The sequence below is a fragment of the Vibrio sp. R15-SG3-ISO1B genome (assembly GCF_059833835.1).
The window spans coordinates 1-57,671 of record NZ_JCBDGG010000012.1; the positions used below are offsets into that span (position 1 = coordinate 1).

The window sequence follows — 57,671 nt, forward strand, 5'->3', positions numbered from 1 at the left end:
TACAAGCATCCCAACACTTCCACTCAGCACCTGACTGCGCTGCAAGACAAAATGAAACAGCGAGCCTTTCTCAGGCTCTAGAGTCGGTTTGATATCCAAGCTGCGGCTGATATGGATAAACCCCAGCTCTCTGCCTTGACTCGCCACCATCGGCAGCGCATGCAGTAAGCTTTCACCGTCATTGGCAAAGAGCACAGGTAAACTGGCCGATTCCATCAACGCGGCAACGTTATCAAGCAAGCGATGTTTGGCCCCTTGTTGGAGATTGAAATGACCGCCATAGCCAATATTGGTCGAGACTTTATCTGCCAGCCAATCGTAGAGCTCTTCCAAGCTCTGGTTGGCCATATCAAACTCCACTTGGCTCATCGGTTTGATCTGTTCACTGACACTGAGCAAGGTGAGTTTGTCGCAACAGAGCCCAGTAATACTGTGTAGCTTGCGCCGTTGAAATAGCCTAAACATATCCTTTACCTTTCAGGAGGCAGAGCTCTCGCTGCCTGCAATACATGAAGTACAATTTTTTGCTCGTTCATCTCAACGCGATGAGCCGGTGCCATCACCGACACAGCGCCAACAAGTTTGCTGCCCTTTAACACCGGCGCGCTAATACCAGACACACCGGGATCAATTTCAGAGGTACTGACCGCATACCCTTGGGCTCGAATCGCGTCCAATTTGGTCTGCCAAGCGTCCCATTGCAACTCTTGGCCAAAATAACGCAATATTTTCTCGCAGCGCGCGCTCGGCATATACGCCAACATCACTTTCGATGAAGCGCCATGCAGCAGCGGCTGACTCTGCCCTTCGACATAACTGCACCTAAGTGCTTGCATGCTCTCTTTTCGGCTGACGCACAGAGCACGATACCCAACAGGCACCATGTAAGCGGCCATTTCGCCCGTCTGCTTTTGTAGGCGTCTGAGCACCGCAGACACTGACTCCAGCTCACTTTGACTCGATTGGTAACTGCGCATCAACATCAAAGCTGCCGGACCGATGATCAAGGTCTTGTCGTGCGTACTCTCTTCAATCAGATTCCACTCTTTCAACATTTTTAGGTGGCGATACAAACTGCTCAGTGGTGTCCCGAGCTGATGACTCAAGATTTTGGCGGTCACCGGCTCGTCGTTGACCGCTACCTGCATGAGCAGTTGTAAGATTTTCTCGTTCACTTGGCCGCTGCCGTTTTTCATGGTCAATTCTTTTCTAACTGGGTCATAGAGTGAGTTCAAATTATATTCTTACAAGGCGAGAATAGTGAGCACAAAGAGCACCTACATTTTCACTGAGTGATAAAAAGCACGCCCTACGCAACCCATTCAAACCATCAATAAAACTTTACTTAACGGTAAAGTTAAAATAATCTATGTTGCATAATCATCTCGAGCCGCCCAGCGGCCATCTCGTTTTGGGATCAACGACCACAAGGTTTAGGGATAACATGAAGCCTCTAGCACTCACCCTCAGCGTTCTGTTTGGCGCGGCGGCCACTCTCAGTGTCACCTGCCAACTGTCTAACGCCAGCGAACGTTATCAATCCAACGCGTATCAAGTTCAGTTGCCGATAGAGAAGCAAGCGATCCGGCTCGAGAAGCTCTCCGGTGAGTTCCAAGCGTCTGAATACACGAAGATTCTGTCGGATCAGGAAGGCAAGATTACCAATGTCTTGGTCAACGATGGTGCGGTGGTTAAAAAGGGCACGCCGCTGTTTGAATTTAATACCACCTTCGCTCGTTTAGCGGTTCAAGCCGCCCAAGAGGAATACCAACGCGCGCTCGACAATATCCTTGATTTAACGAAATCCGGCGTGACGCGCGGTGAACGACTCGACGGCGCTCGGCAAGCCATTGACGCGACGAGAAAGAATCTGCTTGTCGCCCAAGAAGCGCTCGTCGATACCACCATCGTCGCGCCCTTTTCAGGCAAAGTGGGGCAAATTCTGGTCAGTGCCGGGAACTTCGTCACCAAAGGTCAGGAGTTAACAGAGTTGATCGCCGTCTCTGATGTGGAGCTCCATTTCAGTGCGCCGAATGACGTGCTCTACCCCTACCTAACGACACTGAGTGATCCCGCAGCGCACACGCCACCGACAGTGTCGGTAAAAAATGCCAACGGTCAATTTATTGATGGCACGCTCAGTTTTGTCGACAGCAAAACCACCGAACAAGCCCAGACACTCTCCGCCTATGCCACCTTTACTAATTCTGATAATCAGTTACTGGTGGGGAGTAAAACCGAGCTCTACCTCAACGCCATAGAACGCCAGGCGACCCTGTTTGTCCCTAAACAGGCGGTGCATACCAAAGAGACCCAAAGCTTTGTCTATGTCCTTGATCGGGATAAGAAAGTGCTAGAAGTGCCGGTCGCGACGCTGATGGTCAAATCTGAGATCGAGGGCTATCTCGCGGTCACCGGGTTAGAGGCCAACCAGTTTGTGGTCAACGATCCTTACGCGTATGAGCTGGTCGGGCGCAAGATTGAGCCCATTGTGAATCTGGTTGAAGGGCTAAACCAAATCCTTAGCCGCGGATAATCTCGGCAATCGAGTGTCGCAATGTTGAGTCAGCTCTCAACTCTCAGCGACGGGCATACTGGTAGGACCATGCTTATGGTAGCGTTAACACAATGACCACATGGAAGAAATTAGAACACTGCTCTGACCTTTGTATGGATAAAAGAAGTCAACGAAGCGAAAAAACTCGGCAGAATATTATTCAGGCAGCAATGGAGTGCTACCAGGATTTTGGTGTGCAAGGTGCCTCGCTTGAAGCTGTCGCCAAATGCGCTGGCACGTCAAAGCCTACCATCTATGCCCATTACGGCTCGAAAGAGAAGCTCTATCAGAATGTCGTCGAACACATTTTGCACCAAGAGCAAGAGACGCAAAAATTGCCGCCGTTTGATCCGACCCGTAGCATTAAATCTCAGCTGTTTGATATTTTCGATCAGCAGTTGGATTTTGTCTTAAGCTGCGAGCGCCGCCGCCTGCTGGTGGCCATCACGATTGAAGCCATGTGTCATGGCAGTTGTCATCTCAACGATCTTGAACAGATCAAAACTTGCCCAATGGAGCATTGGCTAAGCGACGCCATGGCACACAACACACTGCCGCAGCAAAACGCGCGCGAACTCGCGACGAATCTACTGGCGTTAGTGAAAGGTCGCACCTTCTACCCCACATTTCTTGGAATGAATGACGATAATATCGAGCAGCGCCGAGCCAACCTTCACTCCGCGTTGGATTTCTTCCTCCAGACGCAGCAAGCACAATAAGAGGCGCAGCAGCGCCCCTTGTTTCTATGTTTGTGTGCTTATGTGTTTATGTGCTTCTCAGTCGCTCAATCTTCTAAGCGGTCCGTGCTAAGGATGCCCAATACTACGGCATCCTGCTGACTTCATCACTCTTGAGTCAAGAGCGCCTGCCCATTGGTTTTGATGACCTCTTGATACCAATAGAAGCTCTTTTTGCGCAGGCGCATCAAGGTACCCGAGCCGTCATCGTGGCGATCGACATAGATATAGCCATAGCGCTTGCTCATCTCTGCGGTAGAGTTCGCGACTAAGTCAATTGGCCCCCAGCTGGTAAAGCCCATTAGCTCGACGCCATCTAGTATCGCCTCATGCGCTTGCACCAAATGATCACGCAGGTACGCGATACGGTAGTCGTCGATCACCTCACCTTCGTCAGTCACGGTATCACGCGCACCGAGACCATTCTCAACGATAAACAGTGGCTTTTGGTAGCGATCGTGGAGGAAGTTGAGCAGAATGCGCAATCCTTTAGGGTCAATCAACCAGCCCCACTGACTCTTTTCCAGATACGGATTTGGGACACTGTCGACGATATTGCCCACCTCTTTTTGCTTCGGATCGGCACTCGCACACCCACTGGCGTAATAACTGAAGGAAATAAAGTCGACACTCGCCGCCGCTAGGGTTTCGATGTCCCCTGCTTCCATCTCGATGGTGATTCCGTTATCACGGAAATAACGCAACATATAACCTGGGTACTTACCGCGGGTCTGCACATCGCCAAAGAAGAGCCACTTATTGTTCTCATCCATCGCCGCCAAAACGTCATCAGGATTACAGGTGTAGGGGTAGTTAATCGCGCCGAGCAGCATGTTGCCGATTTTCGCGTCAGGGATGATGTCATGACAGAGCTGCACAGCTTTGGCGTTGGCCACTAGCTGATGGTGGATCGCTTGGTAGATCGCCTGTTCGCTCGCATCTTCTTGAAGTCCAACCCCAGTAAACGGCGCATGCAACGACATATTGATTTCATTAAAGGTAAGCCAAAGCTTCACTTTCTCCTTGTAGCGCGTAAATACGCTGCGCGCATAGCGCTCAAAGAAGGTAATCACTTCTCGGCTACCCCACCCGCCGTAATTTTCCACTAGGGCGTAAGGCATTTCGTAGTGTGAAAGCGTGACAAACGGTGTCATCCCGTGGGCGGCCAATTCGTCAAATAGTCGGTCATAGTAGGCGAGCCCTTCTTCACACGGCTCGGTTTCATCGCCTTGCGGAAAGATACGCGTCCAAGCAATGGATAGACGAAGGCAGTTGAACCCCATCTCCTCAAACAAAGCGATGTCTTCTGGATAACGATGATAAAAATCGATGGCAAGATCTTTGATCCCCTCAGTACGCGCTTCGCGGGTCTGATGTGGGTTTAAGATCCCTTTTGGCAGCATATCAGCGGTGGAAAGCCCTTTGCCACCAGTGAGGTAAGCGCCCTCTACCTGGTTAGCCGCAATGGCTCCGCCCCAAAGAAAATCGGATGGAAAGGTCATAGTTCATTCTCTTTATTTATGATTCTGACTTGAGTGTACTCGAACCATTAGGCACTAAATAAGGTTAGATATTTATCAGGATATTTCCCATTTTTAGGCCAGAGCGCAACGACAAAAATCGGCAAAATCTAAATGATAGATCGGTATTTTCAAGCTATTACGAGACCTATCCGACACATCTTTTTCCACAGAAATACTATGCTTATAGGGTAAACAATGACGTAAGAGGGCGTGGTTATGAAATACAAACATATCCTAGTTGCACTAGAGCTGTCTGAAGAGAGTAACGTTCTCATTGAACGCGCCGCGTCTCTCGCTGAGATAGTGGGTGCACAAGTCTCGTTCATCCATATCGATGGCACACATGGGGAAATCTACCCTGATTTGGTCGATATTCAAGCCGATCCTAGCCGTCGACCTTTGAACGAAAACAACAACCAATGGCTAGAGAAGTTTCAAACCGATTCACCTGTCCCGATCAAGCACTTCCTTGTCGGTACCGGCGATCTCAGTGAGAAATTAACGTACACCATTAAAGAACACAGCTTTGATCTGTTGATTTGTGGCCACCATCAGGACTTTTGGAGCAAAATTGTCTCCTACTCCCGCCACCTCATCAATAAGTCACCGATTGATATCCTCGTGGTGCCAATCACAAGCTAACTGAGATAGCCGCCCTAGGCGGCTATCTTTTTTACAGCTCGGTCAAACGACGAATAACGCGATCGGGCTCAACTCCCCACGGATCAAAAGGCACATCCACGCTGCGCTGCAACCAGACGGTTTTAATACCGGCTGATTGCGCACCCAGCACGTCAAACGGATTGCTCGAGACTAAATAGGTGTCGTTGTCTTGGGTGACCGACAGAAGATGCTGATAGACAGATGGGTTGGGCTTAAAGGTTTTGACCTTTTCACAGCTGATTATCTGCGCAAACTCGTCCCGAATGCCCGCGCGGCGCAGCAACGTCTCAACACTGTGTTGTTCACCATTAGAAAAAGCGACCAGCCGATGCCCTTTCGCTACCAGTGAGGCTAGGCTTTCTTGGACATCATCAAAACAGGGCAAGCGAAGATAGAGGTCGAGAAGCTGCGCTTTCTGCTCTGGCGACAAGATTGTTTGATGGGCGGCGCATGTGTAATCCAGCGCTTGTTCGGTGCAGGTTGAAAACGGCACATACTCGTTCATCAACCCGCGTCGAAACGCGTATTCGAGCTGCTTATTTCGCCAAGTCACACTCATGGTCTGCCCCAGCCCCGGACGCCACGCTTCCAGTTGAGTCGCCACAAAATGTGTGTCAATCAAAGTGCCATAGACATCAAACGCATAAGTCTTCGTCATTGTTGCCATATCCATTGTGGAGAGTGTCTTACTATCGTAGACAATGGTGAACGAGTGTTCAATAATAGGACACCCATTCTGAACGAAAGAAGCGATTAAGCGAATGACCGACTCGATAACAGAAACCCTCGCCAGTTTCACCTCTATCGAACAGGCATTGGATTATTTTGAGATAGGCTATGACCGCACGTTTATCGAGCAGAATCGTACCGAGTTGGTGAAGCGGTTTGGGGGTAATCTTATTTTACAAAAGCCTGATGATTGGTTTTCAGCGCGACGTGCGCTAAAAAATGCTTATTGTAAAGTACAGCGCAGCAAGCTGGATAAACACACTCGCTCGGCCTGCCGCGGCTGCACATCTTGTGAACGTCGTTAGGCTTCTTGTTCGATATCCTCTTCTTCGAACATAGATGAGCATTTGATTTCAAACTGATTGAACGAGAAGATGCTAGGGCCGTGGACGCGCTTAGTGATCACTTTCTCTTCCCCATATTGCACCGTAACATGGGTGAACACCTTACCTTTTACCTCTATGGTGTTGTCTTCAAGTGCAGAGGTCAATTCCGCTTCATTGCCATCACGGGCACGTTTGACTTTCTCAAGGTGTGCGTTGCTCTCTCGTTTGAGCGTTTCTACCTCTTCTTCTTGCTCTGGCGTCCGTTGAGATTTCGGAATTTTTTTCAACTCCAGCTCTTTACGCACCACCGCCATGGTCGCTTCTTGTGCTTGAGTATATTGTTCTTTGAGCTTGGCTTGGCGATCTTTGTACATCTGAAAGCGCGCAAACGCCTGAACATGTGTCGCGGTGTCGCCTTCCACACCCAGCTCGACGCAGGTGATTTTTCCACCCACCTTGGCACTGCCGCCGCTTAAGGTGCCGTGTTTTTCGCTGCTATCGGCGACAACCAGGTGGCGACCACAGCGAATGGCGTTGTTCATACTGTGGACATTGAGAATAATATCTTGTCCAGCTTGTAACTCACTGAACTGTGCATAATTGGCCTTTATGCTGCCGCCCGACTTCACCACACAGCTCTTTTCTTCGCCTTCAGAGACATTGTGACCAATGATGCCTTTGGCAACTTCAATGTCACCTTGCGCTTGAACATCCGCCGATTCAATAAATCCACCCACCGTGAGTGATCCGGTTGCCCGAACGACCATATCCGATTCAATGTTGCCAAACACCACCACGTTGCCTTTGAATTTAACATGACCCGTCGCCACACCTATGGTCGGTAAGCAGAGTGCATCTTCCACTTCCACGCTGCGCTCTTTGAGCACCGGCATACCGGATACCTCAGCCAGCAATACATTGGGATTGTTGGGATTCACTTTCGTGCCTTTGCCCGCTTTGAGCATGGCATCGTTACCAGGCTTAGGCGGAATCACCTTACCTTGTACTGTCATACCTGGTGTCCCTTTCGTCGCAGGTACACGTTTCATAAGGGGATCATTTGCTGAGACGGTGATGGTCTCGCCTAAGTTGAGCATGTCCACTTTGCCCCCATCTTGATCTGATTCTTTGGGAGCGAGCACTTGTCTAGCAGGGTCTTTGACTAAAGGAACAAACTTGGCGTCTTTGCCTTGGATGGGATTTTTGCCTTTGGCGACAGGTTGAGTGAAGGTTTCACCGGGTTTGAGTTGATGGCTCATCACCAACACTTTTTTCAGTGCGAGCTTATTGATGCCTTTAGTGACATGGGATTGCGCCAAGGCATGCACGATTTGCGGTCCTTTCAGAGGTTGGCCTTTGTAAGCGCCGGTCACCACCATACTGGCCAGCATGTCGTGTTCTGAGAGCACCACTTCCACCGTCGCGTCACGCACTTCAGCGATAGGAAAGCCCACATACGCTTCACTTTTCGCTTCTCTCGCACACTTGATAAAGCGGTTCACCGCCTCTTCCATCAGATAAAAATCACTGGCGCCAATATTGGCTAACGCGGAATCTAATCCACGCGTATCGAAATTTCCATCCACACTGATGTCTGGCAATAGCTTCGCGACCACTCCCTGCTCATCTTCTGACAGAGATACTAACTTGTCCCACATAACTGACCTGCTTAACCCACTTAACCTGTCCAGTCTATTCAATTTGATACTGACACAGTATGGAATGTGTGACAAATTCAGGCATAGGTCACTGAACTTTTGTTGTAGAAACGTCCATCAACGCTATTTACAGTGTAAAGTTTACCAGTTCCGTTTATCGGCCCATCTTATGGTTGAGTGCGCCATCCACTCATTGGGTGGATAATCAGTCGGTCGCGATGCTTCTCTTCAGGCTTCTCTGCGCATCATGCGGAAAGCGGAAAATGGTGCGGCGCGTTTAATGAATAGATCGCGGTCACTTTGCGCCCTTGTTCGCTATATTGCAGCGAGTCACACAGTTCTGTGGCGAGAACGATACCTCGGCCATAGGTGTGTCCGTCTTGAACTTGCTGGCGTTTTTCGTAGTCAAATCCCTCGCCGTTATGAAGCAAAATCATGGTGACCTTCTCACTGTCAGGCTGATAATCGAGCTCAAGTTTGACCCAGGCACTGTCTTCAAGCTGCTTGAGTTTATCCTCTCGCTGCTGGTAATAGGTAAAAAAGCCGTCGGGGTCATCTTTTACCGAGGAATCAAGCTTGAGCAAACCATGCTCGATGGCATTAGAAAAGAGCTCAGAGGCCACCGAACAAATCAGATCCAGATGTGGACCACCCGATAACATTCCCTGTAAAAATTGCCTAACTTCGGCCATTACCGACAGGTGACGCAACTTATGGCCGTCAAATTGCAGACTGGCATGTATCGGCACTTGACGTCTCTGCTGCTCTACCGTTTGACAAGCCTCTTCTTCCGCTACAGTAATGGGGAAATGCATGGTCAAAATGGATAAATCGTCACGCACCTCTTGATTGCTAAAGGCTTGTACCGCTTCATACAGCGTTGGGATGACCGCGCGCTGACCTGTGAAACAGGCCTCAAGGCGCTTGGCGCCAAACTGTTCATTGTTGGGGCTGGCGGCTTCAATCACGCCATCGGTGTAGCAAACGATCTGCTGATCAGGCTCCAGTTTGTAGTGCACAATGTCGGCTTCAAACTCGTGCGGCTCAAGCACGCCCAACGGCATGTGGCTTGAGACTAAACGGCTGACAATCTCGCCTCCAGGATCGACAATATACCCATCAGGCAAACCGCCGCCCCACCAAGAGACTTCAAAGCCATTGGCTCTTACTTCAAACACGCTGGCGGCAAGCATCATTCCCATCGGAAGGAAACGCACCAACACTTCGTTGATTTCGGTAACAATTTCCCCGAGCGGTAATCCTTTCGCCGCCATCGTAAAGAATGCGCGCGTCGCAGGTAGCGCGGAGATCGCCGCCGGTAAGCCGTGTCCTGTGGCGTCAGCGATCATCACATAGACACCACCGTGTGGCCGCTTTGCAAGAACAATTAAATCACCGTTAAAGATGGTTGAGGGGGTCGACAAATAATGGATGCCGTACACATTGCTGACCTGGCGGCTCATCTCTTGAGCGAGATTGGCAAAAATCGACTCGGCAATCGAATAGTCGTACCGTACTTGTTCATGGAACTGGCTCAGTTCATCACGCTGCTGCATCACTTCATTGTGCATTTTGACAATCCGATAGTGCGCTTGCACTTTGGCAATGAGGACATTGCGCTCCACCGGTTTGAGGATAAAGTCATCACCAAAGGCGAGGCAGCGCTCAAAAGAGGCGCGATCATCCAAAGCGGTTAAGAAAATGATCGGAATGTGGACGTTAGGAAAGGCTTCTCTGACTTCTTGCGCGGTAGTGAACCCATCTTTCACCGGCATCATGACATCCAACAAAATCAGATCCGGCATCGAATCCATCTGTTGCATCGCCTCCACCACCCCTTGGCCATTTTCAAACATGGTAATGCGTTCGGTGATGTGATCGAGAATAAAACGACACAGCTCACGGTTGGTGGCGTGGTCATCGATGATCATGACATGCATAGGCAGTCCTTACTCTATCGAGAACTTCTTATCGAAACGGGAAATGGCGAGGATTTTTCGCACCTGTGGCAAGGTGTTAGTGATGCGAATCGCCCCATCGGGCTGCCCAAGATAATTGTGCATGTTTAACAGCATCCCAAGCCCTGCACTGTCGATATAGTCGACTTTGCGTAAATCAATCGTAAACCGATAACTGTGTTTGTCTGTATAGCAGCGCCGAAAATCTTGAACGAGGTTAAACCCAAACGCCCCTTCAATGGTAATGGTCACCTCACGTGAGCCTGAATTCACTGTAGACTTAACCGACATATTGCCCCCTTGGTGGATTAAAACAGCTCAACTTCGCCTTCATCAATGTTTGCTTGCGTTGCCGCCGGTGAACCTCTTTGCTCAACCTGTTCGAGCAATGCGTGCAGTTCACTCGCAAACTCAGCGTCACTGAGGGTGCGTTCTGTCCATGCCAGCGTCAGATCGGCCAGCTGTTGGATAAACGCCACGCTACCTTGCGCGTACTCCCCTTGCTGCGTAATGATGTCAGCAAATTGCAGGGCGCGAATGCCGTTGGCAACCTGAACACTGAGCAGATCACCGCTGTGCTTGATTTTGTGGACTTCTTGTTCAACCGACACATTGAGCTGCTGCACGCCTCGCAACATGTCATCGACTTTTTCTTTCGATTCGATCGCTTCCGTCATATCGATGGAGGCCATCTCCCCAACGGTTTTGTTGGCCTCTTGTACCGTGGCTTGCGCGGTGTTAATTTCGCGCTCAATTTGGTTATTTAGCTCTTCCGCTTTGACCGAAAGGTGGCGTACTTCATCGGCGACGACGGCAAACCCGCGCCCTGCCTCTCCCGCTCGAGCCGCTTCAATCGCCGCATTGAGCGCCAGTAAGTTGGTCTGCTCGGATAACCCGCGCACTTGGTTGAGTAACTTAAACACCGAATCGAGCTTGTCTGACATATCGTGAATGCTGTGCACCGCAGAAATACTTTTTTCCGAGACGATCACTAAGGTGTCCACAAAGTGGCGAATAATGGCTTCGGTTTTCGGTAACACTTGGCTGATGTCATGATCGCTGCCGTGATTACCCAGCAAGGTTTCCACCAACTCACTCGTCACTTGGCTCTGCTCTTCCGCCAGCTTTTGCAATTCAAAATAGCTTTCATTTAAGGTGTCTACTGATTCGTCTACCACGCTGCGTTGATGGCTAAGCGGATCCGATAATTGAGGGATAACACGTTGCAAGATGTGCCCCAACGCCGCTTCCCGAGCAGGGTTAGGATCATCGCTCGAGGGTGCCTGTGAAGACGCAGCGCTCTCTGTTGGCATCGGGCGTGACTTGGCTAAGACAATCCAAGGCACCGCCGCCACGGCGATCATTAAGGCGAGTTGAAGCTGAGACGGCGCATAACTCACCCCCACACCCAACAGCAGCACTTGAATAAGCACCGCGAGCGCGCAGCGTACGCGATGACTCAGTATTCTCTTTTTCTTCATAGGCTCACCAACTGACAAATCTGTTTCGGTATTTTATGCAGCCCGAGAACGTACTCCGCAGCACCCAAATGCACCGCGGCGCCCGGCATTCCCCACACCACTGAGCTCAACTCATCTTGAGCAATGGTCGGCGCGCCTTGCTGCTTTATCTTCAACATGCCTCGCGCACCGTCTTTACCCATACCAGTGAGCAAGATACCGATCGCGTGCTCGCCTAACGTCTCGGCAACGGCATCAAACATGACATCCACAGAGGGTTTGTGGCGATTGATCGCTGGCCTGTCGTCAAGTTCTGCGTACAACTGCCCGCCACGTCGGGTAACGACCAAATGCTTATCGCCGGGGGCTAAATAAGCGCAGCCTGATTTCAGCGCCTCACGAGTCTGGCCAAGTTCTGCCACCTGTATATCCGAGTTCGCGTCGAGCCTGCGCGCAAACGAGGCGGAAAACATCGCGCTAATGTGCTGGGTAATCACTATCGGCGGCAAACCGGCAGGCAAGGTTTTAAGCACCTGATTGACCGCTTCCGTCCCTCCCGTCGAGGCACCGATGGCAATCAACTCAATGTGATTGGTTTGGCGTATAGGATCGAGTTTTTGCGCCTCAGGTGCCACTGTCTCTCGTCCTACGTTAGCGCCTGCGGCGACTTTGATCTTTTCATTCACCAGCTTTTTGTAATTGACCATCTCGGCGGTGTTTTGCACCGCAGGCTTGGGAAAGTAGTCCACCGCCCCGAGTTCCAGTGCCGCCAGCGTCGGCTCTGCGCCGTGCTGCGTTAACGTGGAGATCATCACCACAGGCATCGGCCGTAAACGCATCAGATTTTTTAAGAACTGAACGCCATTCATTTTTGGCATTTCGATATCCAGAGTCAGCACGTCGGGATTGTGTTGTTTGATCAAAGCCCGAGCTTGATACGGATCTTCTGCACTGGCGACCACCTCAAGATCCGGATCGCTGTTGATCAGCTCAGTCAAGATCGCGCGGAATACCGGCGAATCATCGACCACCAATACTCTGATTTTTTTCATATAAACAGCTCCGCGTCATCGCCATTGTCACGTTCGTGCTCCAACTTATAGGCATAGGTCGATTCTTGTTGATGCACCGTATGCACTTCACTAAAGGGCACCCGTTTCAGCCACACTTTTCCAATCGAGGGATCAAAGAGTATCTTTCTTGGCTCCATTCCCCCAAGATCTTGCGCCACCACATCCAATTGCTCGCGCTCAACATAACTCAGAATAAAACTGACGTTTTTCTCCCCTATCATCGATTCTTTGCCGAGCATTTGCGCCCCACCAAACAGTTTAACCACCAAGCGATGCCGACGGGCACCCAAACCAATCAGTTGATTGATCAACATTTCCATCGCATAACAACCGTAGCGAGAAGCACTCGAATCCAACGCGCTCGGCTGCCAAGATTTGATTTGGCTGCGATTCTCAAAAGGCAGGAGAAAGTGATTCATGCCGCCGATACGTGTGACGGGATCCCACATGCAGGCTGAGATGCATGACCCTAGACCAGTCACAATCAACTCGTCACTCGCCTCACTGCAATAAACGCCGCCGGGGTACACTTTGACAAAGTGCTTTTCTCGGATAGGGTGATAAAACCGACTAACATGACAAGCCCCATTTTGCGGGTCGACGTTCAGGCCGTGGTATGGCGTCATAACCGCTTCCTACTTTTTGACATAAATTGTGTGACCGAGGTGATGAAAGCAATCCACTCCATCAGGTAAGCTCTCCGAGTGGCCTAAAAACAGAACCCCATCAGGGGATAGCTGTTGATAAAAGCGTTTGAGCAATCGCGCCTGCGTTTTTTTGTCGAAATAGATCATCACGTTACGGCAGAATATGACATCAAAGCTCGCTGTAAATGGCCAAGCTTCAAGCAAGTTGAGTGGTGAAAACTGTACGTGATCCATCAGTCGCTGTTTGACTTTGATCTGGCCGCTTTGGCGTCCCACACCTCGAACAAAGTTCCCCTTTAGATAGTGCTTAGGAATAGAGTTGAGTGCCTCATCACTGTAAATGCCAAGTTGCGCCTTCTCGAGTACCGCAGTATCTAGGTCTGTCGCAACAATCACGACTTCGTCCAACTGACCTTTGCGTTCAAATGCCGCAAGTGAAGTGGCAATGCTGTAGGGCTCCTCACCACTAGAGCAGCCCGCGGACCACACCGCGACCTGCTTTTTGCCTTGCTCTTGCCACTGACGACTGAGTACCTGCTCCAAAAATTCAAAATGGTGGTATTCACGGAAAAACGACGTTTTATTGGTCGTCAAACAATTGATGAAAGTGACTCGCTCCTGACGGTCATTCTCAATCAACGGGCGATACTCTCTAAAGCGGCGCAGCCCCAATCGGCGCAACTGACGACTGACGCGGCCATAGACCATAGCGCGCTTCTGATCCGAGAGAAAAATGCCCACGTGTTTATGCATAAACCATTGGATAAAGTGAAAATCTTTATCCGTAAGCTCAAACTCTTGCTCGGGTAGCGTCAATTCCGTGTTCAAAATTCTTCCCATTCGTCGCCTTCCTCTTCCACCTTAAATGCCGTGTTGCTGGCTTTGTTGGTGCGAATCTCTCTGACGTTATTTTCGTTAGGAGCTTTGTTGCTGCGCGAATCAAAACTGGCCACTTTGGCATCGGTCACAAAGAAGTTCATAAGATTGAGCAACTCTTTGCCTTCATCTTTGAGCGATTGACTGGCGGCTGAGGTTTCTTCAACCAGCGACGCATTCTGCTGTGTCATTTCGTCCATCGTCGCGACGGCTCGATTGATCTCATCAATGCCGGTCGATTGCTCCACACTGGAAGAGGCAATCTGTTCAATCAACTGGTTGACCTTCTCCACCGCTTCGACAATTTCACTGAGTGTGTCGCCGGACTCACCCACTAAGCGTGAACCTTCATCGACTTTCTCCACACTGTCTTTGATAAGGCCCTTGATCTCTTTGGCGGCCGCCGCACTGCGCTGCGCTAGATTGCGCACTTCACCCGCGACAACGGCGAAACCGCGCCCTTGCTCGCCAGCGCGCGCCGCTTCCACCGCTGCATTAAGTGCTAACAAGTTGGTTTGAAACGCAATTTCGTCTATTACGCCAATGATGTCGGAAATCTTTTTACTCGCCGAGTTAATGTCAGCCATCGCAGAAACCGCCTGACCAACCACTTGGCCGCCTTTGGTGGCTTTTTTCGTTGCATCCACGGCTAATTCGTTAACGCCTTTCGCGTTGTCGGCATTTTGTTTCACCGTTGCTGTCATCTGTTCCATGCTCGCCGCGGTTTGCTCGAGATTCGCGGCTTGAGCTTCCACTCGTTGACTCAAATCGTTGTTGCCTTCGGCGATCTCTGATGAGGCGGTAGCAACGCGCGCCGAGGATTGCGTGATCTTATCCACCATATCGCGCAAGTTGAGAATCGAGGTATTGACCGAGTGAGACAATCGACCCAGTTCCCCGTTATTGCTCTCGGGCATCGTCGTATTAAGATTCCCTTTCGCCACTTGGCTCATCACATCAATGCACTGCCCTATCGGTGTCACCATAGTGTCGAGTAGGCTATTAATGCCATCCCCCAACTCTTTCATAAAGCCGCTGTACACACTGGTGTCAATCCGCTCTTGCAGCTCACCGGCGATCGCTTTTTGTATCAAAGACTCGACCTGACGCTGCCCATCTTGTTGTTCGGTAATATCCACCCACTGTAAGGCAGAACCGATGTACTTGCCCTGACCATCTTTCATGGCAATACAGGTCAAATTGAACTCTAGTCCTCCGACCGCAATATTAGAGCTAAATGGCAAGCGGTCAGGGTTAGCAATGATGCTCTTTTGATGGGCGGGGTTCTTATGGAATACATCGATGTTACGCCCAACTAAATTGCTGGCATCAAAGCCGGGAAGTGCTTGCCTTAGCTCCGCTTCACGCGATTTGAGTAAAGTGAGCAAAGCCGGGTTGACGTAAGTAATCACCCCTTCCATATCGGCCATCATTAGATTCGTCGTCATGCCCGCCACCGCAGAGGCGAGGCGCCCAATCTCTTCTTCTTTTGCCCGCTCATCGGTGACATCGCGCCACTCTAGCGTATTGCCAATGTAAGCCCCTTGGGCGTCGTGTATAGCAGCGACGTTCAACTCAATCTTCAAATCACCAATGGTGATATCGGTGCTGTAAGGTAAATTGTTCGGATCGGCCAGCATCTTGCGCTGATGTGCGGGGTTTTGATGAAATTCATCAATACAACGCCCCATAAGCCATTCCGCACTTGCGGTAAATCCAGACCATACCGAGCGCAGCGTCGCCTCATGCTGGCGAAATAAAGTCAGCGTCTCTTTGTTGATGTAGGTGATCAAAAAGTCTCGGTCAATCATCACCATGGCGGTTTGCGCTTGGTCAACAGCGGCTTGGAGTCTCGCAATGTCTTGGCTTATCTGCTCAGACTGTGTGACATCAGACCATTCCAAGGTATTACCAACATACTGCCCTTTGGCATCTATGATGGCGCCGACATTGAGTTCAATCCTCACGTCTTTGACCGAAATGGTCGTGGTGTAAGGTAAATTATTGGGATTGGAAAGAAGTTGGCGCTGGTGGCTTGGGTTAGCGTGGAACGCATCAATACAGAACCCGAGTAACTCATCTTCGTTTGCCTTAAAACCCGGCCACATTGATTGAAACAGCGCTTCATGGTGCTTAAGTAGTTCCAGAGACTTCTGATTGAGATAGGTAATCTTGAAATCACGATCAATCATCATCAGCGCGGTTTGCGCCGCATTCAGTGCAGACATGAGTTGCTCTTTGGAAATGCCGCTCTCTTGCTCCACATCCAGCGTAAAGTCTTGAGTCAACGTGTCTTCCGTCGGGGTTGAAAATTGCTGAGCTTGCTCTGCCTTTCTGTTCCAAAATCCCATACCTGTCCCTCTTCTTGCCATGCTCTATTGTTATCAGTGTTTGCTTTAGACCCAGCTCTCATGTTGAGTCAGTTCAGAAAGCTTTTCGACATCCAATAAAGCTTCCATATTCAGTAGGATGAGGTGACCTGCTTGCACCGAAGCGAGCCCCCGAATAAAACGCTGGTCTACCCCCATCGACACTTTAGGTGGTGCCTTGATGGCCTCGTCACTGAGGGGATACACCTCTGACACCGCATCAACCATGATGCCAAACGGGTTGCCTTGACCATCACTCAACACCACGACGACCGTCACTTCGGTCAGCTCGGTTTTGCCCAGACCAAGACGCATTTTGAGGTCAATGATGGGTAAGTACTCACCGCGAATTTCCCACACGCCTTTGAAATAGTCTGGCGAGTTCGGGACTTTGCGCACCGGCGACCAGCCCCGTAGTTCTCGCACATCTAAAATCGGCACGCCGTATTCGTCATCTTGTAGGGTGAAACTCAAAAACTCATGTCGGGTTTCCATTACTTCGCCCTCAAGATTTTGTCCATGTTGAGCAGCTCGTGGATATCAAGCAGGGACATCACCTGCTCGCCCACATTCATCAACCCAACCAAATAGGGTGTCACGGCCGTGTCGCCAACACAGGGGTGAAGGGTTTTGTCGTCTTGCGCCAACACATCGCTGACCGCATCCACCACGACGCCCATCAGGCGTTCACCTTGATCCCCCTCTTCTCGCAATACAATCACAACCGTCGTCGGCAAGTATTGGCATTCACCTAACGAAAATCGTCGTCTTAAATCCGTCACTGGCACGATCATGCCGCGAATATTGATCACGCCACAGACAAATTCCGGGGCGCGAGGTATCGGCGTCGGCTTTTCCCAAACCCGAATCTCTTCGACATCCTTAATCGGCACCGCATACAACTCGTCAGCAAGCAGAAAGCTGAGAAAATCCGCGCTCTGCTCACCAAGCTCTTCGCTGTATTGCCCAGACACTAGCGCCGCGTCATGAGCTAGCGCGTCTGTATCTGGTTGAATGGCGGTCACTTGATTCATGATATCTCCCTACGCCGCTAATCCGTTACTGCCCGCCGCATCAAGGTGGGTTTTCAAAAAGCCGGTGATTAATCCCTGAATATCCAAAATCAATGACACCGACCCATCCCCTAAAATGGTGGCGCCAGAAATGCCGGAGACTTTGCTGTAGTTCGACTCCAAACTCTTGATGACCACCTGTTGCTGCTCTAACAGTTCATCAACCAATAACCCAACGCGATTGCCTGCCGCTTCCACAAAGCAGAGTATGGGGTGCTCACTGGGCGTAGCGGGAGCCAGTTCAAGCTCGGATTGCAGATTCATGATAGGGATGCTTTCTTCTCGTAGGCGATACAGCAACACGCCACCGGAAGCGCGTTTGATCTTGCTCTCATCCAAAGAGACCGATTCGATGATGGTCAGCAACGGAATGACAAACACTTGGTCGGCTACCTTTATGAGCTGACCGTCCAAAATCGCCAAGGTAAGGGGTAAGCTGATGGTGAAACGGCTGCCTTTACCCAGCTCGGATTCCACCTCGATGTGGCCGCCCAATTCTTCAATGTTGCGCTTGACCACATCCATACCCACGCCTCGCCCAGAAATATCTGAGACCGATTCCGCCGTCGAAAAACCGGGGGAAAAAATCAGGTTCATCACCTGCTGTTTGGAAAACTCGTCCCGGTTGGCATCGCTCGCGACAACGCCTTTTTCCTGCGCTTTTCTCCACAGCACATCGCAATCGAGTCCGGCGCCATCGTCGCATATTTGAATGATGATAGAGCCGCCTTGATGGAAAGCATTAAGCTCAATGATCCCAGCCTCGGGTTTACCTCGTTCACTGCGCGTTTGGCGTGACTCTATGCCGTGGTCAATGCCATTTCGGACCAAATGCACGAGCGGATCAACAATGCGCTCTAACACCGTTTTGTCGAGTTCCGTGTGCTCGCCCTTGATCACCAACTCCACCTGTTTGTCCAAGCGAGATGACAAATCTCGAACCAAGCGGGGGAAGCGACTAAAGGCAAAGCTCATTGGCAACATGCGAATATTGAGGACGTTATCTTGCAGCTCCTTGCTGTTTTGCAACAGCTGCTCGAGCCCAGCTTTGAGTTTATCCAGTTTGTCAGGGGTAAAATCGTTACCAATTTCCGTCAACATTGATTGCGTGATGACCAGTTCGCCCACCAAGTTGATCAAGCTATCGACTTTATCAATATCTACCCGAATGGAACCGACGCTTGACTCGGTTTTCGTCGGCTTGGACGCGGTTTTCGCTGGTGTCTCAATGCTTGGTTTGGTTGCGCTAGGTTCAGATGCAGTGGGCTCAGATGCAATCGGCTTAGGTGTAATGGGCTCAGACTCGGTGGACTTAGACGCCGTCGAAGCGGAAGAGATTGACTCAGATGGGGCGACTTCTAACGATGTCTCTTCAACCCCACGCTCACCACTCTCTGGTTTTCCTCGCGTAATGATGAGATCGCACTCATCCTCTACCCATTCGAATATCTCGCTAATCTCTTCTTGCGCGAGCTGACCATCCATAACGAGATACCATTTCAGATAACAGAGCTCCGCCTCCAGTTGCTCAATCATGGGTAAGGTGCTGGTGTCGACGCAAATTGACATGTTCGGATCCAGTTCATGACATTCGCGAAGGATGCGTAACGGGTCGTTGCCGCTAAAAAACAGTTCAGGATGGGGAGCAAACGTAATGTGGTAAGGTAGAGAACCCGCATCGGATGCCTCCGCCAATGACTCGTCGGGCTCACTTTCAACGCTTGGTTCGTCACCTAATAAGCGTTCTAGCTCCTGACTGATCTCAGTTTTTAGGTTGGATTCATTAGGAACGCCAGACTCGTGCGCCTCAAGCAACGAGTGTATGCAGTCAACACTGCGCAGCAGGAGATCAATGCTGGCGGGGGTTAATTGGCGCTCGCCATTACGCACCAAATCCAGATACGCTTCAACGGAATGAGTAAACTCGCTGATATCGAGCAAGCCAAACGTGCCGGCTCCGCCTTTAATCGAGTGGGCGGCGCGGAAAATTGTGTTGATCTCTTCACTGTCGATGTTTGTGGCATCAAGGTTGAGCAACACCTGTTCGAGAGTCTCAAGGTTTTCCCGACACTCTTCATAGAACATCTTACGCAGTTGACCCATATCTAGCGACATACTTTCCCCTCAAACGCTCTCTGTTCTAAACCGCTGACTACAGCACGCGCTTCAATGTTTTTAGCAAGGTATCGGGATTGAATGGTTTCACTAGCCACCCCGTCGCACCGGCCTGTTTGCCCTGCAGCTTTTTATCCGCACTGGTTTCCGTGGTAAGCATGAGGATCGGCACAAATTTGTACTGCGGTTTCTCTCGCAGCGCTTTAACCAGCTCAAAGCCACCCATGTTAGGCATGTTGACATCGGAGATCACAACGTCAAACTTCGCGCTCATCACTTTATTCAGCGCGTCTTTACCATCATTTGCAGTTTCTACCTCATAGCCAGCATCTTTCAGGGTGTGACTGACCATTTGTCTGATTGATACAGAATCATCAACAGCAAGAATTTTAGTCATGAGATCCATCTCCAACGTCTGAACTTAACTTCAATAAATGTTGTAAACCCAAAGCGTTTGCTCCTTGTTTTAATGTGGCGCTCGGCTTGTCGAGTCGTATCTCGACTGAGTCGCGCTCTGCACTAAGAAAAAGAGAAACAAGGACCTGTAGGCCCGCGGCGTCGACTCGATCCACATTGGAGGCGAGAATCACAAGCGAGCGATGATCATGAAGCCACTGCTTAGATTCAGCAGCGACATTGAGCGCACTTGAGATATCAAGCGCGTCAGGAAGTAGACAATCCTTTTTCATTGTTATTCTTATTTCCTAGCCACAAAACACTACGCACAAAGTTTTATATTGAGTTTAGGAAAGGTTCGTCATTTGGCAAATGTGACTTAACTTTTGATACAGCAAGTTGCGGTTAAAATTTTTGTCGTTGGGATAAAAACTATCGAAGATTTAGTGAGTTGCCGATAGAGGCGATTTTGAAAAAAATTCTTATTTTCTACTGTGTTTTATTGACTGGTTCTTTAGTACTAGTTCGCAACCGCGTTGAAGGTAGGGTGTTATAGAATGAGATTTTACAGTGTAAATCGACTCGATTGTGTGGCCGTTTACACTGTAAATTTATCGTCTATTTTACAGTGTAAATTGGACTAGCCAGAACATTGAGATAACCAAGTTTCTATATCAAGCCGAAGCTGAGCTTCGACCTGCTTTTTACCAGGAAAACCTAAAGCCAAGGCACACTCACTCCAGCTCTGTTTTTGCAATACCTTTCTTATCATCACATCGCTGAACGCCTGAAAACCGTGTGTGAATGCAAAGCGATCGATCAGTGGCGCACAACTGTCATAACTCGCCCCACCTTTTGCATAACCCAACAGAAGCGCAGCCGTCCCAGTAGGGACAATGGAAGCATTAGTTTTTGGCGCCAAACTACGGACGACCTCAGTTTCAAGTTGGCGCAAACTGTCCGAGAGAGAATAGTGAAATTGCGTGGCGTAATGTTGCGCCACCTGTGCTAGCCACTCGGTATCGCCTTTGATCATAATGACTGAATGCGTACCGCTGGCGCTGTCTCGTTGACTGCTCACTTTGATCGGTGCAAAACCAGCTTGGCGCCAAAACTTAACCAAATCAGCGGTGGCGCCAAAGCTGGTGGAGAGAAAGTCACACTCAATGCTCTCTTCAAGCTGTGCGAGTACCGCCAGCCCTACCCCTCGCCTTTGTAGATCGGGATGAACTGCTATTCGCATGACACGCACACTTTTTTGCTGCGCCGCTCGCTCAATACCAAATTGATTCGCTAAGGTGCTCGGCACCAATTGACCTTTGGGGCGTCGTTTACCGAGCACAATGTCTTGCACCAGCTCTGCGGGCATGTTGCCCTCATCTACGGTCAACACGCAGGCAATGCATGTCCCTGACTCAAACTGAGCATAAACGTTGACGCTGGGCTCATCGAGGATAAGCATCAAATCATTAGGTGACGTCTGATAATGGGCGTTGACCAACAGCGCAAAGCACTGGCGCAGCAACTCAGGTTTTGCCAACAGCTGCGCTTTGTCGATGCAGGTGAGCGCTATCTCCGGCAACTGAGCAGGCGCTGGTTCTAACTCGGTGTCTAAGGCAAACGTCGAAAAATGCCATGCTTCCAACGGATCGCCCGCGTTCCAGCGAATCGGCTGTTGGAGATGAAGTTGTGCCATCCCCGGTCTTGCCACTTTAAGCCAATCTAAAAATTTGAGCGTAAAGCCTCGTCCACACCCCTCATAGCCGTGAATGGTGGTCGAAAACACGACACGATGATAACGCTCTGTGATCTGTTTAAGCATGGAAATGGGAATCGCAGACGCTTCATCGACCCACAAAGCATCACAATCCGGGCGCAGGCGAAGTAACTCATCTGGCGCAATAAACGCCAGTTGGCTCTCTTGGTAGCCTATACATGATTTGCTGACCGTAGCGCCCTCAAGTTGTGAGGCGGTGTGCTCAAACACTGCGCGCGTCGCGGCCAAACTCGGCGCACAGACAAGAAGACGTTTTCGAGAAGCCTTCATCAGCCTTGCTGCCGCGATGCCTAAGGCGCTGCTTTTTCCTCGACCTCGGTCTGCCGTTAACACCAATGGGCGCTTTCTGTGGCCTTCCACCACGCGACAAATCGCTTCAATCGCTGAGTGTTGCTCGATAAACGGATCTTGAGTTTGTCCGCTCGTCAGCGTGATGTTGGGGAGTGGTTTATCGGATGATAACCAATACAAGGATTGCATTGAGCGCAGCAACCACGTTTTCGATGAAGAAGCATCGGTGCGCTCATCAAGCGTGAATATCACAACCCCGCCCCCTTTGACCGCACCGAGTGCCGCACTGACGCTGTTGGCATCGAAGTCGTCGTTCACCGCGACCACTAAGAGCTCTATCTCTTGGCCCAGTAGCTGAGTGCCTTGCTTAGCCGATAGATGACGAACGAGACGGTCATCTTGATTAAAGACAGTGTGACCGAGACAAACCGCCGATTGAGCGCCGCTCGCTGAAAGCGCAGCGCGCAATACCGTGTGTTGCCATTGACCATCGCCTTCAATCACCACACCATAACGATGACGCATCAATTGGGCTTGTTGAAAAAGATCGCGAAAAAAGGACTCTATCGGATTCATAACACGTGGGTAACGGTGGACGATGGAGTGAGTATATCACTCTCGCTGCGCGCTGCGACATTCGCTCATCATTTCTGCCCGCCGCCACGCGCCAGCAATAAAAAAACCGCTCGAACAAGGAGCGGTTTTAGATGACGTTGACGCAGAAGTTACTGGAGCTTGGCTTGCAAGAAATCCAGAATATCTTGCATCAAAGCATCATCGACTTTCTTTAGGTTCAGCGACAAACTGGAACCTTTACGGCTGTAGCTCGCGCGACCTTTGACCAGCTCGGTTTTCGCACTGCCACTGGATTTGCTTGGCGTCATCTCTTCAATCCAAGACTCGATCGTTTCAGAGACTTCTTTGGTAATGCGTGCAACCCCTTGGGCTTCACTGCGCTGCCACACAAATCCCCCTTCACACTGACACTTTTCAAGCAGCTTTGCACGGTTCTCATCGCTGAGTGCATTGAACTGCTTGTGCAACTTCACAATGGTAGGTCGACCTAAATCCGCCACATTCGGATACGCTTGCAGCAGCTCAAGTGGCAAATCAGCGGCTTTCAACGCTCCACTGACCAAGGCTTCACTGCACTGAAACATCTTCGCCAGCGCTTTCTGATCCTCAGCTTCACCGCTAGCGAGCTTTGCTTGCATCTCTTTGCCCTTCTCATACAGAGACAAAGGCTTGTGGGCGTTCGCCACATCGGATAAGAATTTTGCATGTTGGGTGTTGATGTCATCGGCAACATAGATCAAGAACTCTTTGTTGGACAAAATACACGACATGCGGCGACGGCTACCATCGAGTACTTCAATCTTGCCATCTTCACGCTTGCGACCGACGGCCGGATACTGCTGGCCGCGCTCACGTAAAGTGACCAACACATCCGATAACGCATGCTCATTGAGGAAAGATTGCTCGCGGGCATTATCCGCAAAGACAACCGTCTGCGCTTCCACTTGATCGGCCGGAATACGCACCAACTCAAACTGCACTAACTCCTCACCCGCAACCGCTAACTCGATAAACTGCGCTTTATCTTTCGCTGCTTGCTGGGCTTCTTGTGGTGTCGTAACTTGGCGTTTATTCGCCTTGCCGAACAATCTTGCATTTAAGTCTGAAGTTTTAATTGCCATACTCTAGTTTACCCCTGATTCAGTGATGACCAGTGACTGTGCAACACTCGCTCTAGCTCCAGTGCACTCTTTTGTACCGCATCTTGCGCGGTCGCTAGGGTTTTCTTACCGCCTTCGAAGTCGCCGGTCGTGAGGTCAAACACCGTGCTGTAGGTGTCCGCACAGGTTTCAAACGCGCGGCTTCGCGGAATGGTGGCCATCATCACCTGATCGCCAAGCAAGTAGTTCATCTCAGTCAACACAGAGACTTGCTTCTTGTTGTCATCTTCAAACATGGTGGGCATCAGACGCACGAACTCAAGCCCTTTCCAATCTTCAGGGAACATCTCATACACCGTAGGTAGGTGCTGGAAGAAATTGACCGTCGACGCCCAATCCAAGCGCTTCGCCGCACAAGGGATCAGCAGCGCATTTGACGCGTACATGGCATTCCATACTAGAGGATCCACGTGCGGACCGGTATCAATCATGATGACATCAAAATCGTCAGCAATCTTATCGATCAGCTTTTCTTTAAGTAGTTTTACGATATCCAACGACTGATTCTGCGACAAGCTTTGCCACGCTTCTGCGTTAAACATCGCATCTTCTGGGAAGGCAGACACGGTTTTTAAATTCGGGTACTGCGTTGGTAGCATGACGTTTTTGCGCAAAAATGCCTTATCGACCTCAGTACCTTCAGGTACGTTATCGAGCATGATATCCACTGCAGAATAGATACTCTGGTGTTCACTGATGCTAATTTGTGGATTTAAAAATAGACGCAACGAACCTTGTGGATCTAAGTCAATCAAACAAATTCGGTAACGTTTATCCAGATTGAGCGCTAAGCACGCCGCTAAGTGTACAGCGGTCATCGACTTACCGGTTCCGCCCTTTTGGTTCTGAACGTTAATGATCCACGGCTTATTCTCTGTGTTCTTTTTACGTTCATGAAACTTGGGGATGCCCGCCGCATCCATCAACATGTGCGCTTCTTGCAATGAAATGGAGTAGTGATTGGCGTTGTTTTTCGTAAATTGGTGACCGTCCGCTTCGAGCTTACTGATCGCATCATCTAGTTTGCGACGCGTTAGCCCTGAGCGGGTTTCCATCAGCGCTTTCGACATCGGAGGAAAATGTTCGTCACGACGTTCTTCTAATACGATCTCTATGCGGTCCGCTTGAACTTGAGCCGTCTGCTCCGCCAATTGGTAGAGACTCTCTATGGTTTGTTCTCTTTTCATTGCCAAAATCCGTTGTAAGTGACTAAAATAAATTGTACAGCATTTAATAAAACAAACAATAAAAAGGTGAACATTCACTTATGGATTAAAATCACATTAAATAAAAGAAATCGGAACAATTTGATGACTTCTTGCAATCTGATGTTATTTTCGTCAATAAGGTGAGCAAAATCGCCTAAAAATCTTAGCCACTTTGCTTCGCGTTCTAACCTCTCGTAAAAGTGTTACCTTGTCACATATTTACATTGTAAACTACAAAAGCAAACCGAAAGATGAAGTAGGGCAGAAGTGTGGTGTTTTAATCCAACGAGTGCGTTCAAACCATTAATGCACCACAGCGTTCGCATTATTCACTTCTGACATACTCACCACAGAAAATCTCATCGCCTGTATCGGAACGATTAGGTTTTCCTCCTATTTTACGGAGCGTGTCATTTCAATCTTTACCGATCTAACCAAAACCTCACTCGCGTTGCGGTACGAAGCCGTTTACGTGAGCAGAATGAGTGATAATAGCTCTCGCAACGCGATCATAATTCAACCGGATCCAGCGGTTGAGTATTCGAAACGATGATCAAGGGACATCACTTGATCATGCTTTCGCTCCAAATCTGTGAAACTGGAACGATGATCAAGGCAACAAACCCTAAATCTCATCAATTGAACCTCGCGATCTTTCATCGCAAATGATCGGATCAATGATCAAGTGAATTGATGCTTCGGAAGCATGTAAAATAGAGCTTTATTTACGGACAAATGCAGATGGAATAAGAACTCATGCCAAAATAGCGGTGTTTAGCCAATAAATCAGATTGACAGGCACAGAATATGGGAAGAAACACGAATCACTTGATCATGCTTTCGACCTATATCGTCATAGAAGCCGTTGAGAGCAAAGTTGGTCGAGATTGCCGTTCAAATGCGATGATGGACAATAAACGGTGGAAATCTGAGCGAAATAAGCGACACGGCTCAGAGACATCAGCAGAAATGGCGTTTCCTTGATCATGTTTTCGGCATCACAGAGCGCTCAGCACAACCAATAAACCGCCGCTTATTGACACTTAACGATGCGCTCTGTGGATAACGTGTGAGAGAGTGATGATCATGCTTCTGCCAGCCCAATGATCATTGATTCAGCAACCACATGATCATGGTTCTTGGATATTTTGATCATGCTTTCAATAACTTAATGATCATGCTTTCGTCTTTCACATGATCATGCTTTCCAAGTCAAAAAAAATAACGCGCCAATAAACAATGACTTAGAAGGAAACTGACGGCCAGATCATAAGATCATATAACCAATATAGATCAAATAAATCAAAAAGATCAGTTATTTAAAAACCTCTAATTTTTTCTTTATTTATGATCTTTTTTTCTTTATTCTTCAGGAACTATAGCGATATTACGGCTAGTGTGATACGGATCTAATCATGAGTTCTGACGAAAAAATACTGATCAAAGCCCCAAGAAGCCACAAGGATGGCCATTTATTTGAGGTGTCTGAAACGGCTGTCCACTGGATAGAACAATACCAACACTTCAAAGGGGTGACGAAAAGTATTGTCGAACTGCTCAATCTCATCTCACTGCGAGGATTCAGCAGCAAAGATGGTTTGGTTTCAACCACTGAGTTGATCGATGCAACAGATGGGCAAGTCACACGAGCAGCCATTCAGCAGCGATTACGCGCCGCAGTCAACATCGGCCTGTTTTTACAGGTACCAGTGCGTTTTGAAGAAGGGTTAGCGGGCAAAACCATGCTCCATCGCTTTGTTAACCCAAACCAGTTGATTTCCGTGTTGGGCGCCACCAGCTTGGTCACGGAATCGGTGAAGCAAAGTGAGAAACAAAAACGCTCTAAGGCACTGGCTCAAACTCAGGTGAACAAGCGCTTGCTCAATGAGCATGGCTTGAATATTCCCCCAGCAATGAAAGATGAAGCGGATCAGTTTGTGGTATCGCCTACCAACTGGGCGGGCATTATCGATCAAGCCTTAGCGCCGCCCAGAACGCGCAAACAGTACCAAAAAAGCATGGTGTCGATCTCAGGCACGCGCGCGGTGATCGAAACACGATCATCTAAAAACATCATGACGGTGGATGATCTGATGACGCTCTTCGCGCTGTTCACCTTAACCGTGCAATACCATGAGCACCACCAGCAACAATATCAACTCGATGCAACGCACGTGCCTAACAAAACGCCACTCTACATCACCGACATTTTGTCGCTGCGTGGCAAAAAAGACAGCGGCCCTGCACGAGACTCCATTCGTGACAGCATCGATAGAATCGAGTTTACCGACTTTCAGTTACACGAACTCACCGGCCGTTGGCTGAGCGAGAACATGCCAGAAGGCTTTAAGAGCGATCGTTTTCGTTTCTTGGCCCGAACCATTACCGCATCGGAAGAGGCACCTACAGAGGGCGCTGACGGCGAAATTCGCATTAAACCGAACCTCTACATCTTGGTCTGGGAGCCGTCGTTCTACGAAGAACTGCTCACGCGTGACTATTTCTTCTTGTTCCCACCTGAAATTTTGAAGCAGCATACCTTGGTCTTCCAGCTGTATAGCTATTTCCGTAGCCGTATGGTTCGTCGACACACAGATCAAATGCTCTTAAGCGAGCTAAATCAAAAGCTTGCGCGCAACATTGAGTGGCGCCGTTTTTCAATGGATTTGATCCGAGAGCTGAAAAAACTCTCGGAAGGGAAGGGCAGTGACGATCTGTTTGTGGTCAATTTGTGGGGTTATCACTTAACGATCCGCACGATCGCGGAAGGCGACAAGATCAAAGATTACGAATTCGACATCAAATGCGATGCTGAAGAAGTGCTGCGTTATTCGCGTGCACGTACCACCAACGCGGGTAAGCGCAACATGGCGCCGACGCTGCCCAACCCGCTACGTAATGAGATGGTCACACGCCAACAGCTTGATGAGATGTCGCAGATCATTGATGGCGAATTCGAGCCTATCCAACGTAAAGAGCGCACGGCCAAAGGCAAATTGGGCCGTCGGGTAAAACAGCGTAAGCACTTAGTTGAGATCAACGCCGATGAGATCACCATTACTCTCTCCAAATATACCTCTCCAGAGGCTCTAGAACGCTCTATAACGGCGTTAGCGGCGATGACAGGGCACTCCCATAACTCCATCCAAGAAGAGTGTCTGGAGCTCATTGACAAGCTTGATTACCTGCGGGTCGGTGAAGAGGTCATCCCATACGAGACTTTGAGTAAAATGGTCGAGTTGTACAACAGCCAAAGTGAAAACAAGCACTTGTCGATCGAACGCTTGATTGCGGGCCTCGCCGTGCGCCGAAAAGTGTGCAAACAAGTCCATGAAGGGCATCTGGATGAGACCGTATTCCGCGCATTAGATGAAGTGGCGGTGTAGTTTGCGGCCTTGTCTGACAATTGGACACTATCACTACATTACCCTGACACTTTACTGACATAAAGCGCGCCGAGCTTGGCTATTATTTATCCCGAATAGACAACCTTTTGTCCTTTCTGATGAATGAGAGATAGGATTATCTCTGATAGATTGGCTCATATTGTTACATTCATTCTGAATATTTGGCGAGTTCGATGAACTCGCTATTTTTTTGCCTGTTGATCCCCTATTTCTCCTTTTACGCTGCTTCTCTTAAGCGCCCATGCGACCTTCATTACCTTGATCATGCTTTCGGATCACAGTGCAAGATCACCGACATCCCTTGATCATTCTTCCAAAGATTGAAATCTCGGTACTGACACCGCTTCGCTTGAATATTTTTGTTTGGATAAACCTTGGTCTCAGGATGGAGTCAGCCCGTTGTTACGCTTCGGGAGTGCGGAGAGTTGGATGTGGCAGAGGGAGAGAGTAGGGCACACCTTAGAAAAAATGAGAGCTGGATCGCCTGACTTTTCTTAAGGGTAATCATTTAAATGTATCGCTAGTTTTTCTGCCCTGCAAAGGCTATTTATAAAATAATCGGTAAGAGTGTTCGAACTATTAGCGCAATCACATTCTGACGCTAAAATTCTTAACAAGGGATAGGCGTATTTGCTACAGATTAGGCGTCCCTAGCATGGTTTGTTCGGAGGTTACTATGTCCATTAATTCTATTGACCATGATGAAATGACTCATATTGCCGGTAAGTGGGACTTCACGGAAGAAGTAGAAACAAAAGAGCCAACCAAGGCAGTCAAATCTGCCGAGGCACGTAGACGTATTGAAGCATTGAGAGAGATACGTGAAAGCGGCTTATCGATTGAAGAAGCGAAAGAACTTGGCTTACTTCATTAAGCAATCCCCTAATTAGTTAAGGGCGGCCATAGTGCCGCCCTTAGTTTTTCCAAAAGAGCGATGTTTTTTTGATCTTGGCGGGTGAGCGAGGTGATTGAGACTCTACTTTGCTCGCTGGTGTGTGGTATATTCCCACTCCATATTTTTACAGAAACTGAGCGTGATTGATGTCGATTAACCTGTCGAACCTTCCTGCCGAAGAAAAAAACAAGGTTGAGCTTGATAAACAAGCGTCATTTTTGGTTTGGAAGCTCCGTGAGGCTAAAACTGGCCCAGATGAAGTGAATCAGCAAGCGGCCAAAATCAAAGATGAGAACGAGAAAGCGTTCTTCTTAGACTCTGTAGCCAAATATAAGCGAGTAATGGGCGTGTTGTGACCCCATTTCTCAGCAAGGCGAGAAATTGAAAAGCCCTCGCATTTTGCTAAAATCCTTCGCGTTAAATTGAAATTAGAGAGAACATCCCGATGGGAAGAAGTTTTGAAGTGCGCAAAGCCTCAATGGCGAAAACTGCAGGCGCAAAAATTAAAGTTTATTCCAAATACGGTAAAGAAATTTACGTGTGTGCAAAAAACGGCGGTTCAGACCCAGACATGAACCTGTCGCTTAAGCATTTGATTGCAAAAGCGAAAAAGGACCAAGTTCCTGCGCACGTGATCGATAAAGCGCTAGATAAAGCCAGCGGCGGTGGCGGTGAAGATTACCAACCTGCACGCTACGAAGGTTTCGGTCCGGGTGGCACGAGCGTTATCGTTGACTGTTTGACTGATAACGGCAATCGTACTTTCCAAGATGTTCGCCAGTGCTTTGTGAAAACAGGCGCGAAAATCGGTGTGGAAGGCTCAGTATCACACATGTTCGACCATCAAGCGGTGTTCCAGTTTAAAGGTGATGACGACGAGGTCATCCTAGAGACCTTGATGATGGAAGATGTGGACGTCACTGACGTAGAACTGGAAGATGGCGTGATCACAGTGTTCGCACCTCATACCGAGTTCTTTAAAACCAAAACGGCATTGAGCGCAGCGTTCCCAGACTTAGTTTTGGATGTTGAGGAAATCACCTTCGTACCGCAGACGCACACGCCAGTCAGTGGTGAGGATGCGGAGAAATTCCAAAAGTTCCTTGATATGCTTGATGATTGTGACGATGTTCAGCAGGTTTATCACAACGCTGAATTGTCGTAATCGACGAGTAAGACGAATAGAGTAACAAAAACCGAGCTTGGCTCGGTTTTTTTATGGCTGTGAGGTGGTCTTTGGGCTTGCCAACCAGGCTGATAAGCGGCGAATTTGTGGCAGTACCGTGAGGTTCAAGACCAAAGCGCATGGCCACGCCAAGGTAAAGCCTCTCATCCAAGCGGCTGGCCAGGTGGCGTTAAAGCCCAAATTGTAGCCAGACAGCAGCCCAGACATGATAAACGCCATTGTGAAGGATGACAGTAGGGCTGAAATCCAAAATTGTTTACGACTCATTGTAGCTCCTCAATAAAAGGTTGTTTTGTCTATTCTGCATGCGAGTGAGTCATATGTCTAACCGGTTTACAGTGTAAACCTCGACGATTATGCGACACGCTTTCTATCGTGCGCTAGTGCCGAAACCGCTTGAGGCAGCAGTGACATAATGATCATGCCCAGCATTAAGCTGTACTGAAAAGGAGTGAAGGATTCACCAAGCAGTATCATCCCTGACACGATGCCCGCGACCGGATTCGCAATGCCGCCAAAAGTAAAATCGACCACAGTCATTCTTTGTAGCAGCCAGACATACATGGCGTAGCTAAACGCCGTATTCAGACCGACTACCCAGACTAACCCGAGTGCATTGCTCATTGAAAAGTGCTCAATGACGGAGACGTACTGCTCCGGGGACGAGACACTGTGGAGCAGCGCCGCTAAGGTGAGTACACCACCCCCAATGAGTAATTGCCACGTCAGGACTTTCCACCAGTGGATGCGACTGCCCAAAGATTTGGTCAACGCGCTGCCTGTCACTATGCATAAAATCGCGCCCAGCATGGCGAGCAAGCCAACCGGATCAAGGACAATCGCACTGGGATCGAACAACCACCACGCAAGCATGATCAAGGATGCGCCGCAAATCGATTGCAGCAAGGTCGGTCTGATTTTATGAACGATCCCCGCGTAGCCCAGCGCAAACACAGGAACAGAGACCATGCCAACACCGGCAATTGCAGACGGCAATCGCAGTGCCATGACAAAAATCAAGCTGAAAAACAGCCCGATGTTGACCGTTCCTAGTAGAGCCAGTACTCGCCATTCGCCTCTTTTGGGCCAGCTAGGTTTCATTGCAAGCAATAACAGCCCTGCAGGTAGCGCGCGCAATGCGCCAAGCAGCAAAGGCGGCCAGTCTGTAAGGGCGAACTGTGTCACGGCGTAGGTGGTACCCCAAAAAAACGCAGGGATCATGGCAAGCAATATATTCATTAAATTTATCTTTACGTTAAGATATTGGCCCGAACCATACGCCTATTCACCGTGCTTGTAAAGTATCTTTATGTTAAGGTAAATCCACATATCAGAATAATAGAGAGGCACCCCGGTGGATGTCATTGACACCTTGACCCAGCAGTGGTCGACAGAAAAACCGCATCTCGACACAGGGCCGATGGCCATGATGGGGCGGCTATTGCGCATTGCGAAGCAGATCGAAGCTGCGCTGGCTCAATTGCACAAGCAGTATGACTTGAAATTGGGAGAATTTGACGTCTTGGCCACCCTGCGCCGCAGTGGCGCGCCGTATCGTTTGACCCCTTCTGAGCTTATCAACGCGATGCTGCTGACCTCTGGGGCGATGACCAACCGTCTTGATAAACTCACAAGTAAAGGCTTGATCGTACGTATTCACAGTGAGCAAGATAGACGCAGCGTTGCGGTTGAATTGACGGAGCGTGGGCGCACTGTGATTGATGCCTTGCTCGACGAGCACGTGGCCCTTCAGCATCGCCTTGTCGAAGGACTGAACGTTTCGCAGCGTGAAGCGCTGACCGCTCTGCTCAAAGAGTGGCAGCTGCAACTGGAATCTTAGATGACGGACAACCAAAGAGTATGCCCATGCAATTAACCCCTGCCATCGCGCTTCATATTGTTGAGCGCGCCTCGTCCATCTTGCCTTATCCCGTCAATGTGATGGATGAGTGTGGCATCGTCATTGGTTCGAGTGACGAGAGTCGTCTTCATCGCTCTCATAAAGGCGCGTTATTGGTACTGCATGAGCAACGTGCGGTCGAAGTGGATAGTTCGATGGCTAAGGCGTTAGTGGGGGTTAAGCAAGGGATCAATTTACCGATTCGTTATCGTGGACAAATGATTGGCGTAGTCGGCTTATCCGGAGAACCCCAAGAGGTACGCTATTACGCTGAGTTAGTCAAAATGACGGCGGAAATGGTCATTGAGCAAGCCGCTTTGGTGGCGGAACTGCAATGGGATAATCGCCATAGAGAGAAACTCCTGCAGCAATTACTAGGAGCGCCAAATGTTCAAGAAGGGCAATTGGCGACGATTGCCGAGCGGCTTACCATTGATTTGCGTCAGCCACGTCTTGCATTGATCCTCAAAGTGAGCTCAACGGTGCCAACGCCTTTGTCGCTAGAGGCGATTCAAGCGCTCATTGCGGATTTAGAGCATACTCAGCGTGACGCCTTAATTGGCCTGATGCCTGATGCACCGGATGAGATTGTCTTGTTGGTGCCTGCGCAAGTTAAGGCTCAGCTCTGGGATAAATCTCGTGAGGAACATGCATGTTTGAGGCGATGGCAGACCATTGAGCAGTGCATCCAGCGCCATTGTGATAGCGGCTACTCCGCTCGGTTGACCGTTGGGCACTACTATCCAGGGCTAGATGGTCTCAAGCGCTCGTATCTCAGTGCTCAATCACTGCTGTTTATCGCCACTTCTGAGTCTCTGTCCATCCAGTTTTATCATCAACACACCTTGGCGGCATTGGTGGCGAGTTTACGACAATCGTCCTGGCATCAGCATCAGCTTGTAGAGCCGATTGAGCGTCTAATAGCCAAAGATCGTAAGGGCGTGCTGCTACATACGCTACGCACCTATTTTGAGCACAATGAGGATGCGATGAGCACGTGCCAAATGTTGGATATTCATAAAAATACGCTGCGCTACCGTCTAGAGAAAGTGGAAGCACTCACTGACAAACGACTTTCTTGCCTCGAAGATAAAGTGGCGCTTTACCTCGCGCTGCAAGCAAAAATTGTTTATTGACACAATAAACTAGCATTATTTTTCATCAATATTGTCAATACATCCAATTTAATGACGTTCAAGCCATTCTATACTGGTGATACTCATTTGTGCTTGGCGAAATAGGAAAACCGATGAAAGTAGTGATTGCACCAGATTCATTTAAAGAAAGCTTAACCGCGATGGAGGTCGCTGATGCGATTGAGCGAGGCTGCCGCACCGTTTGGCCGGATGCGAATTACATCAAGTTGCCGATGGCCGATGGCGGGGAGGGCACAGTGCAGTCGCTGGTTGATGCCACGGGAGGCAGTATTGTACCTGCAGTGGTAACCGGCCCGATGGGCGAGCCTGTTGAGGCGTTTTATGGATTGCTGGGTGATGGCCGCACTGCGGTGATAGAGATGGCCGCGGCATCGGGCATTCATCTCGTTGCCGCAGAGGATCGCAATCCGCTTACCACCACCAGCTATGGAACGGGAGAGTTGATTCTCGCTGCCATCGCACAGGGCGTCACGTCCATCATCATTGGTATTGGTGGGAGTGCGACCAACGATGGCGGAGTCGGCATGTTGCAGGCGCTTGGCGCGCGTTGTCTGGATAGACAAGGCAATGAGATCGCATTCGGTGGCGGTGCGTTGCGTGAGCTAGATTGCCTTGATCTCAGTGGACTCCATCCTACCTTGACTCAGGTGGAGCTTAACGTCGCGTGCGATGTGGACAACCCACTGTGTGGTGAGCTTGGCGCTTCTGCTGTGTTCGGTCCGCAAAAAGGGGCGACACCGGCGATGGTGAAGCAGCTAGATGACAACTTGGCGCATTATGCTGACATCATTGAGCGTACCACTGGGGCTATGGTCAAACATCAGGCCGGAGCGGGCGCCGCTGGTGGTCTAGGGGCGGCGTTACTGGGCGTGCTTCATGCGAAGCTGACACCCGGCATTGATATTGTGATGCAAGCGCTGGCGCTTGATTCTCACCTCCAAGGTGCGGATTTGGTGATCACAGGTGAAGGACGCATCGATAGCCAAACCATTCATGGTAAAACCCCCATCGGTGTAGCTAAAGCCGCCAAACGCTACGATACTCCTGTGATCGGTATTGCCGGTAGCCTTGCTAAAGATTGTGCGATTGTCCATCAACATGGGCTTGATGCCGTTTTTAGCGTCGTACTCGGCGCGACCGATCTTCCTACTGCACTAAAAGAAGCCGCCTTCAATGTGGAGCTGACGGCGAGAAACGTTGCGGCGGCGCTGGCTCTTTGTGTTAAGTGAGCATTTTCAAAAGATTAGTAAGGGAGCAGCACGCTCCCTTCCTTGCCATTTAACGCGGCTCTCGCACTATTTTGATGGCCCCGTCGAGGTGAATATCACGCTGCGGGTAGGCGATGGTGATGCCGTGCTCGTTAAACGCGGCGTCAATCTCGAAGCGAATCTCACTTGAGACGGATCGGATGCCTCCTTCAACTTGCGAGTGAATCCAGAAGAAAGATTCAAAGATCAGCGCGTTGTCGCCAAAGTCTTGGAAAAAGACTTTGGGTTCAGGTTTAGGCAGCACCTTTGGGTTGTTGGTGGTGATTTCATGCATCAGTTTTTCGACTAAGCGAACATCACTGCCGTATGCCACACCGACGACAACCGACGCGCGCACCAGTTCATCGCGTAGCGTCCAGTTGATCACTGTATTTTCAAGCAACTTGCTGTTTGGGATCAACATATGCACGCCATCGACACGGCGAATACGGGTCGAGCGGGTGTTGATTTGCTCCACCTTGCCCTTTGCGCCTTCCACCTCAAGAAAGTCGCCGATTCGAATCGGCTTTTCGCCAATCAAAATCCAACCACTGATGAAGTTGTTGATGATGTTTTGTGCGCCGAAACCAAAACCGATCGCAATAGCGCCGGAGAGAAACGCAAACGCCGTGATCGGAATGTTGAGCATCGACAAGGTGGTGAGGAAGATCATGCCAAGGGCAATCACAAACAAAATCCGCTCAATCAAATGGATGATGTTGGGATCTTTGCCATTGGACGCCAGCCTTGATGAGACCGCTTTGATCATCAATTTCACGATCCACAAGCTCACCACCACCCAAGTAGGGACCATCAAAATGGCCCACAAGGTGATCGGTTGTTCGTTAAAGGTAAAGAGCGTCATTTCTAACCATGAAATGGCTTGCTCAAACATAGTGTTCTACTCCTGTATGCTAGACCCGCAAAATACCTGCGCAGGGTCGATTAAAAAGCGTTTGCCCATCGCTTGGCGGCCCAGCAACATCAGATAAGTCATGTCTGAGCGGTCGGTGAGCGTGATCTGAATCGGCCACTCTAACTCGCCCAATTTGGCCATCGTTTCAATCACGTAGCGCTGCTCTGACATACCGTTGGATGACTTGATTTTGCGCAGGTCATACAACTCAGATTTGCATCGCACCACTTTGTCGACGTCGTGCACTTCTGGGTGAATATCAAACTGAATACCGGGTTTACCGTTCACTTTGATAAGCTTAATGTGATCAACGTGTAGGGACGAGGTTTGCGCGCCTGAATCCACTCGCACGGTGAGATTATCAATGCCCAGTTCAGGCAAGGAAATGTTCTCTAAGCGACCAATAATGACTTTTTCTGTGTTGCTGCTTTTCATTACAGACCTTCTTTTATCTCTCTAGAGGCGACGTCTTCAGACAGCTTATCTATCTGTTCGGCGACCGCTTTTTCATCTTCATCAAAATAGGCGATGTGATACATGGCTTCGCCTTCTTGAACCAAAGGAATGTTTTGCTTACCGATGATGACCCCTGTACGAGGCGCGACAATCACCGCCAACTTTTCACCGTACGCACTGCTAATGGTAGCCAGTTCATCGCCCTTCATGACGTAGTCACCCAACTGGTACTTGTGTCTGACGATGCCACTGGCACTGCCGCGAACCCATTGGCTACCACGAGCGACCACAGGCTCCGGGACCCCTTTACGTTGGTTGCGACCTTTGCTGACCATGTTGAGATGGCGCAGGACGCGAATCACGCCACGGGTGCCCATACGAATCGAGGTCTCATCAAAGCGCAGTGCTTCACCTCCTTCATACACCAAGACTTTGGTATTCGAGTTGGCGGCGCAATCACGCAGTGAGCCGTCAATTTCTTCCGAGTGCAGTACCACAGGCGCACCAAAGGCGTTGGCCAGTTCTGCGGTCACCTCATCTTCGACGTTAGCCCGGATCTGTGGCAAGTTGGTGCGATGAATCGCGCCGGTATGCAAATCGATACCGTATTGGCATTTGTCGATGATTTCGGTTTTAAAAATATTGGCGACTCGAGCCGCGAGCGATCCTTTAGGCGAGCCCGGAAAGCTGCGGTTGAGATCGCGTCTATCAGGTAAATAACGGCTTTGATGAATCACACCATGCACGTTAACCATAGGCACAAAAATCACCGTACCACGCAGGACGCGAAAGCGTTTCATGTTGATGATGCGATGGACAATTTCAATGCCATTGAGCTCATCACCATGCACCGCGGCACTGACGAAAATCGTCGGCCCTGCCTGTTTTCCACGCACGATATACACCGGCAGCGAAACTTCGGCGTCTGTATACAGCTTTGCTACTGGCAGCGCAATCTTTTTACGCTCGCCCGGCTTAATCGTGTGAGCGCCAATTTTCAGTTCTGTCATGCTTATTAACCCTTGCCACGCGTCTTGTTGGCGTTAAATTTGGCGTTTTTCTCAATAAATTCGTACAGCTTGCCCGCCACATCGAGGTTGGTTGCTTTTTCAATGCCTTCTAGACCCGGAGAGGAGTTGACTTCCATCACCATCGGGCCGCTGTTGGAGCGCAGCAAATCAACGCCACAGAAATTCAAACCCATTACTTTGGCCGCATTGACCGCCGTTTCGCGCTCTTCTTTGGTTAAACGAATGATCTCCGCAGAGCCGCCACGGTGCAGGTTGGAGCGAAACTCGCCTTCCGCCGCTTGGCGCTTCATCGCGGCGACCACGCGTCCACCAATCACCAAACAGCGAATGTCAGCGCCGCCAGACTCTTTGATATACTCTTGAATCAAAATGTTCGCTTGAAGTCCCATAAAGGCTTCGATGATGCTCTCCGCCGCTTTAGAGGTTTCCGCAAGTACCACGCCAATGCCTTGGGTACCTTCAAGCAATTTAATGACCAGCGGTGCGCCGCCGACGTTTTTGATCAAGTCTTTGATGTTGTCCGGTTTGCTTGCAAAGCCCGTTCTTGGTAGGCCAATGCCTTTGCGAGACAGCAATTGTAGCGAGCGCAATTTGTCACGAGAGCGGCTAATCGCCACCGACTCATTGACGTTAAAGGTGCCCATCATTTCAAACTGTCTTGCCACAGCAGTGCCGTAGAAGGTGATGGAAGAGCCAATACGCGGAATCACCGCATCGTACAGCGGCAGCTCTTCACCGTGATAACGCACGGTAGGGCGGCTGCTTGTTATATCCATGTAACAGTGTAGAGTGTCGATCACATCGACTTCGTGGCCACGTTCGATACCCGCCTCGACGAGACGCTGAGTGGAATAGAGTTTTTTATTGCGAGACAGAATAGCGATTTTCATGAGGCACTCCTTTGTGTTTGTGTGGCTTAACTGTAGTCTTTGAAAATCGATAAGCAAAACTCTATATTTCTTACAGTTTGTTTGAAAAAATTTATCAAATCCGATGAAGATTGAATTACTAAAGACCTTTATTGAAGTGAGCCAAACGCTCCATATTCGGATGTCTGCTCAGAACTTACACCTGACGCAGGCGGCGGTCAGCTCCCGAATCAAACAGCTTGAAGATGAGTTGGGGGTGATGTTGTTTGATCGCGCTAACAAGCGCCTAAAACTGACCGCAGAAGGCGATAAAATGGTCAAGCACGCCAACGACATGATGGCGATGTGGCACAAAATTAAGCAAGAAGTCGGCGTGACAGACAGCGATGGCTCGCAGCTATTTTTAGGTGCCATGATGTCCATTTGGGATATAGTGCTGCATGACTGGTTACAAAAAATTCACCGTAATATTGATGATGCCCATCTTTACACCCACACATACTCATCGGTGGAATTGCGTAAACGGGTCCTCAACCGAATCTTAGATATCGCGTTTCTGTTTGAGCCGCCACATACCGATGAAGTCGTGGCGAAAAAGCTCTGCACTGTCCCTTTGGTGTTGGTCAGTACGACGCTAGTAAGGGAAGCGTCGGAGCTAGAGAGCTTTGTGATGGTGGATTACGGTGATGCGATTAACTCTATGTTTTCCCATCACTTTGGCGAAGAGCTCGCGCCAAGGCATCATATGACGCAGCCCAATGTTGCCCTCTCATTTATTCTCGAGGCGGGCGGGGCGGCGTACTTGCCGCGGCAGATGTGTTTTGCCCAGTTGCGCCGTCAGCAACTGCATTTGGTGCCCAATACGCCGACGTTTCATCGTGATATCTATGCGATTTACTTGGCCAGCAGCCACAAACGTGAGCTGATTGAGGATTCACTGATGCTGTTTCCCTATAGTATTAGATAACCTTCAGCATTAGATAATGTTTGTTTTATCCCGTTAATTGTTCGATTTTTTTTATCAACTCACTTTTTAACCGTAAAAAATCACGGTTGGGCGTGAAAATTAAGGAGCGTCAGAGTGCTAAAAGCGTTTTATCTACATGACAATCAGTTGTCCGAAGGCGGCGAGGAGTTAATCACTCAGTGGCAAACTCAAGGTGGCCACATTTGGTTAGATTTTTATGAAGAGCCCGCTCAGCAGGAAGCCGAGCTTCTCGCTAAGCTAGGCTGCCACCCATTAGCCATTCAAGATGCGCAGCGCGATCGCCGTCCGCCGAAGGTGGAAGAGTTTGATCAGCATACTTTCGTGCTTTATCGCGGTTTTAGTCATGTTGAAGAGCATCTCGATTTAAAAACCATGGCGCTTGCCTGTTTTGTCGGGGAAAACATCCTGATCACCCGCCGTGTGGAGCACTCGTTCGGTATTGAAGCGTTAGCGGCGCACAAATCGCTGGCGAAGTATTTGCGTTCACCAAGCTTGCTGTTGAGTAAAATCATGAACGCCTCGGCGCAGCGTTTTACCGATGCGGTGTTAGAAGCGGAAGATGAAATCAGTGAGTTGGAAGATGGCATGCTGACGCAATCCAGTGATGAGCTGATGCAGCGACTGATTTTGCTTAAATCCCATCTGCGTAAAATTCACCGCGTGCAGTCCTACCACGTGAAGTTGATTGATCAGGTGATGGAAGAAGAGCTGGCCTTCATTGATATGAACGATTCAGAGGTGAAACACAGCTTCCGTGATGTGTTTGATAAATTCGATCGTCTCGAAAGTTTAACTTCTATGTACTACGACTTGTGCGGCGACTTGATTGAAGGTTACATCTCGCTGAGCTCGCATCAACTGAACAAGACCATGCAGCTATTGACGGTGGTATCAGCGATTTTCGTGCCGCTGACCTTTATTGCCGGTATCTACGGAATGAACTTCGAATACATTCCTGAGCTGCGGTTTGAGCACGGCTATTTTGTGTTGTGGGGTGTGATGATTGGTGTCGCGTCGGCGCTATTGTACGTCTTTAGGCGCAAACGCTGGTTGTAGCGAGCGGTTATTCATAAACGCCATCGCCCACCAAATCGGTGGGCGATGGTTTTTTTATGGCTTGGCGTGTGATGCTTCGCCGAGTACCGTTATTCGGCTTTCGCCTCTCGGCCGTTATTGTCTTTGAGAGTGCTTTCTTTGTGATTGTTCTCTTTGCTGTGGATCAGTGACACCATGATTTCGCCCGCCACGGGCTTGAGTTCATCAGGCTGGCTGACAATCTGGATGCGGTTTTTCACATTGACCACAAACAACGGCACCACGGTGGCGTCTTTGTATTGCGTCTTGTAATCCTCAAAAGTGAAGTTATCACTGATCTTGGTGTGCTTCATTTCAGCCCCTTGACCAATCATACTGGCCAACTTTTTATAGCTGACTGTGCCACCGAGTAGCAAGGAGTAGGCGTGTTCAGAGTTGTGAGTATGCTTATCTTGTGACTCATCGCTTTTCTTTTCATGCAGACAAAACACCTTGCGATGGCCAAAGTCGGTCGCGAGTTGGACACTGGCAATAGAGTTGAAATGTTGGTCGGGGGTGACCGCCAGCACCTGACCAATACCAATCAGGTCGAGGTTGTCTTCGGCATGGCTGGAGGTTGGGTTGCCGTAGTAGCTATCAAACCCGTCCATGCGCGCTTTGCGTACGTAGTCCCAGTTGGAATCGGCCATCAGAATTCGGCAGTCGTAGGTTGAAATCGCTTTACCAATTTTGCGCGCAACATCGTTGGCACCCACAATCAAAAAGCCTCTTGGCGAAGGCTCTGCGACACCCAGCCAAGCCGCGATCGGGCGGGCCGTGGCACTTTGCAGCACTACGGTGCCGATGATGACCATAAAGATCAGTGGTACCAGCAAGTTTGCGCCTTCGACCTCCAAAAAGGTCAGTTTAATGGCAAACAGTGAAGAGACCGCAGCGGCAACGATACCGCGCGGGGCAACCCAAGCGAGGAAGGCTTTCTCTTTGGTCGACAGCTGGCTGCGCGCCGTGGACAGGAAAATTGACACCGGACGAGACACCAACTGGATGACGGCAAACAGCACCAACGCCGCGAAACCAAGCTGCTCAAAGTCGGACACTTGCACTCGCGCGGCGAGTAGAATAAACAGACCAGAGATAAAGAGAATGGTGAGGTTCTCTTTAAAATGGAGGATGTGCGCAATGCTGACGCCTTTGACGTTGGCAAGCCATACGCCCATTACGGTTACGGTCAAAAGACCCGATTCGTGTTCAAGGTAATTGGAGGCGGCAAACACCCCCAGCACAATCGTTAGCACGGCAAACGGCTGTAAATACTCCGGTAACCAATGGCGGCGCATCATGGCGGCCACCAACACGCCCGCCGCGATGCCCAAGCCAAAACCGACCACCAAAATGGTGCCGAATACGGCTAAGCTGTGCACTTCGCTTTGTGAGACGATGAACTCATACACCATCACCACAAACAGCGCGCCTAATGGGTCAATTAAGATCCCTTCCCAGCGCAAAATATTGGCCAGGCGTGAGCTTGGCCTGACCGTGCGTAGCAGCGGCACGATCACTGTTGGCCCTGTCACCACGGTTAAGCTGCCAAAGAGGAAGGCGATGGTCCAGTCTAGGCCAAGCAAATAGTGGGTCGCGAACGAGGTAATGATCCAAGAGATCACTGCCCCTATGGTGACGATACTCCAAACACTTTTACTGATCCCCCTTATTTGTTTGAAGTTCAGGGTCAAGCTGCCTTCAAATAGAATCACGGCAACAGCCAGTGAAATGATGGGGAAAAACAGGTCGCCCAAGGCTTGCTCGGGTGAGAACAGGCCAAGCACTGGCCCCACTAGCAATCCAGCAATCAACAAAAATAGAATCGCCGGCAGTTTAAGTTGCCATGCGACCCACTGACAGACTAATCCTAGAACCCCGACACCGGCTAGGGTCAAGGCGATCATCTCTGAACTCATTGTTATTCCTTTTGAAAATGGATGATATCTTTTAAATTCAAGCTACACCTGAAACTGGGCGCTTGCACCCTTTTTCTTATCCACTTAGAGTGAAAATCCATACGTTCAGTGAACAAGAGCTGTCAGTGAACAAGAGCGGTCAATCAGTAAGAATAGTCAAGTTAGGGGAACATCATGGAAAATAGGCTTGATCCGAGCGAGATTTCATTGCTTTTACCAGACACCGACGCTGGGCTTGCCGTGCATAACCCTGCAACAGGCGAGCCAGTGGGTGTAGTGCCTGTTAGCACTTCGCAAGAGATAGAGCAGGCCATCGGGCGCGCGCATAAGGCACAGCCTGAGTGGGCGGCACTGAGCGCCAAAGCGCGGGCGAATCGCCTGCTTGCCTGGCATGCATTGTTGCTTGAACACCAAGAAGCACTGGCAACCCTGATGACGCTTGAGCAAGGTAAACCGCTGCCCGAAGCGCGAGGTGAGGTGGCCTACGGCGCGAGCTTTATTCAGTGGTTTGCAGAAGAGGGAAAGCGAGCCTACGGTGAAACCATCCCCGCACCAAGTGGGGATAAGCGCATTGTGACTATTAAGCAGCCGGTGGGTGTGGCTTGCGCCATTACGCCTTGGAACTTTCCGATTGCCATGATCACCCGCAAAGCGGCGCCGGCGTTAGCGGCGGGATGCAGCTTTATCGTTAAGCCGTCTGAGCTCACCCCGCTGAGCGCGTTCGCATTGGCCAAGTTGGCGTATCAGGCGGGAATCCACTCTGATGTGTTTCAGGTGGTGATTGGGCGCAGCGCCCCAGAGGTGGGTGAGCGGTTTACCTCTTCTCCGTTGATTCGCAAACTCTCGTTTACTGGCTCTACCCGAGTGGGCAAAGCCTTGCTGGCGCAAAGCGCACATGACGTTAAACGCACATCGATGGAGCTTGGCGGTAACGCACCCTTTATCGTGTTTGCCGATGCAGATGTAGACGCGGCGGTAGATGGGGCCATCGCCTCTAAGTTTCGCAATGCTGGGCAGACCTGCGTGTGTGCCAACCGCTTTTATGTTCAGCGTGAGATTTACGACTTATTCGTGGCGAAATTTGTCGCGAAAGTGGAGGCGTTAACGGTTGGTAATGGCCTCGACGAAGGCGTGGAGATAGGCCCCATCATTACCCATGAAGCCAAACAAAATCTCCTATCGCTGGTGGAGCAGGCCACAGCGCAAGGCGCGGTCGTGGCCAACAAAGCGCGGACGTTAGACGGGCAGTTTATGGCGCCAGTGGTGCTGACAAATGTTGAGCACACGATGGCACTGGTCCAAGATGAAATTTTCGGCCCCATCGCGCCCATCATCGCCTTTGACGATGAGGCGCAGTTAATTGAACAGGCCAACGATACGCCTTATGGTCTCGCCGCCTACTTTTATACTCAGCATATTGGCCGAGCTTGGCGGGTCGCCGAGGCGCTGGACTACGGCATGGTTGGCATCAATGAAGGGATTATCTCTACCGAAGTGGCGCCATTTGGCGGCGTAAAGCAGTCCGGTATCGGCAGAGAAGGTGCTAAGCAGGGACTGGATGAGTACCTCGACATCAAATACCTCTGCTTTGGTGGCGTATAGCGCTAAGTCAATCGGTGGAAAGTGCAGAGCGCTCGGCTGCGGCTGAGCGTTCAACTTCATCAAACCCGCGCAAAATATTGCTCAGGGTCACCGCCGCAAACAGTGCGATGACAAACGATAAATGCCAAGCCTGGCTGAGACCGATCTGCACTAGCGTCATACTCACTAGCGCAGAGACAACCATTTGCCCGCCTCCCGACATCGCCGCCGCCGCGCCCGCTTGTTTTTTGTAGGGCAGCATTACCATCGCTTGCGCGCAAGGCAGCGCAATACCATTGCCTAATATCATCAACAGTTGACCCAACATCAAAAACAGTGGCTCTACCGGACAAAAGAACAGCCACAGCGCTGCGCTGAGGTGTAGGGCGGGGGTAAACAGCAGCATTCTTTTGGTGCCAATCAGCGGTCTTACTCGGTTGCACAGGCTCGTGCCTGCCAACATACCCAGCGTTGGGATCAGCGCCCACATCGCGTATTCGTCGGAGGTCATGCCGATGTGATCTTGCATAATAAACGGCATCACCGACACCGTGGTGATCATCAAGCTAAAATTAAGCCAGCCGATGCTAGCAAAGCTCATAAAGTAGCGCGAGGTTAGCAGAGTACGGTATTGGCTCACCATCGCCTTTGGCGAGGGGATGGCACTGGTGCTGTGCAGCGTTTCATCAAAACGGAGCGCAATCACCACCCAGGCTAATCCGAGATAGCCGAGCAGTGAGACGAACACCATCGTCCAGCCAAAGTGAAAGTTGATAAAGCCGCCAAGCACCGGCGCCATCAGTGGGGTAATAGACGCCGCCATCGCAATGTATGACATCGCCACAGGCAGCTCTGGGCCACTAAATCGGTCACGAGTCGAAGCGCGCGCTAATACTGCGCAGCAGCCAGTGCCGAGCCCTTGTAGAAAGCGCCCCGCGACCATGCCCATAAATGAGTCGCTCAGCGCAATGATCAGCATAAGACCTGACATCGCAATAAGCAGCCCAGTCAGCAGCACCTTTTTGCGACCCAAGGCATCAGAGATAGGGCCGTAGATAAATTGCGAAGGACCAAAGCCGAGCAGGTAAATACCGACCAACAACTGCGCTTCATCAAGCGTGATCGCGAAATCTTTTGCGATCCAAGGCAGCGCTGGAAAGACCAACCCCATACTGAGTTGACCGATACTGATGACAAGACACGCCAGTAAGATGGAGCGAAAGTGAATCGCCTTGGCCATTAACGGTCCCCTTTGCGCGTAAAGTGAGCGTGTTTTCCATGATCGCGGCGGCGCAATTCACCTTCGTGGTCATGCTCACTGAGCTTGGCTTTAACGCGTTTGACGGTCGATAAACTGACATCACACTGCTCGGCAACTTGAGCTAAGGTAAGGCCTTCAAAGAGCAGCGCGGCAATCTGTTTGTGCTTGCTGCGATCGGCAGGTCTACCACGAAACTTCTGTTTCCATTGTTCAGGGTGACGCTTGAGTGCTCGGCGCCCTTGCTCGGCGGCAAACAAGCGATGCTGTGTCTGTACTTGCGCATAGCCGCTGAGCATACTCAGTAGCGTTTGTGTTTCTGCGGAATTAGGCGCAAAGGTCATGGGTTGGCAAAGGGTTTGCAGTGTCACGCCCTTGTCGAGAATATCCTCGATTGTTGCGAGAGCTTGGCTAAAATCACGCCCAAACACGGTGAACCACCAAATCACCAGCGTATCGCCAGATTGTAGATTGTTGAAGAGCGATTGAAATTGCTCCCGTTCATTGGGTGGCACGCAGCCTTGTACTTGGTCTTCAAAGTGCTTGGCATCGCCGGTGTGTGCTTGTAGTGCGGCCAAGTGTTCTTGATACGCTCGGTTTTTGGGTGAGAAGCGAGTATAGAGGTAAGTCGCCATAGTGACTCCTTAGTTAACGTAAAGGTCCAAATAATGTATTGGCTCATAATTAAGTTCACTATACTCGGGTTCATAATTTATGCAAACACCAAATGAGCCATTTACACTTCTTACGAGGGGAAGTGAGAAGTTTACGTGAGTACGTGACAAGGTGCCGTTGTTGGCGCCTTGTCATTTTGATTCATCCAGCGGTTGGTGATCCAAGCGCACGAACTATCAGCAGGTGATTGATGAGAATGCCATCGTCACGCCGACTGAGAGGCTACTTCACACTTTCGATAACAGATCGCTCAGTACGATTGCCGCCAGCGTCTGCTGGCGGCATGGTAGAACAAACGCCATCAAGACACACATTATGACCATATCGCAGAGACATTTTTACGTCGGCACCTACACCGATGCCCCTAGCCAAAGCCGCGGCATTGCCCGCATCGCCCTAGATACCCAGACAGGAGAAATCACACGTTTAGAGGATGTGTGTGAGTTGCGTAATCCTTCCTATCTGGTGAACACCTCGACTGGGCTCTACACCTTCTCGGAGGTGTCTGAGCAAGAGGGGGCGCAAGTTGTCCATCTCCGACCCACGGATAAGTATGGATCAATGAACTGTGCGCCGATCCACGGCGATGCGCCTTGCCATATCGCCATCGATGCCGCTCAACGGTTTGTCGCTGTTGCTAACTATGGCAGTGGAAATGTAAGTGTTCACTTACTCGATGAGAATCATCACCCTTCTTCTACGTCGACAACGCTTTTTATTGACGGATTTGGACCTAAGACTCACCGCCAATCAAGCCCGCACGCGCATCAAGTCACCTTTATCGATGGTCATTTAGTGGTGGTCGATTTAGGCAGTGATCGGGTCCATTTTTATCGTCATCAAGATTCGCTCGCGTCGTTTGAACTGGACTACTCCGTGGCCCTTTCTCCCGGCAGTGGACCGCGTCACCTTGTATTCAATCAAGCTAGCAACCTCGCTTATGTGGTGTGTGAGCTCTCTGAAACGCTTGCAGTGCTGACCTATTCTCAAGGCCGCTGGTCTCAGAGCGCTGAGATCCCGCTATTGCCAGAAGAGACAGTCTATGAGGCGGCGAGTGCGATTTACCTTAACCAAGATGAGCGCTACGTGTACGTCTCTTGTCGTAAGCAGAACTGCCTCTCTATTTTGGATGTCTCAGTGACCCCACCTCAGAATATTGGCAGAGTCGATACACAAGGTCAGTTCCCGCGCGATTTTACCCTGAGCGCGTGTGAGCATTGGCTGCTGGTGGCCAATCAGCACTCCAATAACATCGTCAGTTTTCATCGAGAGACCCTCAGTGATGCATTCAGGCCCACCGGTTATGAGTGCTCAATTGATGCGCCTGTCTGCTTGGTGGAATACCAAGCTTAAAGCGTTGAAAATGGGCTGATAACGCCGCTTGCTCCACGTTCAATCACGTGGGTATAGATTTGAGTGGTTTTGACATCCGTATGACCAAGCTGCTCTTGCACGGTTCGAATGTCGGCGCCACTCTCAAGAAGATGCGTGGCGAACGAGTGGCGCAGCGTATGGGAGGTCACCGGTTTTTCAATCTTGGCCCGTTTGGCCGCCGCTTTAATCGCTCGTTGAATGGTGGTGACATCAATGTGGTGCCTGCGAGTTTGATTGGATGCGGGATCGACACTAAGCCTGTCGGAAGGAAACAGAAATTGCCAATTGAGCGTTTTGTTGGCGCCCGGATACTTTTTGTCTAGCGCGTTAGGCATCATTACACCGGCATACTCCGGTGCGAGCAGGTCGGTTTGCCAAAGGCGGGCCACCGCTTCTCTTTGTTGATGCAGCGCAGGACACAGCTCTTTGGCCAAGGTCACAATGCGACTTTTGTTCCCCTTGGAGATGTGGATACGCAACGCGTAAAAATCAAAATCGATGTCTCCATAGCGCAGCCTGACACACTCTTTGACCCTTAAACCTGAGCCATACATCAACTGGATAGGCAAACGCCATTTGGGATTGGTATGCTCGAGCAGCGCGCGGATTTCTTGTTTGGTTAACACCACTGGCAGTTTCTTTTGTTTGGTCGCTTTTCGATATCGGATGTCGACTTTAATCGGCTGTTTCAAGATATGCTCATAGAGGAAAACCAGCGCGTTTAGTGCTTGAGCCTGAGTATTCGCCGCGACATTTCGATCAAGCGATAGGTGCGAGAGAAACTGCTCAACATGCTGGACATCAAGCGTGCTCGGATGTTGCTTATTATGATGGAGAATATAGCGTTTGATCCACGACACGTAAGCCTCAATCGTTTTATTGGCATAGTGCGATGCTCGCATATAATCGGTCACTTGTTGCAGAAACGGTGATTGGATTTTCATGACGTTTTGTGTGTCGGTTAACGGATATAAAACAGTGTACGCTGCCCTATTGGTGTTAGACTGCACTTTGCCGCACATTGCGACCAGTATCATAAGGGTTCATCCTTTAGCGAGTTGTTTTGCAAGGATTTAGCAGATTCCGTTCACAGAAACGATGCAGAATAGGCGGCGCTAGTTGGTTGGGTTAGGTGGTTTGGGGTTGTATATAAAGCGTTATGTTTACTTGAAATTCAAAGACTTAAAGGTCTTGGGCTTTAGTTCATTGGTCCCTCTGGCAATTCGTCCCTAGTAGACTCAGCAAATCCGCATTGTCGGTCTAAGTTCTTGAATCTCTCACCCCGTAAAACATGCCAAAGTTCGCGGGTTGCTTCATTGTTAGGTCGTGGCGGTTGGCTTCTAGCTTAACTGGCTCAAAGTCGCTTCTAGGTTCTTAGCCAATTAGCATTTCAACTTGGCAGTTGCCTCGGCAATTCAACATTGTTTTTTGCTTTGATTGGAAAGAAAGGGTGCTTGTTGTTACTCGGTCGGGTTGCCTCATTGGGCAGGGAAGTGGAATGCCTCGTTTCTAGTTAATCGCCTTTGGTGGTCAAGTTGGCTCTTACCTTGTGGTTTGTTTCAGAAAACTAGTTAGAAATCGCAGTTCTTTCTCAAGTAAATCATGTGTTTGTGGTAAAACATAACAAACAATTCAACAGTGATTCGCAACGCTTGGCGCTCTCACTTCGGGTTGAATTTAGTGTTTACGGCGCAGCATTCAAGTTCAGTGTCTGCGTTGCTCACACGTTAATTGGGCGTTATGTAACAGGTTGATTTCCAGTATTATTTAGTTTCTCGAAATACCAAACTTCTTCTCAACTCATGGGTTTCTGGCTCTGAGTCTTTGTTCAACTTGTTCGCAATAATTCAGGGTCAACGAAAGCACATCTCACTTGGAAAGTTTGTCCCGGCTCGCTTCTACGGTTCAAAAGCCAAGTCACTCGCTGAAATTCACTGTCTTGAAATCGTTGTAACTCCCCTACTTCGAATTTGGCTTTCGCACTCAAATCCATCAAAAGAACCTTGAGTGCAAGGGCGTTTTTAGTAGTCTGAAGGCAACAGTAGAGCCCGAGTGCGTCATTACATAACAAACAATTTAAGCAGACCCTCAACGCGTGCCATTTTCAGTTTGCTGCAAGTTCGGTGTTTGCGGAGTTATGCAGAAGCTATCGTTGTGCGTTTCGGGCTACTTAATCGGGCGTTAAGTTTACAGTTGGATTTTATGAGTAGAAAAAGAATAAATCAAAGTTTAGAAGTTCACAGAATAGCGGTCGCTGCACGAGACATATCTTGTGCTAAAGATGGCTTTGAGAATATTGTAGAGTTGAATGCAAACTTGGGAGACAAACTCTATCAGTCATTGTTGTTCGGAGCAGTAACATCCTACTGTAGACCTTTCACAAATAATGATGGGTTCGGAAATATGCTTGGAAAATGGAAAAAGTTTGGCGAGCACAAGGAATTGTCCAAAACTCACTCTGAGTTAATAAACTTTCGAAACAAAGTCGTAGCCCATAGTGATATCTCAAGTAATGAGTTGATTATTTACCCAGTTAGCGGAACGCTTACAGTTGGCGAACACAGTCATGTTTTAGAAGAGCCTATGTTTGGTGTATCAACACCTTTACTTTCCCTTGAGGATGTAGAATCGGCCATAAAGCTATGTGAATTTCAAGAGTCAAGGATGTACGATTATTTAATTGACGAGATTGGTGTGAGGTTTGCAGAACCTCTCAATGGTGGTAACCCTTTTAAATTCGATCACCGTGAAATGTAAACTTAACAAGGCGTTTAAGACGGATTCACAACGCTTGGCGATTTCAGTTTAAGTTGAATTTAGTGTTTAAGGTACAATGGTTTAGGTTTGGTGGTTAGCGTTGTTCACCACTTAACGCGGCGTTATACGAATAAGGAAAGTTCGGAATATGGAAATCAAAATAGACGATCTATCGGGTGGTGAAGTCATTGAGTTGCTTGAAGAGCATTTGGCTGATATGTATGCAACTTCACCTCCAGAAAGTGTGCATGCTTTAGACGTCGATGCACTTAAATCACCAGATATTACATTTTTCAGCGGTTGGGTTAATGGTGAATTACAAGGTTGCCTTGCTATCAAGCAACTCACTCCCCGTCATGTTGAATTGAAATCAATGAGAACTTCTAATTCATCCCGAAAGTCCGGTGTTGCAACTAAGCTGTTAATTCATGCTTTGAATACTGCTATCGACAAGGGGTATCGCAAAGTCAGCCTTGAAACCGGCACTCAGCAATTCTTCCAACCAGCTCGAAATCTGTATGAGAAATTTGGGTTTACTTATTGCGAACCATTTGCCAACTATGAACTCGATCCACATAGTCACTTTATGACACGGGAATTGGTGGAAAAATTCGTATAACAAAGCATTTAAGAGGGATTCTCAACGCTTGGCATTTTTGCTTCTACTTCAAATTTAGTGTTTACGGTACAATACTTTAGGTTTGGTGGTGGCGTTGTTCACCCCTTAATGCGGCGTTAGGTGATAATCAAGGTCGGAAGTAATGGCAAAAGATACGCCTTCAATGGCAAAAAACAAAATTAAGCGTTCACTAGGAGCGATTATCGATCCACATCCGACAGAACGAGAAAAAACGATGCTGTGGGAATATTTCAATAATTCCTGCGCATATTGTGGTCTTACGATGGAAAGGAAATCGAGAGTCGGTCATCTTGATCATATAGTCCCGACTTCTGAAGGCGGCAATAACTCAATATTTAACCATGTCTTATCGTGTTCGATTTGCAATGGTGATGAGAAAAGAGAAATGGACTGGTTGGAGTTTCTAACCAATAAAGTAGATTGTGTTGAAACGTTGATCAATCGTAGATCTCTTATCGAGACGTGGTTAGCTAAAAATACAATAAAGCCAATTGACAGTGCAGCTCAGGAACAAATTGATAGCATTGTTGAAATGGCATTGTCGCAGTTTGATGAGTCGGTAAGACTAATGAGAGAACTACGAGGAAAAATCACCTAACAAACTGCTCAAGAGGGATTCGCAACGCATGGCATTTTTTACTTTGCGTTGGTTTAAGTGATTAAGGCGGTATGCGGCGGCCTTGGTATTGCGTTGCTCACCCCTTAGCAGGGCGTTATGTGCTTGGAGGAAAAATGCAATTTATCGAAGTCAAAAGTAGCCAAATTCCGCTAGATTTGCTGCTCAAAGCAGATCCTTCTGAAGTGAGTATTTCATCATATTTAGCGGAATCATGGTGCTTTGCTGTGTTAGATAATGAGCGTATTTTAGCGGCATGTATAGTGAAGCCAGAAACCCAAAAACTTGCTGAAATCTTCAATGTTTCTGTATATCCCGAGTTACAAGGTCAAGGAATTGGCTCTCAATTGCTCAAGTCAGTTCTGTCTCAGCTACCAAGTAAGGGGATCACTCGTGTTGAATTGGGTACAGGTACCTTTGGTTATCAACTGACTTATTATCAGCGCCTTGGTTTTCGCGTTGACTCGATCATCAAGGATCACTTCTTACTGAATTACCCAGAACCAATCTATGAAAATGGTATTCAACACAAAGATATGCTGAGATTGTACGCACAAATTTAGCACGCACATAACAAAGCGTTTAAGACGGATTCCCAACGCTCGGCGGCTTCAGTTCAAAGGTATGCATCAGTGTTTATGGCATAATGACTTGAGTGCAGTGGTAGCGTTGCTCACCCCTTAACGCGGCGTTATAACGCAAATGGAGTTCGTACGTTGAAAATGGATATATTTATAGTTGATGCATTTACAGATCAACAATTTAAAGGGAACTCAGCTGCGGTCATTCCGGTTGAACAATGGCCTTCAGATGACCTAATGCAGAATATTGCAGCTGAAAATAACCTCTCAGAAACAGCTTATGTAAAAGCTGTAGGCTATAACCAATACGAAATTCGTTGGTTCTCACCAATGACTGAAATTGACTTTTGTGGTCATGCTACGTTGGCATCTGCTTTCGTATTGTTTAACGAGCTTGGTGTAACACACCAAATCGAGTTCATAACTCGTGAAGTCGGTAACTTAACGGTAAATCTTAATGTAAACAACGAAATCGAAATGACCTTTCCTAACCAAAAACCAGAAGCTGTATCACTTGTTCCTGCACAGTTATTGGCTGGCTTATCGAAACAGCCGGTAGAAGTTCTAAGAAATAGACAAGCATATTTTGTCGTCTATGAAAATGAGCATGACGTTCTTGAAGTGACTTACGTTTCAGAACAACTGAAACAGCTCGCGCCATTGGATGTGGTCGTCACTTCTAAATCCGAAGACTATGACTTCATATCTCGTTATTTTTGGCCTGCGAACGGTGGTGACGAAGATCCCGTGACAGGCTCTATTCATTCTGGGTTGGCTCCTTACTGGGCTGATAAATTGGGTAAATCAGATTTAGTTGCTTACCAAGCTTCAAGAAGAGGTGGTGTCTTAAAGTGCAGCGTGTCAGGTAAATCAATAGTCATTTCTGGAAAAGGTGTTTTGTATCTTAAAGGGCAGGTTTACGTTTAGTGGAAATCTGCGTTATAACAAACAATTTAAGAGGGATTCCCAACGCTTGGCATTTTTGGTTCTACTTCCAATTTAGTGTTTATGGCACAATGCTTTAGGTTTGGGTGGTAGCGTTGCTCACCCCTTAATTGGGCGTTAAGTGGCTGGTTGAGTTTTCTGGATTTTTATATTGATTATGTTTCATAACTACTCTAGAATGCCGTTCGGCTTATGGGCAGATTTTTAGTTCGCGTTTCGCGATCAGTGAAGAAATGGTCCGTTCGGATTGCCTTATATAGTATATCATATAGGTATTTATAGGATATATAGTGCGTAGGAGTGCCCATAAGCCACTAATTAGGGGTAATCAATGTCAAGATTAAAGCGTCTAAAGTCAGCATCAACAAAACCTGAATTTGCTAAAATATTGGGTATTGATGCAGCTTTCCTTACTCGCTGCTTATATATCAACAAGCCAGAGAACCAATATCACCAGTTTTCCATTCTAAAGAAATCAGGCGGTGAAAGGCTTATAAATGCACCTTCAGAGGAACTCAAGAGCCTTCAAAAAAATCTGTCAATATTACTATTAGACTGCATTGATGAAATTAATGCGGAAAAATATCCAGATTCACAGTGGTCTAAACCGAAACTTAGAAAAAATGGTGATCCAGATTACGCTGCTGAAGTTCTTAAGATAAAAATTCCAAATGTGCAAGTAAAGCAACCTTCGTTATCTCACGGTTTTGTAAGAGAGCGTTCAATCCTAACGAATGCTATGATGCATGTCGGAAAAAAGAACGTCCTCAACATTGATTTAGAAAGTTTTTTTGATAGTTTCAATTTTGGACGTGTTCGTGGTTTTTTTATTAAAAACACTAACTTCAATCTTAACCCACATATTGCAACAGTAATTGCTCAAATTGCCTGCTTTGATAACAAACTGCCTCAAGGTAGCCCATGCTCTCCTGTAATAACTAATCTTATTTCACATACCCTAGATATACGGTTAGCCTCGTTAGCCAAAAAATATAAATGTACTTATACGAGGTACGCTGACGACATAACATTTTCAACTAGGAAATCTGAGTTTCCTCCTCAAATAATGAAACAAAATGAAATTGGTTATGTGCCGGGTAGATTGTTAAAGAGTGAGATAAGACGTTCAGGGTTTTCTATAAATTCTAGTAAAACTAGAATTCAATATAAGAACTCCAGACAAGATGTCACAGGTCTGGTAGTAAATAAGAAACCTAATGTGAAACAAGAATATTGGCGATTAGCACGGGCGAAATGTAATCAGCTGTTTAAAACAGGTAAGTTTACAACTATAAAAGATGGAAATGAAATTGACGGTAACCTCAATGAGCTTGAAGGGCAGTTAAACTTTATTGATCAAGTTGATCACTATAACCGGATGAGGCAAAAAACACCTTTAAGTACCGATTACACGCATGCGAAAGTTGGGAAAAATACTAAAGTGATACTTTCAGGTCGAGAAAAAACTTTTAGTAATTTCTTATATTATCGACTTTTTTGCGGAAATGAGAAACCTACCATTTTATGTGAAGGTAAGACAGATAATGTTTACTTAAAGTCTGCAATCAGTGAGTTAAGTAAAGATTATCCTCAATTAGCGTACCGTAAAGAGGATAAGTATGAGCTTTTAGTACGTTTTGTCGAGTACTCAAAGCGAAGCCGCTTTTTATTAGAGCTATTCGGAGGGGCTGATTACCTGCGAGGTTTTGTGGATAACTTCGAAAAGAACATGAAGCTCTACGATGCCATAACACCTAAACATCCAGTTATTGTTTTTTTAGATAACGATGAAGGACCTCAACAAGTAGTGAATTTGTTGAAGTCAAAAAACTTTCAGAAAAAAATCGAATTGTTTCCATCTACTCTTGATAAGAAGGAGGATATTCGAAAGTCTGAATTTATACATGTTATCAAAAATCTATATGTTGTTTTTACACCGTTAGCTAAAGATGGCGGAGAGACAGATATAGAGTATTTCTTTGATGATAAAACGCGTTTAATGAAACACCCAAATGGTAAGTGTTTCAACACTGTAAAGAATCGGGACTCAAAAAGTGATTTGAGCAAAGATGCATTTGCTACACATATAGTCAAAGAAAACAAAACGAAAATAGATTTTAATGGGTTAAAACCTCTTTTAGACTCTCTTGTAAAAGTGATTAATCATTATGACTCTCTGAGGTAGTTTTCTGCAAAATGCTGAATAGCCACTTAACAATCTGTTTAAGAGTGATTCGCAACGCTTGGCGTTTTTGCTATGCGTTGCGTTTTGTGTTTAGGGTGGTATGCGGGAGCATCTGTATTGCGTTGCTCACACCTTAACAGGGCGTTAGGCGAAAGGTGGATTATGGAAACATCAGAAGTAATATTTTCGATTGAGTGGTATGTAAAATCGAAGAATTTGGCATTAAAAAATGCACTCGCTATTCGATGCCCAATGAGTCTAGATACACAAGAAGAACACAGACAATACTACTCACAGTATCTGTCATCTGTATTGTCCATAACAGAGTTGTTGTGCGATAAAGCCACTCCCTTACGAAACGAATTTAGAGATAAACTATATTCAGAGTTGGGAGGCGAACATATTGATGGCTCCAAATATTACGACTACCTTCGAGAGCTGAGAAATAGTGTTGTACATAGAGGCATGAACTTGACAGCTAGTGCGCATATTGTGAATGACTTCCCATTGATATTGGCTCCAACCCCTGTGACTAATAGAAATGGTAACCAAGTCCATGAAGCTCCGGAAAAGTATTTTCTCTCAATAATTGAACACGTGGAAACAGTAGTTCCTGCTTTGGTGATTAAGCATATTGAAGATAGTGGCTGGCACAGTATATTTATTTGTAATGAACAAGCCCAAGAAAACTCTAAGCGTAAGGTGGAACAGTCTGAAGCGATGCCTGACTGGGTTAAACAAGAAGCACTTCGAGTAATTCCAGACATTGATATGCTGGATATGCAAAAGCAGAGAATGAAATCAGCACTCGAGAATATAAGGACTACAGTAGCGCTACCGAAAATCGCCTAACAAAGCATTTAAGAGTGATTCGCAACGCTTGGCATTTTTAGTTCAAGGTTGGGTTTCGTGTTTACGGCGTAATGGTTTAGGTTTGGTGCCCGCGTTGCTCACACCTTAATGCAGCGTTAGTTGGCGGGGGAATTTTGGAGCTAGTTCAACGTCTTCTTTGGCCATTCGTCTGGTGTTATCGGCAATTTGGCATTGTCGGTGTCAGTTCTTGAATAACTCAAACCAAGCGCTTTTCAATGTTCGAGGATTTGCCTCATTTTGGTTTCGTGCAGGTTGGTTGCCAGTTTCGTGGGCGTAAAGTCGCGTGGAGTTTTGGTGTTTCAGGGGCAGGTTTATGCGTTGTTCATCTGCTCGTCAGGATTACCGCTTCAATAATTCCAACTGGTGTTTTGTGTACGCTTTCTTTGCTGGGGTGTAGTGGCTCACATTGCTTTGAGTAAATCGTGGGTAACTTTGGTTGCGGTGTTGTGTGCTTGGGTTCGGTGGTTTACTTTTTCGTACGGTGGCGTTTCTGGCGGAGCAACGCACTAGCCAACTAACCAGTTACTCAAGTGGACGCCCAACGCTCGGCGGTTTTGGCTTGGAGTCAAGTGGGTTTTGCGGGTTTATCGCAGGCGCCACTTAGCAAGGCGTTAGTTGGCGGGTGATTTTTTAAGGCTAGTTCATCGTCATCTCTGGCCATTCGTCTGGTGTTATCGGGAATTTGGTATTGTCGGTATCAGTTCTTGAATCACTCGAACCAAGTGCTTTTTAATGTTCGTGGGTTGCCTCATTGTGGTTTCGTGCAGGTTGGTGGCTAGAATCGTGGGCGTAAAGTTGTGTTGAGTTTTGGTGTTTCAGATGCAGGTTTATGTGTTGAAAATCTGCTCGTTAACTTTGCCGTTTCAACAACTCGAACTGGTGTTTTGTGCCCGCTTTCTTTGTCGGAGTGTAGTGGTTCACATTGCTTTGAGTAAATCGTGGGTAACTTTGGGTTCAGTGTTGTGCGTTTGGCTGTGGTGGTTTACTTTTTCGTACGGTGGCGTTTCTGGCAGAGCAACGAACTAGCCAACTAACAAGTTACTCAAGTGGACGCCAAACGCTCGGCGGTTTTGGTTTGGAGTTCAGTGGGTTTTGCGGGATCATCGCAGGCGCCACTTAGCAAGGCGTTAGTTGGCGGGTGATTTTTTAAGGCTAGTTCAACATAATCTCTGGCCATTCGTTCGTAGTTTTCGGCAATTTGGCATTGTCGGTATCAGTTCTTGAATCACTCGAACCAAGCGCTTTTCAATGTTCGTGGATTTGCCTCATTTTGGTTTTGAGCAGGTTGGTGGCGAGTTTTGTGGGACGTAAAGTTGCGTTGAGTTTTAGTGTTTCAGATGCAACGTTGTTGGCTTTCAATCTGCTCGTTGGCGTTGTCGTTGTAAAAGGTTTAGGCGGTGTGTTTAGCCTGCTTTCTCTGCTGAAATGCAATGGCTCACATTCCTTTGAGTAAATCGTGGGTAACTTTGGGTTCAGTGTTGTGCGCTTGGCTGTGGTGGTTTACTTTTTCGTACGGTGGCGTTTCTGGCAGAGAAACGAATTAGCCAACTAACCAGTTACTCAAGTGGACGCCAAACGCTCGGCGGTTTTGGCTCGGAGTTCAGTGGGTTTTATGAATTCATCGCAGGCGCCACTTAGTAAAGCGTTAGTTGGCGGGTGATTTTTTTAAGGCTAGTTCAGCGTCATCTCTGGCCATTCGTCTGGTGTTATCGGCAATTTGGCATTGTCGGTATCAGTTCTTGAATCACTCGAACCAAGTGCTTTTTAATGTTCGTGGGTTGCCTCATTGTGGTTTCGTGCAGGTTGGTGGCGGGTTTCGTGGGCGTAAAGTTGCGTGGAGTTTTGGTGTTTCAGGGGCAGGTTTATGCGCTGTTCATCTGCTCGTCAGAATTGCCGCCTCAATAACTTCAACGGGTATTTTGTGTCCGCTTTCTTTGCCGGAGTGCAGTGGCTCACATTGCTTTGAGTA

General features: G+C 48.6%; 52 protein-coding genes and 1 pseudogene. 23 read left to right on the forward strand and 30 right to left on the reverse strand.

Annotation, left to right across the window (positions count from 1 at the left end; translation table 11 throughout):
• Positions 1-465 (reverse strand): annotated as a pseudogene (locus AC6R0S_RS03805) (arginase); the annotation flags it as partial.
• Between the two features lie 5 nt (positions 466-470).
• Positions 471-1,196 carry an IclR family transcriptional regulator gene (locus AC6R0S_RS03810; protein WP_500637250.1) on the reverse strand — a complete coding sequence of 242 codons (726 nt, stop codon included), beginning with the start codon at positions 1,194-1,196 and terminating at the stop codon, positions 471-473.
• A 248-nt stretch (positions 1,197-1,444) separates the two neighbouring features.
• Between AC6R0S_RS03810 and AC6R0S_RS03815 the strand changes: the two genes are divergently transcribed.
• A complete protein-coding gene (locus AC6R0S_RS03815) occupies positions 1,445-2,536 on the forward strand; it encodes an efflux RND transporter periplasmic adaptor subunit (protein ID WP_500637251.1) in 1,092 nt (363 codons plus the stop codon).
• A 134-nt stretch (positions 2,537-2,670) separates the two neighbouring features.
• A complete protein-coding gene (locus tag AC6R0S_RS03820) occupies positions 2,671-3,276 on the forward strand; it encodes a TetR/AcrR family transcriptional regulator (RefSeq protein WP_334568186.1) in 606 nt (201 codons plus the stop codon).
• Positions 3,277-3,401: 125 nt separating this feature from the next.
• Here the strand turns inward: AC6R0S_RS03820 and AC6R0S_RS03825 are convergent, their stop codons facing one another.
• Positions 3,402-4,796, reverse strand: a complete 1,395-nt coding sequence (locus tag AC6R0S_RS03825) for a glycoside hydrolase family 1 protein (RefSeq protein WP_500629174.1) — start codon at positions 4,794-4,796, stop codon at positions 3,402-3,404.
• 237 nt (positions 4,797-5,033) lie between these two features.
• Between AC6R0S_RS03825 and AC6R0S_RS03830 the strand changes: the two genes are divergently transcribed.
• The gene (locus AC6R0S_RS03830) at positions 5,034-5,459 is read left to right on the forward strand and encodes a universal stress protein (RefSeq protein WP_500629175.1); all 426 of its coding nucleotides are present in this window, start codon (positions 5,034-5,036) and stop codon (positions 5,457-5,459) included.
• A gap of 31 nt (positions 5,460-5,490) precedes the next feature.
• Here AC6R0S_RS03830 and AC6R0S_RS03835 read toward each other — a convergent pair whose 3' ends face one another.
• Positions 5,491-6,138 (reverse strand): haloacid dehalogenase type II, encoded by a 648-nt coding sequence (locus AC6R0S_RS03835; protein ID WP_500629176.1) that lies wholly within the window; start codon positions 6,136-6,138, stop codon positions 5,491-5,493.
• A 103-nt stretch (positions 6,139-6,241) separates the two neighbouring features.
• On the opposite strand from AC6R0S_RS03835, the gene AC6R0S_RS03840 reads away from it, so the two are divergent.
• Complete coding sequence (locus tag AC6R0S_RS03840; RefSeq protein ID WP_487902471.1) at positions 6,242-6,514, forward strand: nitrogenase-stabilizing/protective protein NifW; 273 nt, start codon at positions 6,242-6,244, stop codon at positions 6,512-6,514.
• On the opposite strand, the gene AC6R0S_RS03845 is transcribed toward AC6R0S_RS03840, so the two are convergent.
• The 16 genes from AC6R0S_RS03845 to AC6R0S_RS03920 all read right to left on the reverse strand — a co-directional run bounded on the left by AC6R0S_RS03845 (position 6,511) and on the right by AC6R0S_RS03920 (position 25,151).
• Entirely contained in the window at positions 6,511-8,193 is a 1,683-nt protein-coding gene (locus AC6R0S_RS03845; protein WP_500629177.1) for a flagellar assembly protein A, read from the reverse strand. The genes AC6R0S_RS03840 and AC6R0S_RS03845 overlap by 4 nt on opposite strands.
• Positions 8,194-8,438: 245 nt before the next feature.
• Positions 8,439-10,133, reverse strand: coding sequence for a SpoIIE family protein phosphatase (locus tag AC6R0S_RS03850; protein ID WP_500630974.1), 1,695 nt, complete (start codon positions 10,131-10,133; stop codon positions 8,439-8,441).
• A gap of 9 nt (positions 10,134-10,142) precedes the next feature.
• Positions 10,143-10,442, reverse strand: coding sequence for an STAS domain-containing protein (locus AC6R0S_RS03855; protein WP_334553042.1), 300 nt, complete (start codon positions 10,440-10,442; stop codon positions 10,143-10,145).
• A 17-nt stretch (positions 10,443-10,459) separates the two neighbouring features.
• Positions 10,460-11,632, reverse strand: coding sequence for a methyl-accepting chemotaxis protein (locus tag AC6R0S_RS03860; protein ID WP_500629179.1), 1,173 nt, complete (start codon positions 11,630-11,632; stop codon positions 10,460-10,462).
• Positions 11,629-12,663: a protein-glutamate methylesterase/protein-glutamine glutaminase gene (locus AC6R0S_RS03865; RefSeq protein WP_500637252.1), complete on the reverse strand. Its 1,035-nt coding sequence runs from the start codon at positions 12,661-12,663 to the stop codon at positions 11,629-11,631. The genes AC6R0S_RS03860 and AC6R0S_RS03865 overlap by 4 nt, the downstream gene beginning before the upstream one ends.
• Complete coding sequence (locus AC6R0S_RS03870) at positions 12,660-13,310, reverse strand: chemotaxis protein CheD (protein ID WP_500629181.1); 651 nt, start codon at positions 13,308-13,310, stop codon at positions 12,660-12,662. Before AC6R0S_RS03870 ends, AC6R0S_RS03865 begins: the two co-directional genes overlap by 4 nt.
• A gap of 9 nt (positions 13,311-13,319) precedes the next feature.
• Positions 13,320-14,171 carry a CheR family methyltransferase gene (locus AC6R0S_RS03875; RefSeq protein WP_500629182.1) on the reverse strand — a complete coding sequence of 284 codons (852 nt, stop codon included), beginning with the start codon at positions 14,169-14,171 and terminating at the stop codon, positions 13,320-13,322.
• Positions 14,156-16,558, reverse strand: coding sequence for an aerotaxis transducer Aer2 (gene aer2 / locus AC6R0S_RS03880; RefSeq protein ID WP_500637253.1), 2,403 nt, complete (start codon positions 16,556-16,558; stop codon positions 14,156-14,158). Before aer2 ends, AC6R0S_RS03875 begins: the two co-directional genes overlap by 16 nt.
• Positions 16,559-16,603: 45 nt before the next feature.
• A complete protein-coding gene (locus AC6R0S_RS03885) occupies positions 16,604-17,071 on the reverse strand; it encodes a chemotaxis protein CheW (RefSeq protein ID WP_500633155.1) in 468 nt (155 codons plus the stop codon).
• Complete coding sequence (locus AC6R0S_RS03890; RefSeq protein ID WP_500630980.1) at positions 17,071-17,610, reverse strand: chemotaxis protein CheW; 540 nt, start codon at positions 17,608-17,610, stop codon at positions 17,071-17,073. Before AC6R0S_RS03890 ends, AC6R0S_RS03885 begins: the two co-directional genes overlap by 1 nt.
• A 9-nt stretch (positions 17,611-17,619) precedes the next feature.
• Positions 17,620-19,764, reverse strand: coding sequence for a chemotaxis protein CheA (locus tag AC6R0S_RS03895; RefSeq protein WP_500633156.1), 2,145 nt, complete (start codon positions 19,762-19,764; stop codon positions 17,620-17,622).
• 37 nt (positions 19,765-19,801) lie between these two features.
• Complete coding sequence (locus AC6R0S_RS03900; RefSeq protein ID WP_334553027.1) at positions 19,802-20,161, reverse strand: response regulator; 360 nt, start codon at positions 20,159-20,161, stop codon at positions 19,802-19,804.
• Positions 20,154-20,453 carry an STAS domain-containing protein gene (locus tag AC6R0S_RS03905; RefSeq protein ID WP_500633157.1) on the reverse strand — a complete coding sequence of 100 codons (300 nt, stop codon included), beginning with the start codon at positions 20,451-20,453 and terminating at the stop codon, positions 20,154-20,156. The genes AC6R0S_RS03900 and AC6R0S_RS03905 overlap by 8 nt, the downstream gene beginning before the upstream one ends.
• Before the next feature lie 347 nt (positions 20,454-20,800).
• Entirely contained in the window at positions 20,801-22,804 is a 2,004-nt protein-coding gene (locus tag AC6R0S_RS03910; protein ID WP_500633158.1) for a tRNA(Met) cytidine acetyltransferase TmcA, read from the reverse strand.
• 149 nt (positions 22,805-22,953) lie between these two features.
• The gene (locus tag AC6R0S_RS03915) at positions 22,954-23,925 is read right to left on the reverse strand and encodes a ParB/RepB/Spo0J family partition protein (protein ID WP_500627345.1); all 972 of its coding nucleotides are present in this window, start codon (positions 23,923-23,925) and stop codon (positions 22,954-22,956) included.
• 8 nt (positions 23,926-23,933) lie between these two features.
• Positions 23,934-25,151 carry a ParA family protein gene (locus AC6R0S_RS03920; protein WP_500630983.1) on the reverse strand — a complete coding sequence of 406 codons (1,218 nt, stop codon included), beginning with the start codon at positions 25,149-25,151 and terminating at the stop codon, positions 23,934-23,936.
• A gap of 828 nt (positions 25,152-25,979) precedes the next feature.
• Between AC6R0S_RS03920 and AC6R0S_RS03925 the strand changes: the two genes are divergently transcribed.
• The 5 genes from AC6R0S_RS03925 (at position 25,980) to AC6R0S_RS03945 (ending at position 30,639) form a co-directional block, all read left to right on the forward strand.
• Entirely contained in the window at positions 25,980-26,156 is a 177-nt protein-coding gene (locus AC6R0S_RS03925; RefSeq protein ID WP_500630984.1) for a hypothetical protein, read from the forward strand.
• A gap of 431 nt (positions 26,157-26,587) precedes the next feature.
• A complete protein-coding gene (locus tag AC6R0S_RS03930) occupies positions 26,588-28,558 on the forward strand; it encodes a replication initiator protein RctB domain-containing protein (RefSeq protein ID WP_500637254.1) in 1,971 nt (656 codons plus the stop codon).
• A 697-nt stretch (positions 28,559-29,255) separates the two neighbouring features.
• Positions 29,256-29,453, forward strand: a complete 198-nt coding sequence (locus AC6R0S_RS03935; RefSeq protein ID WP_334553016.1) for a PA3496 family putative envelope integrity protein — start codon at positions 29,256-29,258, stop codon at positions 29,451-29,453.
• A 167-nt stretch (positions 29,454-29,620) separates the two neighbouring features.
• Positions 29,621-29,830: a DUF3283 family protein gene (locus AC6R0S_RS03940; RefSeq protein ID WP_500627348.1), complete on the forward strand. Its 210-nt coding sequence runs from the start codon at positions 29,621-29,623 to the stop codon at positions 29,828-29,830.
• An 89-nt stretch (positions 29,831-29,919) separates the two neighbouring features.
• Positions 29,920-30,639, forward strand: coding sequence for a YebC/PmpR family DNA-binding transcriptional regulator (locus AC6R0S_RS03945; RefSeq protein WP_334553012.1), 720 nt, complete (start codon positions 29,920-29,922; stop codon positions 30,637-30,639).
• Positions 30,640-30,690: 51 nt separating this feature from the next.
• Here the strand turns inward: AC6R0S_RS03945 and AC6R0S_RS03950 are convergent, their stop codons facing one another.
• Both AC6R0S_RS03950 and AC6R0S_RS03955 read right to left on the reverse strand, forming a co-directional pair.
• Positions 30,691-30,927, reverse strand: a complete 237-nt coding sequence (locus AC6R0S_RS03950) for a DUF2798 domain-containing protein (protein ID WP_500637255.1) — start codon at positions 30,925-30,927, stop codon at positions 30,691-30,693.
• Positions 30,928-31,014: 87 nt separating this feature from the next.
• Positions 31,015-31,899 (reverse strand): DMT family transporter, encoded by an 885-nt coding sequence (locus tag AC6R0S_RS03955; RefSeq protein ID WP_500637256.1) that lies wholly within the window; start codon positions 31,897-31,899, stop codon positions 31,015-31,017.
• Between the two features lie 115 nt (positions 31,900-32,014).
• Here AC6R0S_RS03955 and AC6R0S_RS03960 point away from each other — a divergent pair, with 115 nt between their 5' ends.
• The 3 genes from AC6R0S_RS03960 to AC6R0S_RS03970 all read left to right on the forward strand — a co-directional run bounded on the left by AC6R0S_RS03960 (position 32,015) and on the right by AC6R0S_RS03970 (position 34,946).
• Positions 32,015-32,500, forward strand: coding sequence for a MarR family winged helix-turn-helix transcriptional regulator (locus AC6R0S_RS03960; protein ID WP_500632548.1), 486 nt, complete (start codon positions 32,015-32,017; stop codon positions 32,498-32,500).
• Between the two features lie 26 nt (positions 32,501-32,526).
• Positions 32,527-33,696, forward strand: a complete 1,170-nt coding sequence (locus AC6R0S_RS03965; RefSeq protein WP_500637257.1) for a sugar diacid recognition domain-containing protein — start codon at positions 32,527-32,529, stop codon at positions 33,694-33,696.
• 113 nt (positions 33,697-33,809) lie between these two features.
• Complete coding sequence (locus AC6R0S_RS03970; RefSeq protein WP_500632546.1) at positions 33,810-34,946, forward strand: glycerate kinase; 1,137 nt, start codon at positions 33,810-33,812, stop codon at positions 34,944-34,946.
• Between the two features lie 49 nt (positions 34,947-34,995).
• Here AC6R0S_RS03970 and AC6R0S_RS03975 read toward each other — a convergent pair whose 3' ends face one another.
• Genes AC6R0S_RS03975 through rimK form a run of 4 tightly spaced genes read right to left on the reverse strand, consistent with a single transcriptional unit; the run spans position 34,996 to position 38,257 of the window.
• On the reverse strand, positions 34,996-35,859 hold the full coding sequence (locus AC6R0S_RS03975) for a mechanosensitive ion channel family protein (protein ID WP_500637258.1): 864 nt from the start codon (positions 35,857-35,859) through the stop codon (positions 34,996-34,998).
• Between the two features lie 6 nt (positions 35,860-35,865).
• On the reverse strand, positions 35,866-36,315 hold the full coding sequence (locus AC6R0S_RS03980) for an ATP-dependent zinc protease family protein (RefSeq protein ID WP_334552986.1): 450 nt from the start codon (positions 36,313-36,315) through the stop codon (positions 35,866-35,868).
• Positions 36,315-37,346: a succinylglutamate desuccinylase/aspartoacylase family protein gene (locus AC6R0S_RS03985; RefSeq protein ID WP_500637259.1), complete on the reverse strand. Its 1,032-nt coding sequence runs from the start codon at positions 37,344-37,346 to the stop codon at positions 36,315-36,317. The genes AC6R0S_RS03980 and AC6R0S_RS03985 overlap by 1 nt, the downstream gene beginning before the upstream one ends.
• Before the next feature lie 5 nt (positions 37,347-37,351).
• Positions 37,352-38,257 carry a 30S ribosomal protein S6--L-glutamate ligase gene (gene rimK, locus AC6R0S_RS03990; protein WP_334552982.1) on the reverse strand — a complete coding sequence of 302 codons (906 nt, stop codon included), beginning with the start codon at positions 38,255-38,257 and terminating at the stop codon, positions 37,352-37,354.
• A 103-nt stretch (positions 38,258-38,360) separates the two neighbouring features.
• Here rimK and AC6R0S_RS03995 point away from each other — a divergent pair, with 103 nt between their 5' ends.
• Both AC6R0S_RS03995 and AC6R0S_RS04000 read left to right on the forward strand, forming a co-directional pair.
• Positions 38,361-39,203: a LysR family transcriptional regulator gene (locus tag AC6R0S_RS03995; protein ID WP_500637260.1), complete on the forward strand. Its 843-nt coding sequence runs from the start codon at positions 38,361-38,363 to the stop codon at positions 39,201-39,203.
• A 114-nt stretch (positions 39,204-39,317) separates the two neighbouring features.
• Positions 39,318-40,280: a magnesium transporter CorA family protein gene (locus AC6R0S_RS04000; protein WP_334552978.1), complete on the forward strand. Its 963-nt coding sequence runs from the start codon at positions 39,318-39,320 to the stop codon at positions 40,278-40,280.
• An 89-nt stretch (positions 40,281-40,369) separates the two neighbouring features.
• Here the strand turns inward: AC6R0S_RS04000 and AC6R0S_RS04005 are convergent, their stop codons facing one another.
• The gene (locus AC6R0S_RS04005) at positions 40,370-42,217 is read right to left on the reverse strand and encodes a cation:proton antiporter (protein ID WP_500630609.1); all 1,848 of its coding nucleotides are present in this window, start codon (positions 42,215-42,217) and stop codon (positions 40,370-40,372) included.
• 174 nt (positions 42,218-42,391) lie between these two features.
• On the opposite strand from AC6R0S_RS04005, the gene AC6R0S_RS04010 reads away from it, so the two are divergent.
• Positions 42,392-43,819 carry an NAD-dependent succinate-semialdehyde dehydrogenase gene (locus AC6R0S_RS04010; RefSeq protein ID WP_500637261.1) on the forward strand — a complete coding sequence of 476 codons (1,428 nt, stop codon included), beginning with the start codon at positions 42,392-42,394 and terminating at the stop codon, positions 43,817-43,819.
• Between the two features lie 7 nt (positions 43,820-43,826).
• On the opposite strand, the gene AC6R0S_RS04015 is transcribed toward AC6R0S_RS04010, so the two are convergent.
• Both AC6R0S_RS04015 and AC6R0S_RS04020 read right to left on the reverse strand, forming a co-directional pair.
• Complete coding sequence (locus AC6R0S_RS04015) at positions 43,827-45,038, reverse strand: multidrug effflux MFS transporter (RefSeq protein ID WP_500632541.1); 1,212 nt, start codon at positions 45,036-45,038, stop codon at positions 43,827-43,829.
• A complete protein-coding gene (locus AC6R0S_RS04020) occupies positions 45,038-45,691 on the reverse strand; it encodes a recombinase family protein (RefSeq protein ID WP_500632540.1) in 654 nt (217 codons plus the stop codon). Before AC6R0S_RS04020 ends, AC6R0S_RS04015 begins: the two co-directional genes overlap by 1 nt.
• 355 nt (positions 45,692-46,046) lie before the next feature.
• On the opposite strand from AC6R0S_RS04020, the gene AC6R0S_RS04025 reads away from it, so the two are divergent.
• Positions 46,047-47,084, forward strand: coding sequence for a lactonase family protein (locus tag AC6R0S_RS04025; RefSeq protein ID WP_500632551.1), 1,038 nt, complete (start codon positions 46,047-46,049; stop codon positions 47,082-47,084).
• On the opposite strand, the gene AC6R0S_RS04030 is transcribed toward AC6R0S_RS04025, so the two are convergent.
• Positions 47,081-48,043, reverse strand: a complete 963-nt coding sequence (locus AC6R0S_RS04030; protein WP_500632550.1) for an integron integrase — start codon at positions 48,041-48,043, stop codon at positions 47,081-47,083. The genes AC6R0S_RS04025 and AC6R0S_RS04030 overlap by 4 nt on opposite strands.
• A gap of 1,264 nt (positions 48,044-49,307) precedes the next feature.
• On the opposite strand from AC6R0S_RS04030, the gene AC6R0S_RS04035 reads away from it, so the two are divergent.
• The 7 genes from AC6R0S_RS04035 to AC6R0S_RS04065 all read left to right on the forward strand — a co-directional run bounded on the left by AC6R0S_RS04035 (position 49,308) and on the right by AC6R0S_RS04065 (position 55,681).
• Positions 49,308-49,862 carry a hypothetical protein gene (locus AC6R0S_RS04035; RefSeq protein WP_050646603.1) on the forward strand — a complete coding sequence of 185 codons (555 nt, stop codon included), beginning with the start codon at positions 49,308-49,310 and terminating at the stop codon, positions 49,860-49,862.
• Positions 49,863-50,010: 148 nt separating this feature from the next.
• Positions 50,011-50,481, forward strand: a complete 471-nt coding sequence (locus AC6R0S_RS04040) for a GNAT family N-acetyltransferase (RefSeq protein ID WP_053441909.1) — start codon at positions 50,011-50,013, stop codon at positions 50,479-50,481.
• Between the two features lie 142 nt (positions 50,482-50,623).
• Positions 50,624-51,100, forward strand: a complete 477-nt coding sequence (locus AC6R0S_RS04045; protein ID WP_500628774.1) for an HNH endonuclease — start codon at positions 50,624-50,626, stop codon at positions 51,098-51,100.
• Positions 51,101-51,234: 134 nt separating this feature from the next.
• Positions 51,235-51,681 (forward strand): GNAT family N-acetyltransferase, encoded by a 447-nt coding sequence (locus AC6R0S_RS04050; RefSeq protein ID WP_500637262.1) that lies wholly within the window; start codon positions 51,235-51,237, stop codon positions 51,679-51,681.
• A gap of 153 nt (positions 51,682-51,834) precedes the next feature.
• On the forward strand, positions 51,835-52,626 hold the full coding sequence (locus AC6R0S_RS04055) for a PhzF family phenazine biosynthesis protein (RefSeq protein WP_500637263.1): 792 nt from the start codon (positions 51,835-51,837) through the stop codon (positions 52,624-52,626).
• Between the two features lie 349 nt (positions 52,627-52,975).
• Positions 52,976-54,829: a retron Ec67 family RNA-directed DNA polymerase/endonuclease gene (locus tag AC6R0S_RS04060; RefSeq protein WP_500637264.1), complete on the forward strand. Its 1,854-nt coding sequence runs from the start codon at positions 52,976-52,978 to the stop codon at positions 54,827-54,829.
• A gap of 72 nt (positions 54,830-54,901) precedes the next feature.
• Entirely contained in the window at positions 54,902-55,681 is a 780-nt protein-coding gene (locus tag AC6R0S_RS04065; RefSeq protein WP_500637265.1) for a hypothetical protein, read from the forward strand.
• Positions 55,682-57,671 lie beyond the last annotated feature (1,990 nt).

Coding starts and splice junctions, on each gene's coding strand:
- AC6R0S_RS03810 (WP_500637250.1), bottom strand. CDS start 1,196: ATGAAAAACGGCAGCGGCCAAGTGAACGAGAAAATCTTACAACTGCTC.
- AC6R0S_RS03815 (WP_500637251.1), top strand. CDS start 1,445: ATGAAGCCTCTAGCACTCACCCTCAGCGTTCTGTTTGGCGCGGCGGCC.
- AC6R0S_RS03820 (WP_334568186.1), top strand. CDS start 2,671: ATGGATAAAAGAAGTCAACGAAGCGAAAAAACTCGGCAGAATATTATT.
- AC6R0S_RS03825 (WP_500629174.1), bottom strand. CDS start 4,796: ATGACCTTTCCATCCGATTTTCTTTGGGGCGGAGCCATTGCGGCTAAC.
- AC6R0S_RS03830 (WP_500629175.1), top strand. CDS start 5,034: ATGAAATACAAACATATCCTAGTTGCACTAGAGCTGTCTGAAGAGAGT.
- AC6R0S_RS03835 (WP_500629176.1), bottom strand. CDS start 6,138: ATGACGAAGACTTATGCGTTTGATGTCTATGGCACTTTGATTGACACA.
- AC6R0S_RS03840 (WP_487902471.1), top strand. CDS start 6,242: ATGACCGACTCGATAACAGAAACCCTCGCCAGTTTCACCTCTATCGAA.
- AC6R0S_RS03845 (WP_500629177.1), bottom strand. CDS start 8,193: ATGTGGGACAAGTTAGTATCTCTGTCAGAAGATGAGCAGGGAGTGGTC.
- AC6R0S_RS03850 (WP_500630974.1), bottom strand. CDS start 10,133: ATGCATGTCATGATCATCGATGACCACGCCACCAACCGTGAGCTGTGT.
- AC6R0S_RS03855 (WP_334553042.1), bottom strand. CDS start 10,442: ATGTCGGTTAAGTCTACAGTGAATTCAGGCTCACGTGAGGTGACCATT.
- AC6R0S_RS03860 (WP_500629179.1), bottom strand. CDS start 11,632: ATGAAGAAAAAGAGAATACTGAGTCATCGCGTACGCTGCGCGCTCGCG.
- AC6R0S_RS03865 (WP_500637252.1), bottom strand. CDS start 12,663: ATGAAAAAAATCAGAGTATTGGTGGTCGATGATTCGCCGGTATTCCGC.
- AC6R0S_RS03870 (WP_500629181.1), bottom strand. CDS start 13,310: ATGACGCCATACCACGGCCTGAACGTCGACCCGCAAAATGGGGCTTGT.
- AC6R0S_RS03875 (WP_500629182.1), bottom strand. CDS start 14,171: ATGGGAAGAATTTTGAACACGGAATTGACGCTACCCGAGCAAGAGTTT.
- aer2 (WP_500637253.1), bottom strand. CDS start 16,558: ATGGGATTTTGGAACAGAAAGGCAGAGCAAGCTCAGCAATTTTCAACC.
- AC6R0S_RS03885 (WP_500633155.1), bottom strand. CDS start 17,071: ATGGAAACCCGACATGAGTTTTTGAGTTTCACCCTACAAGATGACGAA.
- AC6R0S_RS03890 (WP_500630980.1), bottom strand. CDS start 17,610: ATGAATCAAGTGACCGCCATTCAACCAGATACAGACGCGCTAGCTCAT.
- AC6R0S_RS03895 (WP_500633156.1), bottom strand. CDS start 19,764: ATGTCGCTAGATATGGGTCAACTGCGTAAGATGTTCTATGAAGAGTGT.
- AC6R0S_RS03900 (WP_334553027.1), bottom strand. CDS start 20,161: ATGACTAAAATTCTTGCTGTTGATGATTCTGTATCAATCAGACAAATG.
- AC6R0S_RS03905 (WP_500633157.1), bottom strand. CDS start 20,453: ATGAAAAAGGATTGTCTACTTCCTGACGCGCTTGATATCTCAAGTGCG.
- AC6R0S_RS03910 (WP_500633158.1), bottom strand. CDS start 22,804: ATGAATCCGATAGAGTCCTTTTTTCGCGATCTTTTTCAACAAGCCCAA.
- AC6R0S_RS03915 (WP_500627345.1), bottom strand. CDS start 23,925: ATGGCAATTAAAACTTCAGACTTAAATGCAAGATTGTTCGGCAAGGCG.
- AC6R0S_RS03920 (WP_500630983.1), bottom strand. CDS start 25,151: ATGAAAAGAGAACAAACCATAGAGAGTCTCTACCAATTGGCGGAGCAG.
- AC6R0S_RS03925 (WP_500630984.1), top strand. CDS start 25,980: ATGGGAAGAAACACGAATCACTTGATCATGCTTTCGACCTATATCGTC.
- AC6R0S_RS03930 (WP_500637254.1), top strand. CDS start 26,588: ATGAGTTCTGACGAAAAAATACTGATCAAAGCCCCAAGAAGCCACAAG.
- AC6R0S_RS03935 (WP_334553016.1), top strand. CDS start 29,256: ATGTCCATTAATTCTATTGACCATGATGAAATGACTCATATTGCCGGT.
- AC6R0S_RS03940 (WP_500627348.1), top strand. CDS start 29,621: ATGTCGATTAACCTGTCGAACCTTCCTGCCGAAGAAAAAAACAAGGTT.
- AC6R0S_RS03945 (WP_334553012.1), top strand. CDS start 29,920: ATGGGAAGAAGTTTTGAAGTGCGCAAAGCCTCAATGGCGAAAACTGCA.
- AC6R0S_RS03950 (WP_500637255.1), bottom strand. CDS start 30,927: ATGAGTCGTAAACAATTTTGGATTTCAGCCCTACTGTCATCCTTCACA.
- AC6R0S_RS03955 (WP_500637256.1), bottom strand. CDS start 31,899: ATGAATATATTGCTTGCCATGATCCCTGCGTTTTTTTGGGGTACCACC.
- AC6R0S_RS03965 (WP_500637257.1), top strand. CDS start 32,527: ATGCAATTAACCCCTGCCATCGCGCTTCATATTGTTGAGCGCGCCTCG.
- AC6R0S_RS03970 (WP_500632546.1), top strand. CDS start 33,810: ATGAAAGTAGTGATTGCACCAGATTCATTTAAAGAAAGCTTAACCGCG.
- AC6R0S_RS03975 (WP_500637258.1), bottom strand. CDS start 35,859: ATGTTTGAGCAAGCCATTTCATGGTTAGAAATGACGCTCTTTACCTTT.
- AC6R0S_RS03980 (WP_334552986.1), bottom strand. CDS start 36,315: ATGAAAAGCAGCAACACAGAAAAAGTCATTATTGGTCGCTTAGAGAAC.
- AC6R0S_RS03985 (WP_500637259.1), bottom strand. CDS start 37,346: ATGACAGAACTGAAAATTGGCGCTCACACGATTAAGCCGGGCGAGCGT.
- rimK (WP_334552982.1), bottom strand. CDS start 38,257: ATGAAAATCGCTATTCTGTCTCGCAATAAAAAACTCTATTCCACTCAG.
- AC6R0S_RS03995 (WP_500637260.1), top strand. CDS start 38,361: ATGAAGATTGAATTACTAAAGACCTTTATTGAAGTGAGCCAAACGCTC.
- AC6R0S_RS04005 (WP_500630609.1), bottom strand. CDS start 42,217: ATGAGTTCAGAGATGATCGCCTTGACCCTAGCCGGTGTCGGGGTTCTA.
- AC6R0S_RS04010 (WP_500637261.1), top strand. CDS start 42,392: ATGGAAAATAGGCTTGATCCGAGCGAGATTTCATTGCTTTTACCAGAC.
- AC6R0S_RS04015 (WP_500632541.1), bottom strand. CDS start 45,038: ATGGCCAAGGCGATTCACTTTCGCTCCATCTTACTGGCGTGTCTTGTC.
- AC6R0S_RS04020 (WP_500632540.1), bottom strand. CDS start 45,691: ATGGCGACTTACCTCTATACTCGCTTCTCACCCAAAAACCGAGCGTAT.
- AC6R0S_RS04025 (WP_500632551.1), top strand. CDS start 46,047: ATGACCATATCGCAGAGACATTTTTACGTCGGCACCTACACCGATGCC.
- AC6R0S_RS04035 (WP_050646603.1), top strand. CDS start 49,308: ATGAGTAGAAAAAGAATAAATCAAAGTTTAGAAGTTCACAGAATAGCG.
- AC6R0S_RS04040 (WP_053441909.1), top strand. CDS start 50,011: ATGGAAATCAAAATAGACGATCTATCGGGTGGTGAAGTCATTGAGTTG.
- AC6R0S_RS04045 (WP_500628774.1), top strand. CDS start 50,624: ATGGCAAAAGATACGCCTTCAATGGCAAAAAACAAAATTAAGCGTTCA.
- AC6R0S_RS04050 (WP_500637262.1), top strand. CDS start 51,235: ATGCAATTTATCGAAGTCAAAAGTAGCCAAATTCCGCTAGATTTGCTG.
- AC6R0S_RS04060 (WP_500637264.1), top strand. CDS start 52,976: ATGTCAAGATTAAAGCGTCTAAAGTCAGCATCAACAAAACCTGAATTT.
- AC6R0S_RS04065 (WP_500637265.1), top strand. CDS start 54,902: ATGCGTTGCGTTTTGTGTTTAGGGTGGTATGCGGGAGCATCTGTATTG.